A 57,671-nucleotide genomic window follows, 5' to 3' on the forward strand; every position below is an offset into this window, starting at 1 on the left:
CTTTCGTCTCAACCGAGGCGCGCATTCTACAGCAGCCTCATTTGCTGTCAAGTGATTATTTTCAGAAGTTTTCGAAGATTTCTTCAACAACTTCAACCACTTGCGCTTCCGATCTCTCGTTAGCGGGAGGCGAATTCTACAGCGTTACACGCTGCTGTCAACACCTCTTTTTCTCCGCTTTCGACCGAGAAGATCGAACCGTAAAAAGAGCCAAGCATCACCGCTCTTTCAACTCCTTCCAGGCTTCGATGAACTGAAGCAAGCCGCCGTCGAAAACTTCGTAACTCATTGAATCTAAAGGAGTTTTCCGTTTCGACTGCGCCGGAAGTGGGGCGAATTATAGACCTCCAGAATCTGCCGTCAACCGCTTTTTTCACATTTCTGTCATATCGGTCGAAAAAACACGAAAACACGAAGGCCGACCTCTAGAGGTCGGCCTTCGTCCTGCCCTGCTACTTACAAGCTAGGGAAAGCAAACTGCGAAGCCTCATGGCTCGCACGCTGAGGCCAACGCTGAGTGATGGCCTTGCGACGGGTATAGAAGCGCACACCATCCGGGCCATAGGCATGCAGGTCGCCGAACAGCGAGCGCTTCCAGCCGCCGAAGCTGTGGTAAGCCACCGGAACCGGCAGCGGTACGTTGACGCCGACCATGCCGACTTCGATCTCGTCGCAGAACAGGCGCGCCGCTTCACCATCACGAGTGAAGATGCAGGTGCCGTTACCGTATTCGTGATCGTTGATCAGCTTCATCGCCTCTTCCAGGCTATTGACGCGAACCACGCACAACACCGGTCCGAAGATCTCTTCCTTATAGATGCGCATTTCAGGGGTAACGTTATCGAACAGGCAGCCGCCGAGGAAGAAGCCCTCTTCGTTACCTGGAATGCTCAAGCCGCGACCGTCGACCACCAGGGTCGCGCCCGCTGCCACACCGTCATCGACATAACCACTGACCTTGTCCCGCGCCTGACCGGTTACCAGTGGGCCCATGTCGAGACCGCACGAAGTGCCGGCACCGATTTTCAGCGCCTTGATCTGTGGAACCAGTTTCGCCACCAGCGCATCCGCTACCTGATCGCCGACACACACTGCGACCGAAATCGCCATGCAGCGCTCACCGCAAGAACCATAGGCCGCGCCCATCAGCGCGCTGACTGCGTTGTCCAGATCCGCATCCGGCATCAGCACCGCATGGTTCTTCGCGCCGCCCAGTGCCTGAACGCGTTTGCCGCGCTTGGTACCTTCGGCGTAGATGTATTCGGCAATCGGCGTCGAACCAACAAAGCTCAGCGCTTTGACTTCCGGCGCTTCAATCAGCGCGTCCACTGCAGTCTTGTCGCCATGCACCACGCTCAGCACGCCTTTCGGCAAACCGGCTTCCAGCAGCAGTTGGGCGATCAGCAGCGTCGAGCTTGGGTCACGCTCGGACGGTTTGAGGATAAAGCAGTTGCCGCAGACGATCGCCAGTGGGTACATCCACAGCGGGACCATCGCCGGGAAGTTGAATGGCGTGATGCCGGCAACCACGCCCAGTGGCTGGAAGTCCGACCAGGCGTCAATGTTAGGGCCGACGTTGCGGCTGTATTCGCCCTTGAGGATTTCCGGGGCGGCGCAGGCGAACTCGACGTTCTCGATACCGCGCTTCAGTTCACCGGCGGCGTCTTCGAGGGTCTTGCCGTGTTCTTCGCTGATCAATTGCGAGATGCGTGCTTCGTTCTGCTCCAGCAGTTGCTTGAAGCGGAACATCACCTGGGCACGCTTGGCCGGAGGAGTGTTGCGCCATGCCGGGAACGCAGCCTTGGCGGCGTCGATCGCGTGTTGAATGGTTTCGCGGGTGGCCAGCGGCAGCTTGTGGATCGCCTGACCGGTGGACGGGTTGAACACATCAACCGCGCGACCGTTCTCGGTCACCAGTTCGCCATTGATCAAATGCGGGATAACGCTCATCGAAAACTCCTGAATTCTTGTGTACAGACGCCCGCACGGGGCGCCTGTTATTCGCAGGTATATATAGAGGGAAAAATCAGTCGAGCTTGTTCAGCACTTCGCCAACCGCGTCGAACAGACGATCGAGGTCTTGCGGCTTGCTGTTGAAAGTTGGGCCGAACTGCAGAGTGTCGCCGCCGAAGCGTACGTAGAACCCGGCTTTCCATAGGGCCATGCCGGCTTCGAATGGACGCACGATGGCGTCGCCGTCACGGGCCGCAATCTGGATCGCACCGGCCAGGCCGTAGTTACGGATATCGATGACGTTCTTCGAACCTTTCAGGCCGTGCAGGGCGTTTTCGAAATGCGGGGCGACGTCGGCCACGCTCTGCACCAGGTTTTCCTTTTGCAGCAGGTCGAGTGCCGCCAGGCCAGCGGCGCACGCCACCGGGTGGGCCGAGTAGGTGTAGCCGTGGGGGAATTCCACCGCGTATTCCGGAGTCGGCTGATTCATGAAGGTCTGGTAGATCTCGGAGCTGGCAATCACCGCGCCCATCGGAATCGCGCCGTTGGTGACTTGCTTGGCGATGCACATCAGGTCCGGGGTCACGCCAAAGCTCTCGGCGCCGAACATCGAGCCGGTGCGGCCGAAACCAGTAATCACTTCGTCGAAGACCAGCAGGATGTTGTGCTGATCGCAGATCTCGCGCAGACGCTTCAGGTAACCCTGCGGTGGAACCAGTACGCCAGCGGAACCGGCCATTGGCTCAACGAAGACCGCCGCGATGTTCGACGCGTCGTGCAGTTCGATCAACTTCAGCAGCTCATCGGCCAGAGCGATACCGCCCTGCTCCGGCATGCCACGGGAGAATGCGTTGCTGGCCAGCAGCGTGTGCGGCAGGTGATCGACATCCATCATCGCCTGACCGAACAGTTTACGGTTGCCGTTGACGCCGCCAAGGCTGGTACCGGCGATGTTCACACCGTGGTAGCCACGGGCACGGCCGATCATTTTGGTCTTGGTTGACTGACCTTTCAGACGCCAGTAGGCACGAACCATCTTCACCGCAGTGTCGGCACACTCGGAACCGGAGTCGGTGAAGAACACGTGGTTCAGGTTGCCCGGGGTCAGGTCAGTGATCTTTTCCGCCAACTGGAACGACAGCGGATGGCCGTACTGGAAGCCTGGCGAGTAATCGAGGGTGCCCAGTTGTTTGGATACCGCTTCCTGAATTTCCTTGCGGGTGTGCCCGGCGCCGCAGGTCCACAGACCGGACAGCGAATCGTAGATCTTGCGGCCCTTGTCATCGAACAGCCAGCTGCCTTCGGCACCCACGATCAGACGCGGATCGCGCTGGAAGTTGCGGTTGGCGGTGTACGGCATCCAGTGCGCGTCCAGCTTCAGTTGGCTGGCCAGTGGCGACGGCGCGTTTTCAGGCATGTTCATCGGGCAAAACCTCGCAGGGCATAAGCATCAGGGAGATAAAAAGCGTTGTTGCAGCTAAATTGCCACGCGGATAAAGTCGGTGAAATCCAACTTTTCTAACCTTCAGTTAGAAGCCTGCTAAACAATGAGAACAACAGCATGAGCATTCGCCGCCCCGATCCGCTGGCCCAGGTCAGTGATTTTGATATTCGCCTGCTGCGGATTTTCCGCAGCGTGGTGGAGTGCGGCGGCTTTTCTGCGGCGGAAACCGTGCTCGGCATCGGGCGCTCGGCGATCAGCCAACAGATGAGCGATCTCGAACAGCGTCTCGGCCTGCGCCTGTGCCAACGCGGCCGCGCCGGGTTCTCGCTGACCGAAGAGGGCCGCGAGGTTTATCAGTCAGCGCTGCAACTGTTAAGTGCGCTGGAAAGTTTCCGCACCGAGGTCAATGGCCTGCACCAGCACCTGCGCGGCGAACTGATCATCGGCCTGACCGACAACCTCGTCACCCTGCCCCACATGCGCATCACCCATGCCCTCGCCCAGCTGAAGGAGCGCGGGCCGGACGTGCAGATCCAGATTCGTATGATCGCGCCCAATGAAGTCGAGCAAGGCGTACTCGATGGCCGCCTGCATGTCGGCGTGGTGCCGCAGGCCAGCGCACTGTCGGGGCTGGAATATCAGCCGTTGTACAGCGAACGCTCACTGCTTTATTGCGCGGTGGGTCATCCGCTGTTTTATGTCGATGACAAGCAGCTGGATGACGAGCGCCTTAATAGCCAGGATGCGATTGCCCCGACCTTTCGTTTGCCGGCGGAGATTCAGGCGCATTACCAGGCGCTCAATTGCACCGCCAGTGCGTCCGACCGTGAGGGCATGGCGTTTTTGATTTTGACCGGGCGTTACATCGGTTATCTGCCGGATCATTACGCCAGCCTGTGGGTGCAGCAAGGTCGCTTGCGTGCGCTGAAATCGACGACACGTTTTTATGATTTGAGTCTGGCATCGGTCACGCGCAAGGGGCGGCGCCCTCATTTGGTGCTGGAAAGTTTTCTGGAGAGTCTGGCGGCGACGCGTTGAAAAATCCTGCAAGGCCCGACAGATCAGGTTTTCAACCACAAAATCACTGAATAACCTGAGCAAGTGGACAGCTTTTTGCAAAGCAGGATCAACCCCGATCCTTCAACAAGAAGCCTTAAGCCATGCAGCCAGATTCTGAACCGTCCAGCGACCTGATCTACGGCCTCGACGACCGCCCAAAACCACCCGCCGCAATCCTCGCCGCCCTGCAACATGTGCTCGCCAGTTTCGTCGGCATCATCACCCCACCGCTGGTGATCGGCTCGGCCCTCGGCCTGACCGCACACTTGCCGTACCTGATCAGCATGGCGCTGATGGTTTCCGGGGTCGGCACGTTTATTCAGGCGCGGCGGCCGTTCGGCATCGGCGCCGGGATGATTTGTTTGCAGGGCACCAGTTTTGCCTTTCTCGGCGCGGTGCTGTCGGCCGGGTTTCTGGTCAAGCAGCGTGGCGGCAGCCCGGAAGACATTCTGGCGATGATCTTCGGCGTGTGCTTTTTCGGCGCCGTGGTGCAAATCGTCCTCAGCCGTTTCATCGGTCAATTACGCCGGGTCGTCACGCCGCTAGTGACCGGGATCGTCATCACCCTGATCGGCGTCAGTCTGATCAAGGTCGGCATCACCGATCTGGGCGGTGGATTCAATGCGCCGGACTTCGGCGCGCCGGGCAATCTGGCGCTGGGGGTGTTCGTGTTGCTGACGATCATCCTGCTCAACCGCTCGAACACGCCGTGGGTGCGGCTGTCGGCAATCATTGTCGGACTGCTGCTCGGCAGTCTGGCCGCGTGGTTCAGCGGGAAACTGGTTCCGCAGGCATTGCCTGACTTGCCGCTGGTCAGTCTTCCTGCACCCTTCAAGTTCGGTTTCAGCTTTGACTGGACAGCTTTCCTGCCGGTCGCGCTGATTTATCTGATCAGCACCATCGAAACCATCGGCGACCTCACGGCCAACTGCATGCTCGCCCGCCAGCCGATCAGCGGCCCCTCTTATATAAGCCGACTGCGCGGCGGCGTGCTCGGTGACGGCGTGAGCTGCATGATCGCCGCCACCTTCAGCGCCTTCCCCAACACCACGTTTGCGCAGAACAACGGCGTGATCCAGTTGACCGGCGTGGCCAGCCGCTACGTCGGGCTGTACATCGGCGCGATTCTGTTTTGTCTTGGCCTGTTCCCCATGATCGGCGCGGTGCTGCAGCAGATCCCCAAACCGGTGCTCGGCGGCGCCACCCTGGTGATGTTCGGCAGCGTGGCAGCGGCCGGGGTGCGGATTCTCGCGCAGTCGCCGCTGGACCGACGCAGCATGCTGATCATCGCCACCTCGCTCGGCGTCGGCCTGGGCATTGCCGCGCAACCGAACCTGCTGCACCTGTTGCCGAAACTGGTGCAAAACCTGTTCGATTCGGCGATCACCAGCGGTGGCCTGACCGCGATCATCCTGTGTCTGTTGCTGCCGGAGGCGAAAACCACCCGCGTCGAATCCGCCGCAGCGCTGAACAAGATCGAACAGGCGTAACGGTTTTATTGCATCAGCACTTGTCGGATGCCTGTGGGTGCGTTATCAACGCAACTGGTTGCACCCACAGACAAACCGGAAGTGCCTATGACCTTTGAAGTCCCTGCTCACGGCGGCAAACCCGCCAGCCGCATTCGTCAGAAGAACGAAGAGACCATCCTCAAAGCCGCCGAAGACGAGTTCGCCCGTCACGGTTACAAAGGCACCAGCATGAACACCATCGCGCAGAATGCCGGGTTGCCCAAGGCGAACCTGCATTACTACTTCACCAACAAGCTTGGGTTGTACGTGGCGGTGCTGAGCAACATCATCGAGCTGTGGGACAGCACCTTCAACACCCTGACCGCCGAGGATGATCCGGCCGAAGCGCTGACCCGCTACATTCGCGCCAAGATGGAATTCTCCCGCCGCCAACCGCAAGCCTCGCGGATCTTTGCGATGGAAGTGATCAGCGGTGGCGAATGCCTGACCGAGTATTTCAACCAGGACTACCGCGCCTGGTTCCAAGGCCGCGCAGCAGTGTTCCAGGCCTGGATCGATGCCGGCAAGATGGACCCGGTGGATCCGGTGCACCTGATTTTCCTGCTGTGGGGCAGCACCCAGCATTACGCCGACTTCGCCACGCAGATCTGTCGCGTCAGCGGTCGCAGCAAGTTGACCAAGCAGGACATGGAAGACGCCGGCAACAACCTGATCCGCATCATTCTCAAAGGCTGCGGCCTCACCCCGACTATTTAAGACGTTTATGCCTTTCACCCTCAGCGGTTTTTGCGAGTACCGCGAAGAGATTCGCAAAAGCCGCTTCATCACCGTCGCCGCGCCGATCGGCAGCCCCGCCGACGCGCAGGCGTTCTTCGAACAACACAGCGACTTGAATGCCTCGCACAACTGCTGGGCGTGGAAACTCGGTGCGCAATACCGCAGCAACGACGACGGCGAACCCGGCGGCACCGCCGGACGGCCGATTCTGGCGGCCATCGAAGCGCAGGATTGCGATCAGGTCGCGGTGCTGGTGATCCGCTGGTATGGCGGCATTCAACTGGGCACCGGCGGTTTGGCTCGAGCCTATGGCGGCGGCGCGAACAAGTGCCTGCAAGCGGCGGCAAAAGTCGAGTTGATCAGCCGCGTGCCGCTCAGTTGTGCCTGCGGCTTTGCCGAGTTGGCGTTGGTGAAGCTGCGGGTGGCGGATCTGGGTGGCTTGGTAGTGGAAGAAAACTTCACTGCCAATGGTGTTGAGTTGCAGTTGGCAGTGGGTGAGGCGCAGGTCGAGTTGTTGCAAACGCAACTGGCGGATCTCAGCCGTGGGCGGATAGTGCTGCAGCGTTAGAAGAGCAAAAGATCGCAGCCTTCGGCAGCTCCTGCACAGGACTTAGTGTTTCCCAGTAAGAGCCGCCGAAGGCTGCGATCTTTTAGGGCATCGACGAATTCCGTTATTCCAGCAACTTGCCCACATCTGCTGTGCACCCGACTGTGGATAACCTGAGCACATGTGGCTGTAACCCTTCTGTCACGTGGCTTTGCGCGATTTGCTCACTTTTCGTCCATTGCGCATGAAAAAAGAGAAATCCCACATAAAAACAGATAGTTAGCGCTGTTTATCACCATTGGGAGATAGCATCCCAGCGCTTATGCCAAGGATTTCCAATTGCGCACAAATACTGTGGAACAACCTGTGGATAAGCCGTTCATGGCTGGCGCAGTCGCAGGTTCTGTATAGCTTCGACCCGGCTGCTCGTTTTTTAACCAGTTCGTCACGGTGCAAAAGTGGAGCCGGATCAACAGCTTTGCGCTGAATTGGTGCCCGCTCCTCCTGCGTTTTTCAGCGCGACGCTCTGCCGCCGGCACGCGGCAACAGCTATGGCGGGCGTTCCTGACTCAATGGCCAGGAAATTGCTTTATCCACAGGCACAACTCCAAGTCAGTCGAGCCTGTCATGCCAAGCCCAGATTCAACGCCGCGCCTGCAACTGCGCCAGATCAGCAAACGCTACCCCGGTTGCCTGGCCAATGACGCCATCGACCTGTGCATCGCGCCCGGGGAAATCCACGCGCTGCTCGGTGAGAACGGCGCGGGCAAAAGTACCTTGATGAAGATCATCTACGGCGTGACCCAGGCCGATACGGGGGAAATGCTCTGGCAGGGTCAGCGAGTAAATATTCGCAACCCGGCGCAGGCCCGGCAGTTGGGGATCGGCATGGTGTTCCAGCATTTCTCGCTGTTCGAAACCCTCAGCGTCGCGCAGAACATTGCTCTGGCAATGGGCGCCGAGGCCGGTACGCCGAAACAGCTTGAGCCGAAGATTCGCGAAGTGTCGCGCCGCTACGGCATGGCGCTGGAGCCGGAGCGACTTGTCCACAGCCTGTCGATCGGCGAGCGGCAACGGGTGGAGATCATTCGCTGCCTGATGCAGGACATTCGCCTGCTGATTCTCGACGAACCGACGTCGGTGCTGACGCCGCAAGAGGCGGACGAGTTGTTCATCACCCTGCGCCGTCTCGCCGCCGAGGGCTGCAGCATTCTGTTTATCAGCCACAAGCTCGCGGAAGTGCGCGCACTGTGCCATAGCGCCACGGTCTTGCGTGGCGGACGGGTCGCCGGGCATTGCCTGCCGGCCGAATGCTCGGATCAGCAGTTGGCGCAGATGATGGTCGGCGAAGCGGCGGCGTTGATCGGCGAATACCCGAAAGTCAGTGGCGGTACGGACTTTCTACAGGTCAACGGCTTGAGCTGGCACAACCCCGATCCCTTCGGCTGCTCGTTGAGCGACATCAACCTGCAAGTGCGCGGCGGCGAAATCGTCGGCATCGCCGGGGTCGCGGGCAATGGCCAGGATGAGTTGCTCGCCCTGCTCAGCGGTGAACAAACCCTGCCCCGCGACGGCGCGACAACGATTCGTTTCGCCGGGCAAGCGGTCGCCGATTTGCGTCCGGATGCGCGGCGCCAACTCGGTCTGGCGTTCGTCCCGGCAGAACGCCTGGGCCACGGCGCAGTGCCGGAACTGAACCTTGCCGACAACGCCTTGCTCACGGCCTTTCAACAGGGGCTGGTGAGCAACGGTTTGATCAAGCGCAGTAAAGTCGAAGCCCTCGCACAAACCATCATTCAGCGCTTCGGGGTGAAAACCCCGGGCACTCACGCGGCCGCGCGCAGCCTGTCCGGCGGCAATCTGCAGAAATTCATTCTCGGCCGGGAAATCCTCCAGCAACCGAAACTGCTGATCGCGGCGCACCCGACCTGGGGCGTCGACGTGGGCGCGGCGGCGACCATTCACCGCGCGCTGATTGCCCTGCGCGATGCCGGCGCGGCGATCCTGGTGATCTCCGAAGACCTCGACGAACTGTTCCAGATCAGCGACCGCCTCGGCGCCCTGTGCGCCGGGCGTCTGTCGCCGCTGCAGAACACCACCGACACCCTGCTGAGCGATGTCGGCGGCTGGATGGCCGGGCACATCAACCCCACGCATTCATCGGCCACGGCCTGACGGAGTTTTCCCAACATGCTGCTTTCCCTCGAACCCCGTGGCCAGCAATCGCGCCTGATGTTGTGGTGCTCGCCGTTGCTGGCGGCACTGTTGACCCTCGGTTGCGGCTCGCTGCTGTTCATCGCCCTGGGGCATGATCCGCTGCAAACCTTGCACACGCTGTTGATCGCTCCGGTCAGCGATCTGTATGGCGTCTCCGAACTGCTGGTCAAGGCGCTGCCGATTCTGCTCTGCGCATTAGGCTTGGCGGTGGCTTATCAAGCGCGAATCTGGAACATCGGCGCCGAAGGCCAGTTACTGCTCGGTGCACTCGCCGGCAGTGCCTTGGCGGTGAACATCATCGACCTGCAAAGCCGTTGGGCGCTGGTGCTGATTCTACTCACCGGCACCTTCGCCGGCGCCGCTTGGGCCGGGCTGACGGCATGGCTGCGCACGCGCTTCAACGCCAATGAAATCCTCACCAGCATCATGCTCAATTACATCGCGCTGAACCTGTTGCTGTTCTGCGTGCACGGGCCGCTGAAGGATCCGGCCGGCTACAACTTTCCCGAGTCGGCGATGTTCGGCGACGCCAGTCGCCTGCCGCTGCTGATGGAGGATGGCCGAGTGCACGCCGGGGTGTATTTCGCTTTGCTCGCACTGGTTGCGGTGTGGGTGTTGTTGCAGAAAAGCTTCGTCGGTTTCCAGATCAAAGTGCTCGGTCTGGATAAACGTGCCGCAGGTTTTGTCGGCTTTCGCGAGAAGCATCTGATCTGGCTCGCGCTGTTGATCAGCGGTGGTTTGGCCGGGCTCGCCGGGGTTTGCGAAGTGACCGGGCCGATCGGGCAATTGGTGCCGCAAGTCTCGCCGGGCTATGGCTATGCAGCAATCACCGTGGCGTTTCTCGGGCGGTTGAACCCGATCGGGATTCTGTTCTCCAGCCTGCTGATGGCGCTGCTGTACATCGGCGGTGAAAGCGCGCAAATGACCCTCAATCTGCCGCAAGCCATCACCCAACTGTTTCAGGGAATGATGCTGTTTTTCCTGCTGGCCTGCGACGTGCTGATTCTCTATCGGCCACGCCTGAAACTGCGCTGGACACGGCGCGCGTCGACCACCGCCGTAACCGCCGGAGCGCTGTGATGGATATCGATCTGCTGAGCAATATTTTCTACGCCATGGTGCGCTGCGGCACGCCGCTGTTGTTGGTGGCGCTGGGTGAGTTGATCTGCGAGAAGAGCGGCGTACTCAACCTCGGGCAGGAAGGAATGATGCTGTTTGGCGCGGTGATCGGTTTTATCGTCGCCCTCAACAGCGGCAACCTGTGGCTCGGCGTGTTGCTGGCGATGCTCGCGGGAATGTTGTTGTCATCGCTGTTTGCCCTGGTGGCGCTGGTGTTCAACGCCAATCAGGTGGCGACCGGGCTGGCGCTGACGATCTTCGGTGTGGGCCTGTCGACCTTTGTCGGTGCAGCGTGGGTCGGCAAGCCGTTGGCCGGATTCGAGCCGTTGGCGATTCCGTACTTGAGTGAGATTCCGCTGATCGGGCGCATGCTGTTTGCTCAGGACTTGCTGGTGTACCTGTCGTTCGCGCTGTTTGCGCTGGTGGCGTGGGTGATCATCAAAAGCCGTGTCGGGCTGATCATTCAGGCCGTTGGCGAGAACCCGGACGCGGCCAGTGCGATGGGCCTGCCGGTACTGACCGTGCGCACGCTGGCGGTGCTGTTCGGCGGGGCGATGGCCGGGTTGGCCGGGGCGTATCTGTCGCTGGCGTACACGCCGATGTGGGCCGAGAACATGACCGCCGGACGCGGCTGGATTGCCCTGGCGCTGGTGGTGTTTGCCAGTTGGCGGGTGTGGCGCTTGTTGCTCGGGGCTTATCTGTTTGGCCTCGCCAGCATCCTGCATCTGGTGGCGCAGGGCTTGGGGCTGGCGATTCCGTCGAGTCTGCTGGCGATGCTGCCGTATGTGGCGACGATTGTGGTGTTGGTGCTGTTGTCACGGGATGCCGTCCGGACTCGGTTGTATGCGCCGGTGTCGTTGGGGCAGCCGTGGCAGGCGGGGCATTAGGGTGGTGATGCCACTGGCCTCATCGCTGGCAAGCCAGCTCCCACAGTGTCCGTGTTGTGTACCTGATTTGCGAACACCGCTGAGCGGCCTGCGAATTCGAGAAGCAACCACGCTAGAGCCTGGAGTATGCTTCGGGATCAACAGCTCTTTTGAGACCCGGCTCGATGTGTTGCGACGAGTGCTGCAACTACGGCTGGGTCAGGCGTGTCCATTGAATCCGTGAACCGAAATCTTCAAGGAACCGAGTCATGTCCCAGGCAAAAAACGCACTGATCATCGGCGCCTCCCGTGGCTTGGGCCTCGGGTTGGTGAAAACCCTGCTGGCCGATGGCTGGCAAGTGACCGCCACCGTGCGCAATCCGCAAAAGGCCGAGGCGCTGCAAGCGCTGGGCAAGGTGCGGATCGAGAAACTCGACATGGACGACCAGCAAGCGGTGATCGCCCTGAGCCAGCAGCTCAAGGGCGAGACCTTCGACCTGCTGTTCGTCAACGCCGGGGTCAAAGGCCCTGAAGTGCAAACCCCGGGTGGCGCGACACTGGCCGAAGTCGGGCAACTGTTTTTCACCAACGCCGTGGCGCCGATCAACCTGGCGCAACGCTTCGTCGGGCAGATCCGCGACGGCAGCGGCGTGCTGGCGTTCATGAGTTCCGGCCTGGGCAGCGTCACCGTACCCGACGCCCCGGAGCTGGCGCTGTACAAGGCGAGCAAGGCCGCGCTGAACTCGATGACCAACAGTTTTGTCACCCAGTTGGGCGAGCAGAAACTTACCGTGCTGTCGCTGCATCCGGGCTGGGTGAAGACGGACATGGGCGGTGAAGGCGCCGACCTGGATGTAGAGACCAGCACCCGTGGGCTGATTGATCAGGTGAATGCGTACACCGGCAAGGGCGGCCATCACTTCATCAACTACAAGGGTGAAACCATTCCCTGGTAAGCACTGAAAATCCCAATGTGGGAGCGAGCCTGCTCGCGAATGCGGTGTGTCAGACAATGGATGTATCGACTGATACGACGCCTTCGCGAGCAGGCTCGCTCCCACAAGGGTTGTGTGGTGAATGGTCGGGTTGGGCTTGCCCGATCCGGCGATTTGTTTGAAACTCCGCACCTCGTCCAACGCGGCGACCCTGGATCAGCAGACAGGGCAACACTGAGCTGGCAACCCTGAACCCAACTTTCAGAGGAGCCGGCCACAATGCCTGCGACCCGTACCTGGTTAAAAAATCCCCTCGCCATTTTCACGGCCAACGCGCTTGATGCCCGTGGCGGTCTGGTGCTGCAAGACGGCGTGATCGTCGAAGTGCTGGCGGCCGGTCAGCAACCGTCCGCACCGTGCAACGAAGTGTTCGATGCCCGCGAGCATGTGATCCTGCCGGGCCTGATCAACACCCATCACCACTTCTATCAAACCCTGACTCGCGCCTGGGCGCCGGTGGTCAATCAGCCGCTGTTCCCGTGGCTGAAAACCCTGTACCCGGTGTGGGCACGGCTGACCCCGGAAAAACTCGCCCTCGCGACAAAAGTGGCTTTGGCTGAACTGCTGCTGTCGGGGTGCACCACCGCCGCCGACCACCACTACCTGTTCCCGGACGGTCTGGAAAACGCCATCGACGTGCAGGTCGACACCGTGCGTGAACTGGGCATGCGCGCCATGCTCACACGCGGTTCGATGAGCCTCGGCGAGAAGGACGGCGGCCTGCCGCCGCAGCAGACTGTGCAGGAAGGTCAGGTGATTCTCGACGACAGTCAGCGCCTGATTCACGAGTACCACGAGCGCGGCGACGGTGCGCAAATTCAGATCGCTCTGGCACCGTGCTCGCCGTTCTCGGTGACCCCGGAAATCATGTCGGCCAGCGCCGAACTGGCGAACAAACTCGATGTGCGCCTGCACACGCACTTGGCGGAAACCCTCGACGAAGAGGATTTCTGCCTGCAGCGTTTCGGCCTGCGCACCGTGGATTATCTGGACAGCGTCGGCTGGCTCGGCCCGCGCACCTGGCTGGCCCATGGCATCCACTTCAACCCGGATGAAATCGCTCGCCTCGGCCAGGCCGGCACCGGTATCTGCCATTGCCCGAGTTCGAACATGCGTCTGGCCTCCGGCATCTGCCCGAGCATCGATCTGACCGATGCCGGTGCGTTGTTCGGTCTGGGCGTGGACGGTTCGGCCTCCAACGACGCGTCGAACATGATTCTCGAAGCGCGTCAGGCGTTGTACATCCAGCGTCTGCGTTACGGCGCGGAGAAGATCACCCCGGAACGCGTGCTCGGCTGGGCAACCAAAGGCTCGGCGAGCCTGTTGGGGCGTACCGACATTGGCGAGCTGGCGCTGGGCAAGCAGGCGGATCTGGCGTTGTTCAAGCTCGATGAGCTGCGTTTCTCGGGCAGCCATGATCCGATTTCGGCGCTGCTGTTGTGCGGTGCCGATCGTGCGGATCGGGTGATGATTGGCGGCAAGTGGCGCGTGGTGGACGGTCAGGTTGAGGGGCTTGATCTCAAAGGCCTGATCGCCGATCACAGCCAGGCGGCTCGGCAGTTGATCGCCGGCACCTGAGCCACCGCCGTTCAAAACTGTGGGAGCGAGCCTGCTCGCGAAGAGGGAGTGTCAGACAACATGTTTGTTGAATGACACACCGCTTTCGCGAGCAGGCTCGCTCCCACATTTGGATTTGTGTAGGTTCTTAAAGGCCGAGCAGGGACAGCATGATAAACGTCGCAAACAGCACAAAGTGAGTCATGCCTTCGATGGCATTGGTCTCGCCGTCATTCAGGTTGATCGCACTGACCATCAGCGTGATGAAGATCATCACCGTCTGCACCGGGGTCATCGCCATCTGAAACGGCTGACCGGTGTACAGCGCCATCGCTTCCATCACCGGCACCGTCAGGATCACCGTCGACAGTGACGCGCCCATCGCAATGTTCACCACCGATTGCATGCGGTTGGCCAACGCGGCACGCAACGCCGTCAGAATCTCCGGCGCTGCGGAAATCGCCGCCACCAGAATCGCCGTGATCACCGGCGGTGCGCCCGTACCTTCCAGGCCCAGATCGAGGGTCTTGGACATCACTTCGGCCAGTGCGCCGATCACCACCACGCCGAACACCAGAATGCCGATCGACCAGGTCAGGCTCAGCGGTTTCGGTTCATCTTCCACCGGCTCTTTCTTGCGGCGTTTGTCCGGGTAGCTGTAGCTGAAAAAATAACTGTGCGGCCCAACCTGCATCCGCAGGAACAACGCATAAAGCACCACCATCGCACCGATGGTGAACGCTGAATAAATCTTCCAGTTGGCCGCCGGAATAAACTCCGGCACCACCATCGATACGCCCATGGCGGTGAGGATCATCACGCTGTAGCTGCGTGCCGAATCATCGTTGTACGACTGCTCGCCGTGCTTGAGCCCGCCCATCAACGCGGCGAGGCCGAGGATGCCGTTGATGTCGAGCATCACCGCCGAATAGATCGTGTCCCGCACCAGCGTGGCGGACGCCTCGTTGCTCATCATGATCGCCAGGATCACCACTTCCACCAGCACCGCAGCGAGGGTCAGGATCATCGTGCCGTAGGGGTCGCCGACTTTTTCTGCGAGCAGTTCGGCATGATGGGCGACGCGCATCGAGGCGGCGACGATGAAGGCGATCAGCACCAGACCGCAGATCAGCGCGACGATCTGGCCGCTGTGGAGCATCCAGTGTTCCAGCGGATAAGCGATGCACGCGGCAATCACCGCCAGCAGCAGAAAGCTTTCTTGCTTGAGGATCGTGAGCATGGCGGGCCTTTTTGCCGAGAGATTCGAATGAGCTACTGACTGCGGCGCGGCGCTAACGTTTCGTTACACCTTAGCGCACCAGTGGATGGCAGCTGGTTCAGGCATGCACTTTTATCGGCCTTGCCGGCCTCTTCGCGAGCAGGCTCGCTCCCACATTTGATCGCGTTGCCCTGTGGGAGCGAGCCTGCTCGCGAAGGCCGCGCCTCGGTTTCGGATTGTTTGTTGTCCTGTTGGTCAGCAATTTGCATTGCCCCTGACCACACACAACAAAATGGAGCTCTAATTCATGCAAATACGTCCGCTGCACAAACTGCTGTGCGCCGCCATCGGTCTGGGGATCAGCCTGAGCGCCAGCGCTGCCGATCCGCTGAAGGTCGGTTTCGTCTACATCGGCCCGATCGGCGACCACGGCTGGACGTATCAGCATGAACAGGGGCGCAAGGCGCTGGCGGAGAAATTCGGCGCGCAGATCAGCACCAATTACGTCGAGAACGTGGCCGAGGGCGCCGACGCCGAGCGGGTGATCCGCAACATGGCCAAGGACAATTACGACCTGATCTTCACCACCTCCTTCGGCTACATGAACCCGACGCTGAAAGTCGCCAAACAGTTTCCCAAGGTCACCTTCGAACACGCCACCGGCTACAAGCAGGACAAGAACCTCGGCACCTATCTCGCGCGCACCTACGAGGGTCGTTATGTCGGCGGTTTCCTTGCAGCGAAGATGACCAAGACCAAGAAGGTCGGTTACGTCGCCTCGTTCCCGATTCCGGAAGTGATCCGCGATATCAACGCCATCCAGCTGGCGCTGAACAAGTACAACCCCGGCACCGAGATCAAAGTGGTGTGGGTCAACTCGTGGTTTGACCCGGGCAAGGAAGCCGACGCCGCCAACGCCCTGATCGATCAGGGTGTGGACGTAGTGTTCCAGCACACCGACAGCCCGGCGCCGATTCAGGCCGCCGAACGGCGTGGCGTGTACGCCGTGGGTTACGCCTCGGACATGGCGCACTTCGGCCCGAAAGCGGTGCTGACTTCGATCGTCAACGACTGGGCACCGCACTACATTCAGGCGACCCAGAGCGTGATCGACCACAACTGGAAATCCCAGGACTACTGGGGCGGGCTGAAGGAAGGCACGGTTGAACTGCCGATCAGTGATCTGGTACCGGCACCGGTGAAAGCCGAGGCCGAACAAATTATCGCCGACATCAAGAGCGGCGCGCTGCAACCGTTCACCGGGCCGATCAAGGATCAGGCCGGCGTGGAGAAGATCCCGGCAGGTGTGAGCGCGACGAATGCGGAACTGGCGTCGATGAACTATTACGTTGAAGGGATGAAGGCCGAGATGCCGAAGTAATCCTCCGATTCACCACACAAAACCTTGTGGGAGCGAGCCTGCTCGCGAAAGCGGTGTGTCATTAAACAAAAATGTTGTCTGACACTCCCTCTTCGCGAGCAGGCTCGCTCCCACATTGGAACCCAGCGTATTCAAGGATTGTGTATGAACAGTCTTCCGATCATCGACATCTCACCGCTCTACACCAACGACCAAAACGCCTGGCCCGCCGTCGCCGCGCAGATCGACCAGGCCTGCCGCGAATGGGGCTTTTTCTACATCACGGGCCACCCGATTTCCGCGCAGCGCATCGACGCCGTGCTCGATCAGACTCAACGTTTTTTTGCTCTGCCCTCAGCGGAAAAACTCAAGATCGACATAACCCAGACCCGCCATCATCGCGGCTACGGCGCCATCGCCACCGAGCAACTCGATCCGAGCAAGCCCAGCGATCTGAAAGAAACCTTCGACATGGGCCTGCACTTGCCGGCGGATCATCCCGAGGTGCTCGCGGAAAAACCGCTGCGCGGGCCGAATCGTCATCCGGCACAAGCAGGCTGGGAAGCGCTGATGGAGCAGCACTACCTCGACATGCAGGCCCTCGCGCAAACCCTGCTGCGGGCGATGACGATTGCGCTGGGGATCGAACGCGACTTCTTCGATTCGCGCTTCGTTGAGCCGGTCAGCGTACTGCGGATGATCCACTACCCACCACGCCACACCGCCAGCAGCGCCGAACAGCAAGGCGCCGGAGCGCACACCGATTACGGCTGCATCACCCTGCTCTACCAGGACAGCGCCGGCGGCCTGCAAGTGAAGAACATCAACGGTGAATGGATCGACGCGCCACCGATTGACGGCACCTTCGTGGTCAACCTCGGCGACATGATGGCGCGCTGGAGCAACGACCGCTATCGCTCGACCCCGCATCGGGTGATCAGCCCGCTGGGGGTGGATCGCTATTCGATGCCGTTCTTCGCCGAGCCGCACCCGGACACCCGTATCGAATGCCTGCCCGGTTGCCAGGACGCACAGCATCCGGCGAAATATCCGACCACCTCCTGCGCCGAATTCCTGCTGTCGCGCTTCGCCGATACCTACGCCTATCGGCGCGAGCCGCAAGCGGTGTGATGGATCGCTTGGTCAGGTTTTGCCAATTGTTTCGGCGCGCATCTGTAGAATGGCCGCCATCTGCACCTGATGAGAAAAGAATATGTACGATTGGCTCAACGCCCTGCCCAAGGCCGAACTGCACCTGCATCTGGAAGGCTCGCTGGAGCCTGAGTTGCTGTTCGCCCTGGCCGAACGCAACAAGATTGCCCTGCCGTGGAGCGATGTCGAAACCCTGCGCAAGGCCTACGCCTTCAACAACCTGCAGGAATTCCTCGACCTGTATTACCAGGGCGCCGACGTGCTGCGCACCTCGCAGGACTTCTACGACCTGACCTGGGCCTACCTGCTGCGCTGCAAAGCGCAGAACGTGATTCACACCGAACCGTTCTTCGATCCGCAGACCCACACCGACCGTGGCATCCCGTTCGAAGTGGTACTCAACGGCATCGCCGCGGCACTCAAGGATGGCGAACAGCAACTGGGCATCACCAGCGGTTTGATCCTGAGCTTCCTGCGCCACCTGAGCGAAGACGAAGCACAGAAAACCCTCGATCAGGCGCTGCCGTTCCGTGATGCGTTTGTCGCCGTCGGCCTCGACAGCTCGGAGATGGGTCACCCGCCAAGCAAGTTCCAGCGTGTGTTCGACCGCGCCCGCCACGAGGGTTTCCTGACCGTCGCCCACGCCGGTGAAGAAGGCCCGCCGGAGTACATCTGGGAAGCCATCGACCTGCTGAAGATCCAGCGTATCGACCATGGCGTACGCGCCATCGAAGACGAGCGCCTGATGCAGCGGATCATCGACGAGCAGATCCCGTTGACTGTGTGCCCGCTGTCGAACACCAAGCTCTGCGTGTTCGATCACATGTCGCAGCACAACATCCTCGACATGCTCGAGCGTGGGGTGAAGGTCACCGTCAACTCCGATGACCCGGCGTACTTCGGCGGCTACGTCACCGAGAACTTCCATGCGCTGCATGAACACCTGGGCATGACCCAGGATCAGGCCAAACGCCTGGCGCAGAACAGCCTGGATGCGCGTCTGGTAAAACCATAAGTACAAAGCAAATCCTCTGTGGGAGCGGGCTTGCTCGCTCCCACAGGGTGCTGTGTTCAGCCAGCGATCTCTGCTTCAGTCAGCTCCTCCAGGGTTTTACCGCGCGTCTCCATCCCGAACAGCCACACCACCCCCGCCGCAATCGCAAAGCACAGCGCGCCCAGCGCAAACACTCCGCCTTGCCCGGTAATCGGGAACACCAGCCCGGTCACCAGCGGCCCGAGCAACGAGCCGACACGGCCAATCGCCGAGGCAAAGCCCGAGCCTGTGGCGCGCGCCGAAGTCGGGTACAACTCCGGCGTATAGGTGTAGAGCACCGCCCACATGCCGAACAGGAAAAACTGCATCAGCAGCCCCGAGCTGATCAGCAACGCGACGTTGCCGCCGAACACCGCACTCTGCCCGTAGAGAAACGCCATCACCCCGCCGCCGAGCAACGTCACGATGCACACCGGTTTGCGCCCCCAGCGTTCCACCAGCCACGCTGCCATCAGAAACCCGGGAATCCCGCCCAGAGAAATCAGCACGGTGTAATACACCGACTGGGTCACGGCGAAACCCGACTGTTGCAACAACGCACTGAGCCACGATGTCAGCCCGTAGAAACCGAGCAAAGCGAAAAACCACAGGCTCCAGATCATCGTGGTGCGCTGGCGATATTGCGGCGACCAGATCTGCTTGAGCGCCGAGAAGAAGTTGCCCGGCGGCGTCACTGTTCTTGGCAGGCACACCGGCTCAGGCAGCGTCGCCACCCCGAGCGACGTGCGCACGCGCGCCTCTATTGCGTTCAGGACCTTGTCCGCTGCTTCGTGGCGTCCGGCTTGCTCCAGCCAGCGTGGTGATTCGGGAATGAAGAAACGGATCGCCAGCACAAACACCGCCGGCACCGCCAACACCAGGAAGATATCGCGCCAGCCAATCAGCGGCAGCAGAAAGTACGACAGCACCCCGGCGGCGACGAAACCCAGCGGCCAGAAACCGTCCATCAATGCAATGTAGCGCCCGCGCCGCTGCGCCGGGATCAACTCCGAAAGCATCGACTGTGCAATCGGAAACTCCATGCCCATGCCGATCCCCAGCAGGATGCGGAACAGCGTCAGGCTCTCGACCGTTTGCGCGGTCGAACACAGATAACTGGCCACGCCCCACAACACGATGCTCCACTGAAACACCGGTTTACGCCCGAAACGATCGGCGAGCATCCCCGATAACGACGCCCCCAGCACCATGCCGAAAAAACTCGAACTGGCGAGCAGGCCAGCCTGTGCACTGCTCAAGCCGAACTCGGTTTTGATCGAGCCGAGCAGGAACGTCATCATGGCCAGGTCCATGGAGTCGAAAAAGAACGCCAGGGCAATGATGATGAAAATAACCCGGTGATAACCGCTGAGCGGCAGCCGTTCCAGGCGTTCTGCCGCGTTGAAGTCTCGCGTATCCATGCCCATCCCCTCCGCAATGTGTGCGGATCGAGTGTGCGCGATAACGCCTCAGCGCTTTTTCTGGATACGACCTGTTCGCAGTCACAGGCGACGCCAGCGTCGAAGTGTCGGCCGGCGAACGCTCTATCACGCCAATTCCAGCTCGGTTTCCTTGGCGAACCGCTGGATTTCCCGCTGCCCGGCCGGGGTCACTTGCAAGGCTCGGGAGTCCTTGGGCAGCACCAGCCAGCCGGACTGCATGAACAGTTGCAGCACCGCCGCGCCGAGTGAACCGCCCAGGTGTGGGCGACGTTCACTCCAGTCCGGACAGGCGCACGCCACCTGAGCCTTGCGATGAGCGAGGGCCTGGATGAACACACCGCGGTTGGCCAGTTGCGTAGAGCCTTTGAGGGTCACCACGACCCGCTGCTCGATCTGTTCGAGCCAGCCGGCATCGAGCAGACGCTGATACAGATCGGCGGCCAGCGTGCCACCCAAATGATCATCGCAAAAGCGCGCACGCAGCAGTGAAGACGGCGCAGTCCGGGGATTGGCGCTCGGTGCCGAGCGTTTGAATACGTGAGGAATTTCCCGCGGTGCGCTGGCGATCGTGGCACTGGCCAGCGCTTCGATGGCCGCCGCGATCTCCGGGGCTGCCAGACGGAAAAAGCGCTTGCGCCCACGGACCTCGACTTTCAACAGGCCCCCGGCGGACAAACGCCCCAGATGCGCACTGGCCGAAGATGGCGACAACCCTGCCAGCAGCGCCAGCTCTTCGGTCTGGCGTGCCGAGCCATCCATCAACGCCCACATCATCGCACTGCGCTTGGGGTCGGCCAGCAGCGTGGCGATCTGGCTGATGCAAGGTGCATGTTCCATGTATTCACTCCCTGTTGAATCGTATCGTCTACTGCTCGAAGACATCTTGACCAGTAATGGGTCATCGGCCAAGACGGGTAAAACGCCATGAACCGGAGCAAGCCAGGCCGGTGCTGCGGCACCCGTCAATGGAGTGTCCGCGGCGTTTGTGCAGCGCTCGCTCGGCTCTGAAAAACCGGCCGGATTCAGTCCTGACCGGTTATCGGTGCAGGTTTGAGGCGGTCGCTAGTATAAGCGGGATGCACGCTGCTTCCTGCGCCGTGGCTGACACGAATGGTGATAGTTCCTGAGTGAAATTTCGCTAATTGCCTGCGACTAATGATCAACTTTCGGGAAATGGGGAAATTGACTACTCAATTCGGCGCATCGGCTGGCGAGCATTTCCCTCAAAAGGTTCACCGGCTTACTCAATTGTGCGCGATGGGCGCACAACAGATTCAGCGGAGCACGCTCACAGAGCAGCTCTGGCAGCAACACTTTGAGGCGCCCGGCGAGCACATCCGCGCCGACATCGAGCCACGATTTGTAGGCGATGCCCGCCCCCGCCACCGCCCACAACCGGACGACGTCGGCGTCATCACTGAAGCGATCGCCACTGACCGTCAGGCCGACTTCACGTTTGCCGTCATGAAAACTCCAATGGTCGTGCACGCGACTGCCGAGCATGTACAGCAGGCAATTGTGCTGCGCCAGTTGTTCGAGCTGACGCGGTTCGCCGTGGCGCGCCAGGTACGCCGGCGATGCGCAGAGCACGCGGCGATTGTCCGGGGCGATGGGCAGGGCCACCAGGCTCGAATCCTCGGGTTCGCCATAACGCAGGGCGATGTCCACCGGCTGGCGGAACAGGTCGGCGATGCGATCACCGAGCAACAGGCGCACGGTCAGTTTCGGATGCTCGCGCTGAAACTCGTCGAGCCACGGCAACAGCAAGTTGCGCCCGAAATCCGAAGGCGCCGACAACTGCAGGATGCCGCTGACCTGATCCTGCGCGCTGGAGAGAAATCGCCGGCCTTCGTCCAGCGAACTCAACGCGGCCCGCGCGTATTCGAGGAAGCCTTCGCCCTCGGCGGTCAGACGCAGGCTGCGGGTCGAGCGCGCCAGCAAACGCACGCCCAGTTGCTGTTCGATGCGTTTGAGCGCGGCGCTGGCCACTGCCGCGGACATGTCCATCACCCGCGCCGCTGCCGACAGACTGCCCAGATCCGCCGCGCGAACGAACAACTGCAAATCGTCGAAACGCAGCATTGTCAGCCTCGATTATCAAAAAAATATTGAAAGAGACTGCTCTTTTAGCCGGTTTTATCGCGCCGAGAAATAGCCAATGATGGGTTCAAGCAAATTTATCCCGCGACTGGAGCCGCACATGTCCCAAGCATTCACCGCCATCGCCACACTGATCGCCAAACCCGGCCAGCAGGACACCCTCGAAAACGCCCTGCGCGCACTGGTTGAGCCGAGCCGCGCCGAGGAAGGCTGCAGCCAGTACGACCTGCACCGCGACCTCGCCGATCCGCTGACCTTTTATGTGATCGAACACTGGGCCAGCGAGGAAATCCTTTCGGCGCACAACGCCAGCGCGCATTTTCAGAACTTCCAGGCCGCCGCCGGCCACTGCATCGAACACTTTCAATTGAAACGTCTGGGCGCCATCGCCTGAGCCCTTCTTCTATTACCGTTACGGAGCAAGTCATGAAAGCCATCGCCTATTACGCCTCCCTGCCGATCAGCGACGAAAAATCCCTGCAAGACATCGAACTGCCGGAGCCGGTCGCCGGCCCGCGCGACCTGCTGGTGGAAGTCAAAGCCATCTCGGTCAACCCGGTCGACACCAAGGTGCGGCAGAACGTGGCGCCGGAAAACGGCGCAGCAAAAGTACTGGGCTGGGACGTCGCCGGTGTGGTCAAGGCCGTCGGCAGTGAAGTGACGCTGTTCAAGGCCGGCGACAAAGTGTTTTACGCCGGCTCCATCGCCCGTGCCGGTGGCAACAGCGAGCTGCACGTGGTCGATGAGCGCATTGTTGGCCACATGCCCAAATCCCTCGGTTTTGCCGAAGCCGCCGCGCTGCCGCTGACCGCGATCACCGCGTGGGAACTGCTGTTCGAACGCCTGCAGATCCGTGAGGGCAAGACCGATGAAGGTCAAAGCCTGCTGATCGTCGGCGCCGCTGGCGGCGTCGGTTCGATCCTCACCCAACTGGCCAGCCAGTTGACCGGCCTGAAGGTCATCGGCACCGCGTCCCGTGCACAGACTCGCGACTGGGTGACCGAGCTGGGTGCCGACCTGGTGATCGACCACAGCCAGCCGTTGAGCGAGGAACTGAAACGCGCCGGCATCGATCACGTGACCCACGTCGCCAGCCTGACCCAGACCGATCTGCACCTGGAGCAACTGGTCGAGGCGTTGGCCCCGCAAGGCAAACTCGCGCTGATCGACGATCCGAAGTCGCTGGACGTGAGCCAGCTCAAGCGCAAGAGCCTGTCGCTGCACTGGGAGTTCATGTACACCCGCTCGCTGTTCGAAACACCGGACATGATCGAGCAGCACAAGCTGCTCAACCGCGTGGCCGAGCTGATTGATGCGGGGACGTTGAAGACCACCGTCGGCGAGCATTTCGGCACGATCAACGCGGCGAACCTGCGCCGGGCGCATGAGCTGCTGGAAAGCGGCAAGGCCAAGGGCAAAATTGTTTTAGAAAGTTTCTGAAAACCCGGACGTCGTAATCAGCGCCAGTCCTTTCAAGGGCTGGCGCTATTTTTTGCCGTCAGTCAGATGCTTGATCGTTGTCACAAATCCGATCGTATTCAGGTCTACACTCGAAGCCTCTGCGATGCATCTTTTACACAAGGGAGGTCAGTAATGAAGATCCTGATAAAAGAAGTGGCAAAGTCCCAATGGCAGGTTCGCCTGGACCAGCACGCCGTGACCTTTCGCAGTGAAGCCGAGGCGCTCGCCTTCACCCGCACCCTCGAAGCGCGCCTGCACGCGCCCCATCGGATTCCCGACCCCGGACAGCAACGCGCCGTCGGCTGAGGCAATCAGGCTTCGGCCTGCGCTTGCGCCAACGCCCGGGCATTCTGCAAATGCCGGGTGTACATCGCGACGCTCACCACCAGCAACCCGCACAGACTGATGACCATGGCCATCGGCATGGCGCTGCCATCGTGCAGAACGCCCACCAGCGAAGCCGCGCCGGAAGCCACGCTGAACTGCAGGCAGCCCATCAGTGCCGACGCACTACCGGCACGCGCACCCTGGCCGTTCATTGCACACGCCGCTGCGTTGGGCAGGATGCAGCCGAGGCTGGCGATACACACGAACAACGGAATCAACAGCGGCCACAACGCTTCGGTGTGCAGCGAGCTGACCGCGAGCAAAGAAACCCCGGCCAACAGATACACCCACACCGCCCGTGCCAGCAGGAATGCCGGACCGCGCTTGGCCAACAGCCGCGCATTGACCTGGGCCACCAGAATGAACCCCGCCGCATTGGTGCCGAACAGCCAGCCGAAATGCTCGGCGGGTACGCCGTACAGTTTGATGAAGACGAACGGCGAACCGGCGATATAGGAAAACATCCCGGCGACCGCGATCCCACCGGTCAGGGCGTGGCCGAGAAACACCCGGTCGCCGAACAACCGGCCGTATTGGCGCAACGCACCGGACAGTGGCTGGCGCGGCACATGGGCCGGCAGACTTTCTGGCAGCCCCAACGCCACAGCCAGGCCGGCCAGTGCGCTGAAGCCCGTCAGTGCGAGGAAGATCGACTGCCAGCCCGTGGTATTGACCAGCAGACCGCCGAGCAACGGCGCGAGAATCGGCGCCAATCCCATCACCAGCATCAGTTGCGAAAAGACTTTCGCCGAACCGACCGCATCGCACTTGTCACTGACCACCGCCCGGGAAATCACCATCCCCGCGCAGCCGCCCAGCGCCTGAACGAAACGCGCGCCGATCAGCCATTCCAGATTCGGTGCATAAGCACAGGCCAGCGAAGCCAGGGTGAACAGGCCGACACCGACCAACAGCGGCAGGCGCCGACCAAACCGGTCGGCCACCGGCCCATACAGCAACTGCCCGATCGACAGACCGGCGAAATAGGCTGCCAGGGTCAGTTGCACATGCTTTTCATCAGTGCCAAAGGCCAGCGCCATCGACGGGAACGCCGGCAAATAGAAGTCGATCGCCAGCGGACCGAAGGCGCTCAGGGCACCGAGAATCAGAATGGTACGGAAGTTCATCAGGCATCCAGGTGGGATAGAAGTCGGCAGCCCGACAGTCTAGCCGCGCTGAGACACCTTGAACATTCCGATAGCTCGCTAACTATTAGAAATCAGATGACCTACACCTGAAACCTGTGGCGAGGGAGCTTGCTCCCGCTGGACTGCGCAGCACGCCGAGTGTTTTTCAATTGAAAAAAAGGCCGCTTCGCGACCCGGCGGGAGCAAGCTCCCTCGCCACAAGGATTTATCGTTATCCGGCGAGTTTTACCGGGTAGCCCTCTTCGCTGATCACCTCGATCACCTGCTCGGCACTCAGCGAACTCTCGACGCCGACTTCTTTGGCCGCCAGATCGACCCGCACGCTGGCCGCCGGATCCTTCGCCTGCACGGCGTTGGTGATGGCTTTGACACAGTGGCCGCAGGACATGCCTTGAACGTTGAACACTTGCATGGATGGACTCCTTTGAGTGAGGTTGCCGGCAGTGTCGAGCTTGCCACCATGGCAAGGTCAAGTTCTGCAGAAAACTGCCGGGCTGGCAATCGGCGTCGCGCTCAGCCAAGCTGCGTGCATCAATGACTCAAATTCAGGAGATTCAGCCATGCGCTGGTCAGCTTTCAGCCTGTTTGGCTTGCTCAGCCTCTTTGCCGCCCTGCCCCAGGCCAACGCGACCGGTGAGGACTACGCCGTTCTGATCATCTCGCGCGAGCGTCTGGAAGTGCCGACTCCCTGCGAGATTGGCGTGTACGTCAATGATGAACTGGCAGCGCGCCTGCTTCAGGAACAGACCACTTCGTTCAACCTGCCCCACGGGACGATTTCCATCCGTCTGAAACAATTGCCTGGCCAAGTGCCGGGTTGCCAGGCAGGCATGCTCGCGCCGCCGGCGCAGGAGATCTCGCTCAAGGCCGGCGATGTGCTCAAGTACCGGATCGCGGCAAATGCCAAAGGCTTGTACCTGCGACCTGCCGCCCTCGAATACTAAGCAAAACTCCAAATGTGGGAGCGGGCTTGCTCGCGAATGCGCTGTGTCATTCAGCGATGATGTTGACTGACACACCGCATTCGCGAGCAAGCCCGCTCCCACACTGTTTTTGTAGTGAGTCAAATATTGGCGCTTGACCTTGCCCGCGTGGCAAGGTTGATCCTTGTAGGCATCTTCTACAGGGAGTAAGACCGATGTCCGATTCCATCACTTTCGATCTGCCGATTGCCGGCATGACCTGCGCCAGTTGCGCCGGGCGTGTCGAGCGGGCGTTGCGCAAAGTCAGCGGCGCCAGTGCCGTCAGCGTCAATCTCGCCACCGAACAGGCCCGCGTCCAGGCGCCTGGTGACAGCTTGCCGGCGTTGATGGAGGCGGTTGAACGCGCCGGCTACAGCGTGCCGCAGCAGACGGTGGAATTGAACATCGACGGCATGACCTGCGCCTCGTGCGTCGGTCGCGTCGAGCGCGCCCTGAACAAAGTCCCCGGGGTGAAGAGCGTCAGCGTCAACCTCGCCAACGAACGCGCACACCTCGAATTGCTCGGTCAGGTCGACATTCAGTCGCTGCTCGATGCTGTAAGCAAGGCCGGTTACTCGGCCAGCGTCTGGCAAGCCGAACACCCCGCCACCGATAACCAGCAACAGCGCCTGCAACATGAACGCTGGGCGCTGATCTGCGCGATCGTCCTGGCGTTGCCGCTGGTGTTGCCGATGCTGCTGCAACCGTTCGGCATTCACTGGATGCTTCCGGCCTGGGCGCAATTCGCCCTCGCCACCCCGGTGCAATTCATTTTCGGTGCACGTTTCTACGTGGCCGCGTGGAAAGCCGTGCGCGCCGGCGCCGGTAACATGGACTTGCTGGTGGCCCTCGGCACCAGCGCCGGTTATGGCTTGAGCCTGTACGAATGGGCCACCGCCGCCGGGCGCATGCCGCATCTGTATTTCGAAGCCTCGGCGGTGGTGATCGCCCTGGTGCTCCTCGGCAAATACCTGGAAAGCCGCGCCAAACGCCAGACCGCCAGCGCCATCCGCGCCCTCGAAGCCTTGCGCCCGGAGCGGGCGATTCAAGTCATCGACGGTCGTGAACAGGACGTCGCGATCAGCGCCCTGCGTCTGAACGATCAGGTCTTGGTCAAACCCGGTGAACGTTTCCCGGTAGACGGCGAAGTACTTGAAGGCCAAAGCCACGCCGACGAAGCGCTGATCAGCGGCGAAAGCCTGCCAGTGCCAAAACAGCCGGGCGACAAGGTCACCGGTGGTGCGATCAACGGTGAAGGCCGACTGCTGGTGCGCACCACCGCCCTCGGCGCGGAAAGCGTGCTGGCGCGGATCATCCGTCTGGTAGAAGACGCTCAGGCGGCGAAAGCGCCGATCCAAAAACTGGTGGATAAAGTCAGCCAGGTGTTCGTGCCCAGCGTGTTGCTGATCGCCCTCGCCACCCTGATCGGCTGGTGGCTATACGGCGCGCCCATGGAAACCGCGTTGATCAACGCTGTTGCCGTGCTGGTGATTGCCTGTCCGTGTGCCCTCGGCCTCGCTACCCCGACGGCAATCATGGCCGGCACCGGCGTGGCTGCGCGCCATGGGATTCTGATCAAAGATGCCGAAGCGCTGGAACGTGCCCATGCAGTCGACAACGTGGTCTTCGACAAGACCGGCACGCTGACTTCCGGCACCCCGCGTATCGCCCATTTCAGTGCGCTGGATGGCGATGAAAATACCCTGCTGACACTGGCCGGCGCCCTGCAACGCGGCAGCGAGCATCCGCTGGCCAAAGCCGTGCTGGACGCGGCCGCCGAGCGTGACCTGAGCGTGCCGGATGTCAGCGACAGCCAATCCCTGACCGGGCGTGGCATCGCCGGCAATCTTGGCGGTCGGCGTCTGGCGCTGGGCAATCGGCGCTTGCTGGAAGAAAGTGGCCTGAGCGCGGGCAATCTCGCCGAGTCCGCCAAGGCTTGGGAAAGCCAAGGCCGAACCCTGTCGTGGCTGATCGAGCAAAGCCCGGAACCGCGTGTACTCGGTTTGTTCGCCTTCGGCGACACGCTCAAGCCCGGCGCACTGCAAGCCGTGCAGCAACTGGCCGTCCGCGGTATTCACAGCCATCTGCTGACCGGTGACAACCGTGGCAGTGCGCGCGTGGTGGCCGAGGCGCTGGGCATTGAAAACGTTCACGCCGAAGTACTCCCCGCCGACAAAGCCGCGACCGTCGCCGAACTGAAGAAAACCGGCGTGGTGGCGATGGTCGGCGACGGCATCAACGACGCCCCGGCACTGGCGGCTGCCGACATCGGCATCGCCATGGGCGGCGGCACCGACGTAGCGATGCACGCCGCCGGCATCACTCTGATGCGCGGCGATCCACGGCTGGTGCCGGCAGCGCTGGAGATCAGCCGCAAGACTTACGCGAAGATCCGCCAGAACCTGTTCTGGGCCTTCGTCTACAACCTGATCGGCATTCCGCTGGCAGCGCTCGGCTTCCTCAATCCGGTGCTGGCCGGTGCGGCGATGGCGCTGTCGAGCGTCAGCGTGGTGAGCAATGCGCTACTGTTGAAAACCTGGAAACCGAAGGATCTGGAGGAACAGCGATGAACATCGGCCAAGCGGCCCGGCACAGTGGCCTGAGCGCAAAGATGATCCGCTATTACGAGTCGATCGGCCTGCTCAAGGCTGCCCATCGCACCGACAGCGGCTACCGGGTCTACAGCGAAGATGACCTGCACACCCTGGCGTTCATCAAGCGTTCGCGGGACCTGGGCTTTTCCCTTGAGGAAGTCGGCAAGCTGCTGACCCTGTGGCAGGATCGCCAGCGTGCCAGTGCCGATGTGAAAGCGCTGGCCCGTCAGCACATCGACGAGCTGAACCGGAAGATTCGCGAACTCGGCGAGCTGCGCGACACCCTGCAGGATCTGGTCGAGCACTGTAATGGCGACCATCGCCCCGATTGCCCGATCCTCAAGGAACTGGCGTCGGGCTGCTGCGCGCAACCCGCCCGCGCCTGAGCGCCAGCAGCTTCACGGTCAACAGCGTACCGAGCGGGATGCCGTGGAACAGCATGACCACGGCACCCGGCGTCCACCAGCCGTAAAACGGCGCGGCAACCAGCATGCCGACGCCGAACCCGGTCATTTGCAGCAAGGTCAGGAAACTGAAAATCGGCAGGCGCAAATGCTCGGGTTCACGCTGCAGACGCGACATCAGGCTGACTTCGGAGAAACCGTCCCCCAGCCCCGCCGGCAGCGAAAACAGCAGCAGACCGTAAAGGCTGTGCTGCTGGAACATCAGGATAAAGCCGCAGGACATTAACGCCACGCCGAAGAAATACCGTCGCTCCAGATCACTGTTATCCGTGCCTTTGAGGCGACTGGCAATCCGTGCGCCGAGCAGCTTGCCGCTGGCCCACACCGCCAGCATCAGGCCCAGCGTGGTGCTGGCCGAATCAGGTGTGAGCAATTTGGAGAGGATCGGGAATCCGACGTTGTGCGCGGCACTGCCCAAGGTGTCGGCCATGGTCACGGCGAGCATCGCCGCAATCACCGGAGCGCTGCGCAGGCCTTGTTTCAGAGCTGACCATTCGCCGCGTTCGCTGGTCGATTGTTCGCTGACTTCTGCAGCGGCGAAGCGCAACGGTGCAATCAACAGCGCCGCCAGCACATAGGTCAGTGCGTTGAGCGCGAAGACCGTTTCGAAACCGAATGCCGCCACCAGCAAACCGGACACCAGGCTGCCGCCGACCATCGCCGCCGACGACGCCGAGGTGATCCAGGCATTGGTTTTCAGTAGCAGCGCCGGCTCGATCAACCTCGGCAACTGGCTGTTGAGACCGATGGCGAACATCGAGTTGCCAAAACCCAGGCCGAAGGCGATCACCGGTAACAGCAACGCCTGCTGGCTCAGCGGCAGGATCAACAGCAGGCCAAGCAACGCCGCGCGCAGCAGATCGAAAGCGATCAACGGCACCCGGCCATTCCAGCGCCGATAGAAGCGCGTACCGATCAGACTGGCAAAAATCCCCCCGCCAACCCGGCTGGCGAGAAAGATCCCGACGCTCATGGCGCTGTTGCTCAGCAGGTAGACATAGGTCGCCAGCGCGACCATGTTGAGGAAGGCGCCGAAGTCGGAGATCAGCCGGGCGCTGATGATGAGGCGGGCGTTCACATTCAATCCTTGAGTGTGCGAGGGGCGACAAGATTCCCACACACATTCCAGGAACACCACACATCCCTGTGGGAGCGAGCCTGCTCGCGAAAGCGGTATGTCAGTCAACAGGGATGGTGACTGGTAAGGCCCCTTCGCGAGCAGGCTCGCTCCCACAGGGAATTTGGGGTGGTCTCCGGAAAAACACAGGGCACAAAAAACCCGGCCGAAGCCGGGTTTCTGTTCATGCGCTTACTGCATCCACGGTGGCGGAGGCGGTTCGTCGGACTTGCCTTTGGGCTCGTCATCCGCCGCACGGATCGCCTGCTTGCGCTCTTCGTCGAGCCGCGCCGCTTCGATCTCGCGCAACACACCGCCAACGTCGGCCAGATCTTCCGGATCATCGAACTCACCGGTCAGCACGCTGTTGGGGTGCAAGGTGCCGGCTTCGTACAGCGCCCACATTTCTTTCGCGTAGCGGGTCTGCTTCAGCTCCGGGGCAAAACGCCCGAAGTACGAAGCCATGTTGCCCACATCGCGCTCGAGCATGCTGAACGCGTGGTTGTTGCCAGCGGCATCCACCGCCTGCGGCAGGTCGATGATCACCGGGCCGGTCGGGGTCAGCAGCACGTTGAACTCCGAGAGGTCACCGTGCACCAGACCGGTACACAACATCAGCACGATCTGCGAGATCAGGAACGCGTGATACTCGCGGGCCTGATCCGGCTCCAGCACCACGTCGTTCAGACGCGGCGCGGCATCGCCGTACTCATCGGCCACCAGTTCCATCAGCAGCACGCCATCCAGAAAGTCGTATGGCTTGGGCACTCGCACGCCGGCACCGGCCAGACGGAACAGCGCCGCGACTTCGGCGTTCTGCCAAGCGTCTTCGGTCTCTTTGCGACCGAACTTCGAACCCTTGGCCATCGCCCGGGCCTGCCGGCTGTTACGCACCTTGCGGCCTTCCTGATACTCGGCTGCCTGGCGGAAACTGCGTTTGTTCGCCTCCTTGTAAACCTTCGCGCAACGTAACTGGTTACCGCAGCGCACCACATAAACAGCTGCTTCTTTACCACTCATGAGTGGGCGCAGCACTTCGTCGACCAGACCGTCTTCGATCAGGGGTTCAATGCGTTTTGGAGTCTTCATCAGCTTTTATTGTGGGTCCTTTATTACCAAACACGCGAATGTCACTCGTTATACGGCAATCCTCGCGCTACGGGGAGGGGTTGCCGACCTGTGAACCCTGTGGATGCACACACTGTGCCGAAATAATCGAGCTTTGCCGATCATAGCTGAGCCGGTTTGAAATGTTGGCAATCAGCGTCGAGGGCATTTGCGACAGAATCTGACATTGGCATTCATTTCCCCTGTGGGAGCGGGCTTGCTCGCGAAAGCGGTCTGTCAGACACAATGACGGCGCCTGACACGGCCCCTTCGCGAGCAAGCCCTCTCCCACAGGGGATTGCGCTCAACGTTCGATAATCGCGGTGACACCCTGGCCGCCCGCCGCGCAGATCGAGATCAGCCCCCTGCCCTTGCCGGCCGCATCCAGCAGTTTTGCCAGGTTGGCGACAATCCGCCCGCCGGTCGCGGCAAACGGATGCCCCGCCGCCAGCGAGCTGCCTTTCACATTCAGCCGGCTGCGGTCGATCGAACCCAGCGGTGCCTCCAGCCCCAAACGCGTCTTGCAGTATTCGGGGTCTTCCCAGGCCTTGAGCGTGCACAGCACCTGCGCGGCAAACGCTTCGTGAATTTCGTAGTAATCGAAGTCTTGCAGGGTCAACCCATTACGCGCCAGCAAGCGCGGCACGGCATACACCGGCGCCATCAACAGGCCTTCGGCGCCGTTGACGAAATCCACCGCCGCCGCTTCGCCATCGCGCAGGTAGGCGAGGATCGGCAGACCACGTTCTTTCGCCCATTCCTCGCTGCCCAGCAGCACCACCGAGGCGCCGTCGGTGAGTGGCGTGGAGTTGCCTGCCGTCAGCGTGCCCTTCGCGCTTTTTTCGAAAGCGGGTTTGAGCGTGGCGAGTTTTTCCAGGGTCAGGTCCGGACGCAGGTTGTTGTCGCGGGTCAGGCCGAGGAACGGCGTCATCAGGTCGTTGTGCCAGCCTTCACTGTAGGACGCGGCGAGTTTGTGATGGCTTTCGAGGGCCAGTTGATCCTGCTCCTCACGGGGGATGTTCCAGGTCTGCGCCATCAGTTCGCAGTGCTGGCCCATCGACAGACCGGTACGCGGTTCGCCGTTACGCGGGAATTCCGGGATCAGGTGCCGCGGACGCAGTTGCAGAAAGGTTTTCAGCTTGTCGCCGGTGGTCTTGGCGCGGTTGGCCTGCAGAAGGATTTTGCGCAAGCCTTCGCTGACGCTGATCGGCGCGTCCGAGGTGGTGTCGACGCCACCGGCAATGCCGCAGTCAATCTGGCCGAGGGCGATTTTGTTGGCCACCAGCAGCGCCGCCTCCAGCCCGGTGCCGCAGGCTTGCTGGATGTCATAGGCCGGGGTGGTCGGCGACAGACGCGAGCCGAGCACGCACTCGCGGGTCAGGTTCATATCCCGTGACAATTTAAGCACCGCACCCGCCACCACTTCGCCGATGCGCAGGCCGTGCAGGTTGTAGCGTTCGATCAGGCCTTCCAGGGCAGCAGTGAGCATCACCTGATTGCTGGCAGTGGCGTACGGCCCGTTGGAACGGGCGAAAGGAATACGGTTACCACCGATGATGGCGACGCGGCGCAGCTGACTCATGAAAAGCTCCTTGTTGATCCGAATTCATGGAAATCCCTGTGGGAGCTGGCTTGCCAGCGATAGGGCCGGCACCTCCAGCATTTCCAGTGGCTGACACTCCGCCATCGCTGGCAAGCCAGCTCCCACAGGGACGGTGGTCTACTCTGCTGTTCTAGCGTAGGCCTTATTGCGTGGATCGAACGATTGATTGCCGTTGGTAGTCCACACTTTGAACCCCAACTTTTGGAGAGCGTTCCATGTCTGACCGCTATATCGACTTCGCCAACTCATCCATCGGCCACCGTCTGGTCGGGGCTTTGGGCCTGCCGTCGCCGGTGCGGCTGGAACGCTGGCAGGCCGGACGCCTGCGGCCGGTGGACGGTGCGCTGCTGATCGGCGGCGGGCCGCTGGCCGAGCGGGTCAATGCGTTCGCCAACCGCCTGACCGATGCGATCTACAGCTACGGCACTGAACCGTCGCTGGCCACCGCGTGGATTCCCGGGCACGGGCCTAAACTCAAGGCCGTGGTGTTCGATGCCAGCGACCTGCAACACACCGACCAGCTCAAACAGCTGCGCGAATTCTTCCAGCCGTTGATGAAAAACCTCGACAGCAGCGCGCACCTGGTGATTCTCGGCCGCGCCCCGGAAACCCTGCGCGAGCCCTTTGCATCCAGTGCGCAACGGGCGCTCGAAGGCTTTTCACGTTCGCTGGCCAAGGAGCTGCGCAGCGGCGGCACGCTGCAACTGATCTATGTCGGTGACGGCGCTGAAGATCAGCTTGAGGGGCCGTTGCGGTTTTTCCTGTCACCGAAAAGTGCCTTTGTTTCCGGGCAGGTGATTCGCCTGAGCCCGTGCGCCACGCCGGTCACCGATTGGACCCGGCCATTGGCCGGACGCAAGGCGCTGGTCACCGGCGCGGCACGCGGGATCGGCGCCTCGATTGCCGAGACCCTCGCCCGCGATGGCGCCGAGGTGATTCTGCTCGACGTCCCCCCGGCCAAGACTGATCTGGAAGCCCTCGCCGCACGTCTTGGCGGCCGGGCGATCACCCTTGATATCTGCGCCGAAGATGCCGCCGCGCACCTGATCGAACAACTGCCGGACGGCCTCGACATTCTGGTGCACAACGCCGGGATCACCCGCGACAAGACCCTGGCCAACATGACCCCGGAATTCTGGGACGCGGTGCTGGCGGTCAACCTCAATGCCCCGCAAGTGCTGACCAAGGCGCTGCTCGACAGCGGCACCCTGCACGACAATGCGCGGGTGATTCTGCTGGCCTCGATCAGCGGCATCGCCGGCAATCGTGGACAGACCAACTACGCCGCGAGCAAGGCCGGGCTGATCGGCCTGGCTCAGGCCTGGGCGCCAACGCTGCACGAACGCGGCATCAGCATCAACGCTGTGGCCCCGGGCTTCATCGAAACCCAGATGACCGCGCACATCCCGTTCGGCCTGCGTGAGGCCGGACGGCGCATGAGTTCGCTGGGCCAGGGCGGCTTGCCGCAAGACGTCGCCGAAGCCGTCGCGTGGCTGGCGCAACCGGGCACCGGCGCATTTACCGGCCAGGCGCTGCGGGTCTGTGGACAAAGTGTTCTGGGGGCATAGGCATGAGCATTGAATGGCACACCCTCGACCGTGAACCGAGCCTGCCCGGCCTGTACGCGCGGGCCGCGACGCGGCGCAAGATCACCGGCACCCGACTGCCCGAAACGGGTTTGCGTTGCTGGGTCGATGTCGACCCGCAGAAACTGGCGGCCTATCGCAAGGTTTGCGGCTTTGCCGATGACGGCCTGCTGCCGCCGACTTATCCACACATCCTCGCGTTCGCCCTGCAGATGCAATTGCTCACGGCCAAGGAGTTTCCGTTCCCGTTGCTGGGGCTGATTCACCTGAGCAACCGCATTCGCGTGTTGCGGCCGATGGGCGGGATCAACCGAGCACAAATCAGCGTCCGTGTGCACAACCTGCAGCCACATCCCAAAGGGGCGACTTTCGAGGTGTTGACCACTCTGGATGATCAACTCGGGCCGCTGTGGGAAGCCGAAAGCCAGATGCTCTGTCGCGGAGTGAAACTCGACGGCGAAACTGTCGAGCAACACTGGGAACCGTCCCAAGTGTTGACGCAAGTGGCGCAATGGAAAGCCCCCGCCGATATCGGTCGGCAGTACGCCAAAGTGTCGGGCGACTACAACCCGATTCACCTGAGCGCTGCCAGCGCCAAACTGTTCGGTTTCCCCACGGCGATTGCTCACGGGTTGTGGAACAAGGCGCGAACCCTCGCCGCACTGTCGGATCATCTACCCAAAGCCAACCTTGAAATCGCCGTGCACTTTCGCAAACCGGTGCGCTTGCCCAGTGAGGTTTCATTGCTGGCGAGTGCGCCGGGGTCCAGCGGCGAGTTGCGCCTGATCGGCAACGGCGATCTGGAACACATGGTCGGGCAATGGCAACCGATTGCCTGACCCCGTACCCCGGAGGCAAGCCTGTAAATTGTGTATATATCACTTAAGTTTTTCCGCGCTTGGCGCCGCACTCTGAAAAACTCCAGGCCTTGATTTTCAAGGCCTTTTTTTATGCGTCTATATCTTGGGTATTAGTGCTTAGGCACGGCGCGGCGCCTTATATATAAAGGCGTTAATACCAACTTGAGAATGGTGGAAAAGCACCGCGCGATCGAGATTGGCACCACGGACGAGGCATCACCGGCGACAGATCGGTGAGCCATCGAAAACGACGAATGTTGTTACAGGTGCAAGGAATCTCAATCATGAAAACTCAAGTGTGGTGCAAATCGGCAACAGCTCTGGCATTGATCCTCTCCCTTGGTCTGGCTGGCTGCAGCAGCGGCGGTGGCGGCCATCACAGCAGCTCCGGCAGCTCTTCGCCAGACAGCGCGACGTCGGGCACTGGCGGCACTGGTGGCACAGGCGGTAGTAGTGGCACTGGCGGTACTGGCGGCACCGATACCGCTGGCACAGGTGGTACCGGTGGCACTGGCGGTACCGGCACGACCAATCCGACCAATCCGACGAACCCGACCAATCCTACCAATCCGACAGACCCTACGGATCCAACCAACCCGACCAACCCGACTACCACCCCGCTAGTGACCACCACCCTGGTGCAGGATGTCGGCAACACCGTCGCGGGCGTCGGCAGTGGTGTCGGTCAGGTCGGCGACTCCTTGAGCACCGTTCCAGTAGTGGGCGGCGTGGTGCAAAGCGCAGTAAAAACCACAGGCAATGTGGTCACTACCCTGGGTGATGGCGTGGCCAACGGCATCGGCAAACTGGGCACGGTCGACAATGGCCTGGGCGTCACGGCGTCCTCGGTCGGCGGCGTGGTTTCAGATGTCGGTACCGGCGTCTCGGATCTGAGCAGCAAACTGGCGACCGCCACCGGCAGCGTTCCGGTTGTCGGCGGCGTGGTCACCAAAGTCGCTCCGGTGCTCGACGGCGTCGGTGAAAAAGTCACCATGCTCGGCGACACCCTGAGTCTGGCCACTACCACTGGCCCACTGGGCTCGGTGACTAAAAGTGTCGGCAACGGTCTGGTACCAGTGATTGCCATGGTTGAAAGCACCACCGACAAAGTCGGCGATGCAACCGGCCTCGGCGCTCCGCTCAATGGTGTCCTCGGCCAGGTCGGTGGCGCCGTCAAAGGCGTGGGCGGTCAGGTAACCGGTGCTGGCGGCGGCAACGCGTTGACCAACACCGTCGGCGGCGCCTTGACCAATGTCGGCACTGCCGTCGGCAAAGCCGGCGGGCTGGTGGACAACGGCACCAGCAGCGGTGGCGGATTGGGCGGTGGTCTCGGCGGCGGCCTGGGCGGTACCGGCTTGCTGCAAACGGTTGGCGGCGCCGTGGTCAACGTCGGTGCCGGTCTGAACGCCGGCAGCACCAACGGCGTGGTCAGCGCCGGCGGCGTCACGGCTGGCGGACTGGGCAACACCATCGCTTCGCTCAACACCGTACTCGGCGGCTCGGGCACGCCGATCACCGCCACCACCTCGCCACTGGCCACCGTCGGCGCTACCGTCGGCGCAGGGCTGAACCCAGTCACCAGTGCGGTCACCAGCGTCACTCAACAAGTCGGCGCCGCGACAGGTCTGGGCGCGCCGGTCGCCGGTCTCACCGGCCAGGTTGGCGGCGCCGTCAGCGGCATCGGCAACACCATCGCCGCCACCAACAACCCGGTCACCACCGCCGTGGGTGGTGTGGTCAGCAACGTCGGCGCCACCGTCGGTGCGGTCGGCGGACTGGTCAGCGGCGGCACCGCCACCGGAGGCACCGCAACCGGAGGTCTGGGTGGCGTGCTCGGTGGTCTGACCGGCGCTCTTGGAGGCAACAAACGCTAAATTGCACCTGGCCGATTCGACGGCCTCACCTACAGCGCCTACGCTTGGTTGAGGGCGGAAGATTCCCACGAGTCTTCCGCTTTTTTCTTAGGAAAAATTCAGCCCAGCGCTGTGATCTGACCATGGAGTGTCCTATGCGCGTAATGGCATCCCTGCTGTTCCTCAGTCTCAGTTCCGCCGCCCTCGCCGACACCCTGCCCAGCTTTCTCAACAGCAACGAAACCACCCGCAACCTGCCCGTGCCGAATCTGCCGGCAGATGCCTATCGCCCCGCCGCCACGCCCCTGCAAGTACCCGACCCCGGCGCGGCCACGGCGCAGCCGTTGTTGATGGAGACCAAAGTCAATCTGAAAACCGTGCAGATCGAAGGCGGCACGATCTACCCGCTCAACGAACTGGCCGAAGTCTACAAACCCCTGATCGGCCATCAGACCAGCCTCGCCGACCTGATCGAAGCCACACGCGACATCACCCGGCGCTACCAGAAGGACGGCTATCTGCTGTCCTACGCCTTCCTGCCGCAACAGCGTTTCGACGACGGCGTAGCCCGAGTGGTGCTGGTGGAAGGTTATGTGCGCGATGTGCAGGTGCAGGGCGATGTCGGCCGGGTCAAAGGTCTGCTCGACGAACTGGCAGCCAAAATCCAGGCCGAACGCCCGCTGACCCGCAAGACCTTCGAACGCTACACCACCCTGATGACCCGCATCCCCGGCGTGACCATCCAGGCGCAAGTGCCGCCGCCCGGCACCACCGACGGCGCAACAACACTGGTGGCCCAGGCCAGCCGCAAACCGTTCACCAGCACCATGAGCACCACCGAAGATAACCGCAACGGCACGCAGGCATTGCTGGGGGTCAGCAGTAACTCGCAGACCGCCATGGGCGAGCAATTGACCCTCAGCGGGCTGTTTCCGCCGGGCGACGATCACGAACATTACTACCGCCTGGACTACAACCAGTTCCTCAATAGCGAAGGTACGCAACTGAGCCTGTTTGCCTCGCGCTACCGGGCCGATCCGGGCACCAATGTGCTCACCAGCGATGGCTTCGAACTCAAACCGCACAAGGAAGACAATCGTTACTCCATCGGTGTCAGCCACCCGTTCATTGCCGCCTCCAACGAACTGCTTAACGCGGGAGCGCGGCTCTATGCAGTGGATGACAAAAACCGCTACGACGTGGTCGGCTATCCGCTCAGCATCGAAGAGCGCACCAACGTGCGTGCCCTCGCATTCGAAGGCGACTGGCGCAAGAGCGATGCCCGGCAACTGCGGATTCTCAGTGGTGGCGTGTATCAGGGTCTGGACAGCATGGGCGCGCATTCCAACAACCCGGCGCTGGACCTGAACTTCCTGCGCCTACGCCTCTCCGGGGTGCAAAGCGACAAGTTCTTCGACAACTGGCAAGGCGTGCTGTCGGCCGCGCTGTACTGGAGTGATGACACCCTGCCTGACAGCGAACGCGCGGTGTTCGGCGGGCAGAATTTCGGCCGTGGCTACCCGGACGATCAGGCATCGGGCGACAAGGGCTGGGGTGCGGCTTACGAGATCAACTACAGTTTCAATCGCGACGGCAACTGGGTGCGCATCCTGCAGCCATACGTGGTGCTGGACCGTTCGAAAACCTGGTTCAACAAGCTGGCGGTGCAGAGCAATGACCTGTCATCGGCAGCAGTAGGCCTGCGTTTTGGCGATGCCAAGTACTACAACATTGCGTTGGAGGCCGCCAAACCGATGTCCGATGAAGCGCTGGACACGTTCAATCGTCGGGCGCGTTACAGCATCAGTTTCAGCTATCAACTGTAGGGTGTCAGATCAATCAACTGAGCAGGCAGACCGCTTGCTCTCACATTGCAGCGCACATCCCTGTGGGAGCGGGCTTGCTCGCGAAAGCGGTGGATCAGTCAGCATTTTTGCCGACTGACACTACGCCTTCGCGAGCAGGCTCGCTCCCACAGGTTTTACCCGATGTGGATCAGAACGCGTAACGCACCTTCGCAGTAAAGCTGTCGGAGTCGAAACCGCTGGAGGTCAGATAGTTGTAAGAGCCGCCGACGCTCCACGCGCCCATCCGGTAGTTGGCGCCCAGGCCCAGTTCATAGCTGTCACGCACCGGAGTGGTACCGCGGCTGACGGACGACTCGCCCCCCAGCACGAAGGCCGATGTGGTGCTGACCTTGTCACCGATGAAGTCATGCCAGGCCATCAGCTTCGCTTCCGGTTCCAGGCTGCCGCTGCCAACATCGAATGCCGCCGCCAGACGTGCACCGACGCCCATCTCACCGACTTCATAACGCTGACTGCCGACATTCAGCGACGCCGAGCTGCCCTTCTCGCGATACGCGTCCATGCCGACATTGGCATAGCGCGCGCCAACCTGTGGTTCCAGCACCACATCAGGCATCAGCCGCAGGCTGTACCCGGCCAGTGCGCTCACGCCGAATACATCACTGTCGTAATCAGCCTTGGCCTGAGTGCCAGCGATATAACGTTTGGATTCGTTATCGTTCCAGCCGTACATCAGCGACGAGTCGACGAACCAGTTGTCATGCACCCAGTTGCTGTACAGCGTCAGCGCATGCCCAGTGACCTTGGTCTTGTTGCCGAGGTCGGATTTCACATCGGTATCGAGGTAGCTGTAGGCCAGACCGAGCGTGGTATCGGCATTCAACTGACCATCGGCACCGACCGCGATCCCGTGGCTGTCGGCGTCATAACCGGCGACACCGCGACGCTCGTCCTGATTGGCATCGCTGCTCAAGGCTTGCAGCCATACGCCTTTTTCCGGGGCGCCGGTGGCTGAGCGTGCACGACTGGAGCGATCATTGATCACGCCCGAGACCAGCGTCTGACTGTTGGTCGCCGCGTGCAGTACACCACGGCTGACATCCGGGCTGAGGGTTTCACTCAGGCGCGCCAGTTCGGCATCGGTGCCAGCGTTGGCGAATGCCTGGAACACCGGATCCTGTTCATCGAGGCGTGCCAGCAGTCCTGGCACATGCCCGACCGCCGTCGCCGCGTTATCACTACCGCCGACTGCCAGGGTGTTCTCGGCCAGCACCTCGCTCGACTTGGTCGTCACCACGCTGGTGATGTCGTTACCGACCACACCGAAACTCTTCACATCCAGCAGCGCGGAGGTCGAGGTCACGGTCAGGTTGTTGCCACCGACCAGATTCCCCGAGCTGATCAGGGTGTAACGCGTTCCACCGGGGCTCACGCGAAAATCACTGGAGCGCGCCAGCAGACGCAGTTGCGCGCCCGGGGCGATATCGGTGGTGCCGGTGACCTTCAGCACAGGCAGCGCCGGGTTGGTGTCATTGCCCAGGTACATCTCCAGCACCGAGTTCGACTCTTCCATATCGAAGTCGCCGATGAAGGTGGTGTGCGGCTTCATCAGGGTCAGCGTGCCCTCTTCGATAGTGACGTAGCCGGAGCGGATGGTCGAACCGTCGAAAGTCGCATCACCGTCGACCAGCACGCCGGACAGGCCGAGCAGGTCTCCCTTCACCGCGCCGCCATAGAAATAGAAGTAGCTCGTGCCGTCATCGACCTGGATCGCCGCCTTGCCACCCTCGATCAACCCGTTCATTTGATAGATGCCGAAAGGCCGGGCGCCACTGGCCTGGCCACTGACATGCACACCGATGTCCTCGCCGGAGATGGTTCCGCCGTTCCACAGCGCGGTGGAATTGGCGCTCGCCGGAGCGCTGAACTTGACCCCCTCGAACACTACTGCCTCGGCATTGGCACCGGTCGCACGGATAGTCCCGGTGTTGTTGACCGACTGGCTCAGCGTCGCGCCATCGAGCAATACGCCCAATGCGTCGGTGCCGCTTGCGGTGATGGTGCCTCGGTTGCTGAGCCCGGTCATGTTGGTATGCACCAGCAACAGGCCACTGGCGGTCTGGCCGCTGACGTCGATGCTGCCACTGTTGACCAACGAATCGCCCAGCGTGCTGCCGAGATCGGAAATACCGCTGGAGGTGCCAGCGTCGGCCAGACCGTGAACTGAAATAGAGCCTTCGTTGAGCAGCGCGCCGGCGATTTTGGTCGGCACCACTCCAGCGGTCCCCAGACTGATCCCGGTGCCGACCCTGGCGCCGTCAATCCGGATATTGCCGGTGTTGCGCAGTTGATCCGCCGTGACTCCCGAGAGCTGTGCGCCGTAGGTCGTACTCACCTGGGAAACAGGAGCGATATTGCCGTTACCGCTCAGAGTGATCAGCCCCCAGTTCTGCAGGTTACTGGTCAGCGGGCCGCCACTCAGGTCATGGTTCAGGCTCGCGCCGGCGGCGATAGCCATAGAGGTGTGCAAAGCGGCGGCGGAGATGGAGAGCGCCAAGGCAGAGCGGCGCAGGCAAACGATAGTCACGCGAGATTCCCTTCCAAAACATGAGAAACAGTTTCAGCAGGGTTCATTACATGATTCAGGCATCCCTACCGTCCCACCAAGTCGTCCTGGTTCGGGCGCGGGGAATGTACATGAGCCATCATTTTGATACCACACAAATGTCAAAGTGATGGCGTCAATTTTCAAGACAATCCATCCAGTATCCGCTCAGGCCGCATCTCCTGCGCGCTTGAGCGTGGCGATCAACCTAGTTCTTGGTCTCGATCTTGCCGCCCGCATCCGGGTCGTAAAAATCCGGAATCTCGTATTTGTATTTCTTCAACCAGCGTTGCAGCGCCAGCTCCCGCTCCGCCGCCGTGGCGGTTTGCGGCTTGAGCGAGGCGGCCTGGTTGCGACTTTGCAGCACCAGCCACCCTTCGGTTTCCTGTTGCTGCGCCGAGGCCGGGCCGGCGTCGATCGCCTGGGCGGCGAACGGCAGGCTGAGCAGGGCCAGGCAATAAACACTGTGCAAGGTGTTCATGGTCATCTCCCGGAGTGTCACTTGAGCTTCGACGGTTGTGGGTCAGCCACCACCGCTACTTGATTACCAACCGCGGTCGGGGCCTTGGCCGGCACCTTGAGTTTTTCCGCGCGGGCCTGGGCGTCGGCGAACTGCTCCGGCGTCAGGTGCGCGCGGCTGACGATTTCGGCTGCTTGCTGCCAGTTGTTCTGGTACAGCAGCAAGCTCACCAGATTCAGCGTGGCCAGTTGATCGTTCTGCTTGAGTTCGATGGCCGTCAGGAACTCGAAACGCGCATCTTCAAGACGCAACTGGTTGAGGTAGACCACGCCGAGGTCGTTGCGGATTTTTTCATTGGTCGGCGCCAGACGCACCGCGCGTTGCAAGTGCGCCTGAGCCTGGCCGTTGTCGCCACGGGCGGCATAGATCTGCCCCAGGCCGTGTTCGGCGTCCGCCGTGAGGCAAGTACCGAGTAGCCCGCGATACAGCGGCTCGGCTTCATTGCGCCCGAGCAAGCGATACACCCTGGCCTTGCGTAGGCGGACCTCGACCAGTTTGTCGGGCAGGCTTTGCAGGTTGGCCAGGCTGGCGTGCAGTTTGCCGTCGTTGGCCAGATCGTCCGCCAGGTTCAGTGCCAGTTCCTGTTCGGAATCGAGTTTGCTGCAACTGGTCGGTGCGAGCATCGCCGACCACGGCGCCGGACCGTCGGTGGCGCAACCACCGAGCAACAACACACTTGCCAAGACAATCAGTGCTTTCATCAAACGCTCTCCATGAGCCAACGTCAGTTTGCAAACGCCCGGGTAATCGCGGTGAACCCCGGGCCGGCCAGTACGATCAGCAAGGCAGGAAACAGAAACAGCATCATCACCACCGACATCTTCGCCGACATCTTCGAGATGTATTCCTGCAGTCGGGTGAGGCGGCGGTCGTCGAGTAATTGTTTGAGCGCCAGCAGCGATTTCATTGCCCCGCCACCCTGCTGAATCAGTTGCTGCAGGATCACGCAGGTGTCGGTGAACTCATCGACCGCCAGCATCACCGAGGTCTTGTTCAACTCCTGTCCCAGCTCCAGTCCCGAGTCGACCCGGGCCAGAATCAGGCGCAGTTCGCGGGTCAGTTCCGGCAGCAGTTTCTGCCCTTCGGTGCTGAGCACGCGCAAGGCTTGTTCAACCGCCATGCCCGACTCGAATAGGATGCGCAGCAGCGGAATGAACGTGGAGATCTCCACGGCGATGGTTTTCTGCCGACGCCCGGCGGCGTAAGCCAGCAGCCGCTTGGGTAACAGGTAACCGGCGCCGGTGGCGAGCATCGGCACGATCCAGCGGTTGGCGGCGTGCGGAAAAAAAACTTCCTGGAGAAAGATCGCCAACCCAAGCGTCAGCAGCGGCGTGCCGATCTGGCAGGCGGCGAACAGCGAGCGCTCACTGGCGCGGCGCCAGCCGAGGCGACTGAGCAGGGTCTGGGTTTCGCTGTCGATGCTCACCGAGCGCTGACCGAACCTGCTGTTACCCAGAGCCCGCAGCCAGTTACCGAAACGGTTCTCGCGCACCAGATGCCCCTGCAAACGCTGGTTGACCTGGCGCACCCGGCGGCGCTCGGTCAGCAGGTGATTGACCACCAGCAACAGCGCGCCGAGCAGCAGCATCAGAGCGGCGAGATAGACCATTTCAAATACTCCGCAACATGCGCCACAGCGCCAGGCAACCGGTCACTTGCAACACCACGGCGATGATCAACATGGTCCGACCACCGGAGTCGTGCCACATGCCGAGCATGTAGCCGGGGTTGGTCAGCATGAAGTAGCTCACCAGAATCACCGGCAGCGAACCCAGCACCCACGCGGTCATGCGTGTTTCGCCAGTCAGTGCGCGCAGTTGCCGGGCGCCCTGGTCACGTTCGCGGATCAGCTTGATCAGGTTCTCCAACAGCTCGCTGGCATTGCCGCCGTAGCGATGATTGACCTTGAGGCCGAGGGCAAACATGCGCAGTTCGTCCTGTTCGTAGAGTTCGGCGAAATCGCTGACCGCATCCGGCAGATTGACCCCCAGTTGCACGTTGCGCTGCACCCGGCCCATGGCTTTTTTCAGCGGATCCTCGCTCGATTCGATGCCGCCCATGACGGCGTCGCTCAAGGTGCGGCCGGACTTGAGACTGCGTACCGTGTAGTCGAGCAGCTGTGGCAACTGCTCGATCATGCGTTTGATCCGCCGGTGGTACAGCCAGGAAATGTACAGGCGCAGGATCAGCGGCGGCGCCAGCAGCATCGCCAGCAAACCGATCCAGTCCGCCAATAGATAACCCAGGACAATCGCCACGCCCCACAGGGTCATCCACAGCCCGAAACGCTCGCTGGGACGGCCAAGCCCGGCGCGCAGAAACATCCGTTCAAGCCCGACCCAGGTCGGTTTCTGTGCGGCCAGTTGCGGCTGCCCCGCCGCGAGACGATTGAGAACCCGTTCGTTGCTGGTCTTGTGGATACCGTGCACGAACAGCCAGATCGACAGCCCGAGCAGGATCAGACACAGGAGGATAAGAATGGCCGGTCCGATCATGATGCAAGTCCCATGCGGTCAGCCCAGGTGGGTCTCGTAGCGCAACTTGTCGCCCGCCGGATTGACCGCTTCGCGCAGGAAGCCGAAACCAGTGCGCCGATCAAGGCGAAACAAGGTGTTGGTGACGTAGACGTCTTCACGGATGCCGACCACTTCCACCACCTCGCTGACACAGCGGCGGCCGTCGGGCATGCGAGTCAGCTGGATGATCACATCGAGGGCGGCGCAGATCATCTGGCGCAAGGTGCGCTCGGCGATCGAGCGACCGGTCAGCCCCACCAGCGTCTCCAACCGCAGCAACGCATCCTGGGCATTGTTGGCGTGTACGGTGCTCATCGAGCCGTCGTGACCGGTGTTCATCGCGGTCAGCACATCGACCACCTCGACTCCACGAATCTCGCCAAGGATGATCCGGTCGGGGCGCATGCGCAGGGCGTTGCGGATCAGGTCGCTGGCCTTGACTTCGCCGTGGCCCTCGGCATTCGGCGGACGGGTTTCCAGGCGCACAACATGCGGGTGGCTGAGCTGCAATTCGGCGACGTCTTCGATGGTCACCAGACGTTCGTGGGGGTTGATCAATTGGCTGAGGATGTTCAGCAGCGTGGTTTTGCCGGTGCCGGTACCGCCGCTGATCAGCACGTTACAACGCTTGCCGACCGCCTCCTGAAGGAACTCGAAAATCGCCAGATCGATGGTCTGCATCGCCATCAGATCACTGCTTTTGAGCATGTCCTTGCGAAACTTTCGAATCGACAGGCAGGGGCCGTCGAGCGCGATCGGCGGGATGATCGCGTTGACCCGGCTGCCGTCCGGCAGACGTGCATCGACCATCGGCGAAGACTCGTCGAGACGCCGCCCGAGTGGCGCGAGAATCCGTTGCATGACCCGCTCGACGTGGTGCGCGTCGATAAAACGCAGGTCACTTTGATGCAGCACGCCATCGCGTTCGATGAATACCCGGTGCGGGCCGTTGACCAGAATCTCGGTCACCGACGGATCGCGCAGCAGTACTTCCAGTGGGCCGAAACCGGTGAGTTCGTCGACGATTTCTTCGGCCAGCCGCTCCATCTCGTAACGGGAAATCGCCAAGTGCAGGCGGGCGATGTATTCGGCGACCTTGTCGGTGACAAACTGCGCCAGCAATTGGCGCGAGCCCTCCAGCAGGTTTTTCCCCGACTCTTCGATGGCGTCGATGATGTAGCGGTGCAGGACCAGTTTCAGGCCTTCGTGATCGGTATTACCGGTCGCGCCGCGCTGCACCGCGCCGAACAGTTTTTCCGCGCTCATGAGGTGCCTCGCAAGCGGTCGAACCAGGTGACTTTGGGTTTGGCCAGGCCTTCGGAGCGCTTGGCCAGACGCTCGCCGAGAGCACGCAGGCTTTGCGTGAGTTTTTCCCGCGGGGCCAGTTCGAACAGGCTGACGCCCTGGTTCTTGGCGTTCAGGCGCACTTCGGCGTTGGCCGCCAATACCGCGATCACTTCGAGGTTGAAGGTTTTGCCCAGGGTTTCAGCATCCGGGGCCACGCTGCCCAGATAGCCGTCCACCAGCAAACGCGCGTGGTCGAGCTTCATGCCTTTCTCGCGCCAAAGATTGAGCACGGCCAGGTTGCGGCGGCAGTTGAGCACGTTCTGATCGGTGTACCAGATCAGCTTGTCGCAGTGGCTGACAAAGGTGCGCAAGGCTTCACTGTCGGACTGCCCGGTGAGGTTCACGACGATGTGCTGGAAGTGTTGGCGCAAGGCGCTGAGCAACATGTACAGCTCGGCGGCGCTGGTGCCTTCCAGCGGCTCGTCGCTGCTGGCATACGCCAGAATCCGCAGCCCCGCTTCAGCGCTGGTGAAGGCACTGTCGATCAGGGTCGCGTCGAGCCTGCGCAAGTGACGCAAGGCATCGCCGAAGTGGAACGAACTCTCGAGCCCGAGCAACGCCAGGCTGTCGCCGCGCGGCAGCCCCAGATCCAGCAGCAGGGTCTGTTGTCCGCTCTTTTGCACCACCTGCGCCATATGGTTGGCAAGCAGCGCGCCATCGCAATAGCTCTGCGTACCGTACAACACCGTGAGGCCGCCAAGATGCGTGTTGGCCGCCACCGGTGGCAGGCGCTTGTTCAAGCGCCGTACCAGCCCGGCGACTTCACTGGCCCGCGAACCGTAGGCGACGAAATCCCGGGCGCCGGCACGCATGGCGTTGAGCACCAGTTGGTTGTCCATGCCATCGCCCAGCGCAACGATGGCAAGCATCGGTTTGGCTTCCAGCGCGCCTTCGATCAACGCACTCTGCGCCACCACATGGTCGCGATCGAGGCCGACGAACACCAGGCTGGCGAAGGTGACATCGACCAGCGCCAGCAACTCGTCCAGGCTCCCGGCCCCGGCGCTCACCACTTGGCCCAGCGGCGCGAGTGCGCCTTGCAGCCACTCCAGATCGGTGCTGTTACGGGTGATCGCCAGAAAGGTCTGGCTCAGGTTCTGGTTCATTGGGACAGCCCACTGCGTTTGTCGAAGTTGCCGTTTTCGAGGAAGAACATGCGGTAGAAATTCGGGTCGTAGTTGCGCAGTTTTTCCCCCGGCAGCGATGGCAGTTGCGCGTCCGCCGCCAGTGGCTGCACCAGGTGCGGGGTGACAATCATCAGCAGTTCGCGCTCTTCGCGTCTGATCTGCGAGCCTTTGAAAAAGGCGCCGAGCACCGGGATATCGCCCAGCCCCGGAAACTTGTTCACCTGCGAACTGTTGGTGGTGCTGATCAGGCCGCTGATCACGAAGCTTTCGCCATCGGCCAGCGAGACGCTGGTGTCGGTACGGCGGATGGTCAGGGCCGGCACGGTAGTGCCGGCGATCTGCACGGCGTTGCTCAAATCCAGTTCGCTGACTTCCGGTGCGACCTTCAGCGCGATGCGGTCGTGGCTGATCACGGTCGGGGTCAGGGTCAGGCGGATACCGAACTCCTTGTACTCGATCGACACGTTGTCGCTACCGGCGCTGGGCACCGGAATCGGGATTTCACCACCGGCCAGAAAGCTTGCGCTCTGCCCGCTCAACGCCACCAGGCTGGGGCGTGCGAGGGTGTAGGCGAAACCGCTGGTTTCCAGCGCGTTGATGATCGCCATGGTCTTGCCGCCGATCCACGAGAAATTGAACAGGCCGTTATCCACCGGTAGCCTCGGCGTCGGCACGCCGTCGATCGGTGGCAACGTACCGGGCGAACCAAACAGGAAATTGCCCCGGGTGCCGATCAGCGAAGCGGTGGCTTCCTTGAGTTTGGTGCGGCTGACTTCGACGAAACGAATGTCGGTCTGCACTTGCGAGGGCAGCATCGGATCATCGGAAGGCATTCTGCTGGCGCTGGTCAGTGCGGCAGTGGCACTGCCCTTGACGAACACCATGCTCTGGCGCGGCTCACTGGAGCACGACGTCCAGACCATCAGGCTGGTGGCGCCGGGGGCCACGCCGGTGAGTAGAAACGAGGCGCTGCCGGTGTCGTGCACATCAGCGATCTTCGGGTCGCCGATAGCCACGCGGGTGATTGCCACGGGCGACTGGATGTCCTGCTGGAAGCCTTCGCCGATCTCGATCACCGGCGGCATACGGCCGAGTGCCGAGCAATTGCCGGTGGCCGCGACGGCGGCGTTGATCGACAGTCCCATCAGTATCAAGGCCCGGACGACAGGTGTTAATAGCGGCCTGAATCGACTCTGCATGCACGTGGATCCTTGCTCAGTCATGGGGCTTGTTGGGAAAGCTGATTGCCGCGGATCACTTCCATCGGCCGCGCACCGCCATGGCCGCCAGCGGCCGGCGCTTTTGGCGCGGCACCGAGGGCCAGTTGGGTGAACTGGAAGAGCTGGCTGTTGGCGTTATCCACATGCGCCGGTGACTGGGTTTCACCGGCCCAGTACTTGGCCAGACGCTGTTCTTCGCTGCTGCGCACGGCCAGGCGCAACGTGCCGACCTGAGTGGCGAGCATCATCCGGCTGAGCAATTGTTCGGGCACCGCCAGCACCACGGTGCGTGCAGCGATCCGGCGTTGATCCTGTTTGAGTTTTTCGTCGGCGCTCAAGGCCGGGGTGGCGGGTTGGCCGTCGTTGGTCAGGCCGTATTGCTCACCGACACCGAGTACGCGCATGGCCGGCACCACGATCTGCGCCGACTGCTGCAGATTGCTCGCGTCCTGACGCAGGTAGAGCAGCACATCGACGTAGTCGCCGGGAATCAGTTGCCCGGCGGCGCCGATCACTTCGTCCACGGCCACGGTCAGCGCACGCTCATCACTGTGAATCATCCGCGCCAGTGAGCCACCGGCCTGAAAGCTTTCGTCGTTGAGCCAGGTGCCTGCGCTCAAGTGCCGCCACGGCGTGCGACCCACCGCTTGCTCGACACTGGAAAGGCTGCCGGCTGGCGCACTGCGCAATTTCTCCACCGCCACATCGGCAGCCGTGAGCGGCGTGAACGGCGGCACATCGTGCAACAGCACGACCACTGGCTGGCGGGTCTGATCTTCGGCGGCGGCCAGGTTTTTTTCCATGGCGACTGCCGGGGCGGCAGGCACTTGGGCAACGGGAGCCGGTTGCCGACTGAGCATCAGGCCCCAGTAGCCGACGACGATTGCCCCCAGCAGCAGAACGGCTGCAAGACCCATGGTGACGCGACTGTTCATGACGGCTCTCCCTTTCCTCACTGCACCGACAGCCTGTACTTCCTGCCGAGAGAATTTTTCGCGATCAGGCAGCTATGAACATGCAACGATTTCGCTATTTCCAAGCTAGCTGATCCGAGCCAAAACGCCATTTCTGACAGGAAAATAACTCACTAAAGTATGAGTCCTGGCCAATTAACTGTAGGGTTTGGCTCGACTAACGTTCTGGTTAATCCTTTGTGATTAATCCGTTCTTACAGTTGTTGAGCAGGGGTTTGTTGACAATGCTCTGATAGCACGGTGAAAGCATGCCGCTGTAGCGTTGGATCGGCGCCAGAGGCGCAAAGGAGTGGACGTATGATTCTCGAATATCTGCTAGCCAGGGCCCGTCTGTTTCTCAAAAGCGAGGAAGGGGCGTCGGCAATCGAGTACGCAATCGTGGTGGCAATGGTAGCCGTGGTCGTCGTGGTGTTCGTGACACCTGTCGGCAACAAGGTACTGGCGATTTTCAACTCAGTTCTGACCAGTCTCGGCGGAACGGCGCAGGTCCGGCCTACGCCTTGATCCCCCCGCTCGCCCCCTTTCAATGCCCGCGCGGGTGAGCAATCGCGCGTCCGGGCGTTGACGAGGCAAGTGAATTTCCAGCGTGTGGCCAAGGGCTGACGCAAAGGAGAATGCTCATGGTGGTTGAATATCTGTTGATGCGTGCGCGGGCCTTTCTGACCAGTACTGAAGGCGCGTCGGCCATCGAGTACGCGATTGTGGTGGCAATGGTGGCGGTAGTGGTCGTGGTGTTCGTGACACCGGTTGGTGCCAAGGTGCTGGCGATTTTCAACAGCGTGCTGGTATCCCTTGGCGGCACTGCACAAACCGCTCCGGTACAAACCCCCTGATGTGAGTCGCGTCCGGCGAATGTCGCGCTACACTCGATCTCACTTCCAGCTTTTCAGGGACTGCCCATGACTGCCTCCTCGCTCCCCCGCCAACAGTTGCTTCTGGTTGACGACGAAGAGGACGCGTTGCTTGAGCTGGCCGAGTTACTGGAGGGCGAGGGCTTTGTCTGTCACACCGCCACCTCGGTGAAACTCGCCCTGCATCACCTCACCCGCTTTCCGGATATCGCCCTGGTGATTACCGATCTGCGTATGCCGGAAGAGTCCGGCATGTCGCTGATCAAGCGTCTGCGCGAGCACACCTCACGCCAGCATCTGCCGGTGATCGTGACCTCCGGACATGCCGACATGGAAGACGTCAGCGACATGCTGCGCCTGCAGGTGCTGGACCTGTTTCGCAAGCCGATCTACCACGTGCGCCTGCTGGAAACCCTGGACAATCTGTTCCCCAAACCGAAGACGCAGGCCGGGTAATTCACTCAGGGTGTTTTTGGAAGAATTGACTGCCTGCCCGCGAGGAACAGGCAATCAAGATCAGTGTGCTGTCACACGCTGACGGGCGGCCGAAGCACTCGGTGATAGCGCCAATGCCAACTGGGTGCGGTTGTGCATATGGGTCAGGCGCAAGACCTGCGAGACATACAGTTTCACGGTGTTTTCGGTGATGCCCAACTCGCAGGCGATCTGATAGTTGGTCTGCCCTTTGCCCACCAGCCGCGCCACATCCAGTTGCCGTGGCGACAGCTGATTGAAGATCGCCGGGATCTCCTGCTCGGCTTCGGCGCCGTCGCCGCCGAGCATGTCTTTGACCACCGCCGCCGGATTGCGCCGGACCTTGTCCAGATCCTGGTAGAGATCGTCGATGGATTCCGAGAGAAACTGCAGCTTTTGGTTCAGGTGTCCCAACTGGACATTCTTGTGTCGCTCTTGCAGGGCCGCTTCCTGACGTTTCACGCCTTCGAGCAGTTCATCCAGCTGGATCGGCTTCTGGTAGTAGTCGGCAATCCCGGCACGCAGGGCCTTGATCACGTCCTGTTTGTCGGCGCGCCCCGTGAGCATGATCGCTTCGAACACCCGGTGTTTGCCGCTGATGCGTTGCAGCTCCTGCACCAGTTGGATGCCATCCATGTCCGGCATATGCAGGTCGCTCAGCACCAGACCGATTTCGGCGTCTTCACTGAAACGCTCGATCGCCTGAGTGCTGGATTCACACGGCACACAGCGGTACCCGCTGCTTTCGAGAAACTCGCACAATTCTTCGACGATCAACGGTTGATCATCGACCACGAGCACTTTTACCGCCGACGTAAGCTTGTTCACGAACCACTCCATTGCTCGGGCCAAAGCTGACTTTTTCTGCACTTTGGCGATGTAACCACTTCATTTGAAAGTAGACGCACTTTCCGACTATGTACATAGGACTAGTGGCATCTGGCGACTAATGGATCCAATGTATCGAAGCCAATACACCTGCCAGCACGAACGGTGCAAATGGCAGCTTCTTTGACGCTCCTGGCTCTAAATATCGAAGACGTTCTCTAAGCCATTGACTCATATGAAGCCAGACTCTTGGCGCAACGAGCAGCCACAGCAGACTGGCGATACCAGCGCCGATAAACGCACAAAGAATGAATAAACCGTTCGTCGCAAGGCCCATGGCTGTCATTAATTTCACATCGCCTGCGCCCATCCGGCCCATGAAATACCCAGGAACAGTCAACATCAGGGCGATCGCGGCGGCCCACCATCCCTGCTGCGCATCCGCTCCGAACCAGGTGGTGCCAGTCGCCAGCAAATGGATCAGCGCCAGCGCTCCTGCACCGAACGTCAGCACATTGGCGATACGCCGTTGCCGGGCATCCTGGGCGGCGCACAGGGCCAGCCAGATCAGGAGAACTAAACTCTGCATCCGGTTAAATCCATCCGATTTTGCTGAATGATTCTATGCTGATACTACGCAGTGAAAGTCAGGGTAGACGCACTCATGAAAACCGGCTTCGCAAAATCACAGGCAGGCGCAGTGGCGATCGAATTCGCCTTGGTATTCGTGATTTTTTTCGCCGTGTTCTACGCGCTGGTCAGCTACAGCCTGCCGTTTGTATTGATGCAGACTTTCAACGAGGCGACATCTGAAGCGGTGCGCCGCAGCGTCGCAGTCGACCCCAACACTCCCGGTTATGCTTCCGTGGTGGTGAGCACTGCCAACACCGCGTTGACCCAACAGTTGCAGTGGGTGCCATCCGCGCTGAACCTGGTGGTCGGCGTCGATACCTCGGCGGTGTATGACGCCACTCAAGGTACGCTGACGGTCAGAGTCGATTACCCCACTAGCAAGCTCAATCAGATCATGCCGTTTCTGGTGCTGCCGGGCGTGGGTGCAGTGCCGAGTCTGCCCGCCACCCTCTCCGCCGCGTCGAGCCTGAAATTTTGACCGCCGGCGACAATCTGTTCGGGCGCCTGCTCAAGCGCGCGCCACCGCCGGCCAACGAACTGCCCGATCATCTCGGCGCACCGCCGCTGGGCCTGCACCTGCAACTGAACCACGACGGCGGCGTATTGCAGATCGCCGGGCCGTTGCGCCACCAACTCGCGCAACAGCCACCCCACGACTCGCCGCTGCCGTTGTCGGCTTATTTACTCGAGCACAGTACGTTGGCAATTGAAGGCCGCCCGCAGGACTGGCAAGGGCAAATACTCGATCTGGATTTTCCCGGCCTCAGCGATCAGCCCCTGCACCTGCGCGGTTGGGTGCAGCCTTCGGCCGAGGGCTGGATGCTGCAACTGATGGACATCGGCGACCTGCTGCTGGAGCGCCAGCAGTCGCGCAATCGTGAAGCCTGTCAGGCCCTCGCCGGGCAGATCAGCGAACACCTGCGCGTCTGCAGCCTGACGCGTCTGCCGATGGTGCTCAGCGAGCAATTACAGGCCATCGCCCAGCGCTGGCATATCCCGTGTCTGGCCATCGCGCTGCTTGATGAACAGGCACAAGGCTGGCAAATCTACGAGCAATATCGCGCCCACGACGCGCCGCTGCTGTGGCAGGACGGCCAACGTCTGGGCACGCCGCTCGACAGCCTCAACGGCAGCGCGCCGCAACGCCTCGGCGCCCATCATGGTTTGTACGAACACGCGCGGGTGGAGGCCACGTTTGGCAACGCCGATGGTTTCGCCGTGCCCTACAGCGATGATCGTGGGGTGGTCGCGTGGCTGCTCTGCGGCTTCTACAACGTGGACGTTTCCGCCCCGCACCTGAACGACCGCGACTGGATGGCCCTGACCAGCGCACTGGCCGGCCCGTTACTCAGCCGCCTGCGAGAACAGCAACATCATCACTACACCGAACGCCTCGAATCGCTGCAGACCCTGCTTGGCACCGGTTGGTGGGAAATGCTTGGCGACGACATGCTGCTGGCGCCTACGCTGCTCGATGTGTTGCCGGCGGACCGTGCTCGCATCTCGCTGCAAGACTGGCTGGCACTGATTCATCCGGCCGACCGCGAAGAACTGCGCAGTCGTCTGCATGCCCTGCAATTGCACGGCGAGCCCCTGACCCTGTGCGTTCGCCTGCACCGCAGCGGCCCCGGACAAACGCCCCTGTGGTATCGCGTTCAGGGCCAGGTCGCCGGCAGCGGTGAACAGCGGCGGCTGGTGGGATTCATGCTCGACATCAGCGACATCCAGAACCAGCAGCAACGCGCCGAAGCCGCCCATGCGCGGCTGGATAACCTGATCGCCAGTTCGCCGGCGGTGATTTATGTGCAGCGCTACGTCGAGGGTGCGCTGCTTCCCGACTTCTTCAGCGCCAGCCTGCAGCCGCTGCTGGGCTGGACGCCGGCCGAGGGCTGCGCCGCCGACTGGGTGCAACTGATTCACCCCGAAGACCGCGAGCTGTATTTCGCTCGCACCCGGCAACTGTTGCGCGAAGGCTCGGCGCGCGCGCGTTTTCGCTTGCGCGACGCACGCGGCGACTACCACTGGCTGCTCGACGAAGCCAAACTGCTGCGCAATGATCTTGGTCTGCCGGTCGAAGCCGTCGGGCTGTGGCTGGACGTCACCGAAGCGACCCTCGCCGCCGAACAGGTCAGACACAGCGAAGAGCGTTACCGGATTCTGGTGGAAGACTCGCCGGCGATGATCTGCCGTTATCGCCCAGACCTGACGCTGACCTTCGGCAATCGGCCGCTGGCGACTTATCTGGAATGCACCCCGGAGCAATTGCCGGGGGTCGATCTGGGCAGTTGGATGTCCGACGAACAACGCGCCGCCTTCGTCCAGCGTCTGGCACTGCTGACGCCGGAGCTGCCGGTGAGCACCGCCGAAATCAGTTTGCAGTTGCCCGGGCGCGAGCACGCCTGGTGGGTATGGTCTGATCGCGGGGTGTTCGATGAACACGGGCGCCTGCTTGAAGTGCAGGCCGTGGGCCGCGACAACACCGAGGTGCGGCGCTCGCAGCAGCAGCTCACGCAAAGCGCGAAAATGGCCACCCTCGGCGAAATGGCTACCGGCCTCGCCCACGAAATCAATCAGCCGCTGAACGTGATGCGCATGGCCATCGTCAACGTGCTCAAGCGCCTGGGCAACGGCGATGTGCAGATCGACTACCTGACCGACAAACTCAACCGCATCGATGCCCAGGTGCAGCGCGCGGCAAAAGTGGTCGATCACATGCGCGTGTTCGGCCGCCGCTCGGAGATCGAGCAACAACTGTTCAACCCGGCCTCGGCCATCGAAGGCACCTTGTCGTTGCTGGCCGAAGGCATGCGCGGCAAAGGCGTCGACCTGCGGATCAGCGAAACCGCTTTCAGCGTGCAGGTGCGCGGTTACGTCGATCAGTTGGAGCAGGTGCTGATCAACCTGATGGTCAACGCCCGCGATGCGCTGCTCGGCAAACGCGAGAAAGACTCATCGTTCAAGCCATGGATCTCGATTTATGCCGAGCGCGATGAGCATAAGGTGCGACTGTGGGTCGAGGACAACGGCGGCGGCATCGACCCGCGCTTGCTGGAGCGGATTTTCGAACCGTTCTTCACCACCAAACCGGTGGGCGTCGGCACCGGGCTGGGGCTGTCGGTGAGCTACGGCATCATCGAAAACATGGGTGGTCATTTGAGCGTGCGCAACTCGCCGGAGGGTGCACGTTTCTGCATCGAGTTGCCGATTGCCCCGGACGCCTAGATCACCAGATAGGCCTTGCCGGTCTGGCCGCAGGTCATGTTGGCACCGACGTCGACGTCCATAAGGTTGATGCCCAGGCTTTTCAGCAGGTTGTTGAGCAAGGGGTCGAGCAATGGGCTGAGCACGCTGGTCACCACGGGCAACAAACGGCTGCTGACATCACTGATCAACGAGGCCACTCCGGTGACAATGGCACCGAGCGGGTTGCTGCCGACCGGTTGGTAAACGATCAGGTTGATACCCGCCAGGGTGTTGCTCAGGCTACCGACGATATTGTTGGTGGGAATCGCCGATTGCACGCTGGAGGGCAATTTGAGGTTGGGCGGAGTCGCGAACGGCGTGCCACTGGAAAACACCAGGTCCTGTGAATTTTGCGCGACCGGGGTGTCGAGTTTGATCGCGATGCCGCCGGCACCGTATTGAACACGGGTCGCGGCGTCGCAACTGCCGAGGCCGAGAATCTTGTGGCAGGTCACGATGCCCAGATCCACCAGCGGTAAAGGCGAGACCACAGGCTCGGCCGCCGATGAAAAGGCGTTGGTCGGATCAATCTTGCCAAGTTTGAGGTCTGCAATCGACGTGACGGTGTGGGCTGTCAGGCTTTTGGTGCCGGTAGTGCCGGTCGGACAGCTGTAGTCCGTGACATAACTTTTCGCGCCGCCGGCATCCAGCGCGATAACGATTTGCGGGCTCGGCAGCAGTTTCGGATCGAGTTGCTCGCAACCGGCGCCCAGCAGACAGAGCACGGAGTTGAGCGTGTCGACCAGATTCAGACTCAGCAGCGCATTGAGGGTCGGGGTCAGTGTGCCGACCAGCCCCAACACCGCATTGGCCAGCCCGGTCACCCCGGACAACACCGGCAGATTCACCGAGAGCATCGTGCGAATCTGCGCCGTGCGCACATAAATCCGATCCGCCCCCAATGGGTTGGCCTTGGCCCGCGCCGGATCACCAATCGCCGAGAACTGCGGCGGCTCGATCACCTTGACCCGCACCGTGACATTCGCCAGCCCCAGCACGCTGATCGGCAAGGTCGCGGCCACCGCGCTTTTGCTGTTGGCCAGTTGCACCACACCCTGAATCAGTTGCAGCAGTTGCAGGTTGGCATCCAGCCCGGCGGCGGTGGTGCCGGTCTGCAACTGCAGGATGTCGCCGAGTTTGACCGGCGCAGCATTGATCGCCGCAACCTGCAGCTGACCCAGCGCAGTGATCACCGTCGCGGTCGCGCCATTGAGCTGCACCACCGTCGCGGCCGCCTGAATCAGTTGGGTGACCGTGGCCTGGGTGTTGAGCAGTTGCGTGTAGTTGCCGGCGGCGACGTTGAGGTTGATCGCCAGTTGGTTGAGGTAGCTGAGCAGGTTGATGTCGGTGTTGAGCAGACCGTCCCAACCCAGAGCCGTGAGGTTGACGTTGCCGCCGAGCAGCCCCGAGAACAGCGGATTGAGAATGTTCGACTGGGCGGTGTTGATGCTCGCCAGCGTACTGCGGATGTTCAGTTGCGCAACCGTCGGGGTCGGTTGCGCGGCGACGGCTGAGGCGTTGAGTGTGGTGTTCAGACTGACCGTCGAGCCGCTGAACAGGGCCTGCACCCCGCCGGTAAAACTGGTGGTCACCGTGCGGCTGGCGTCCACTTTGATTGCGCTCGACCGGGTTGCATCGGCGGTGAACGCGCGCAACCCGCTGGCCGCGGTCTGCACGCTGCCGCAGGTGGTCGTCAGAGTGTTGTTGGTATCGACGGTGTAGCCATTGCGCACTGCGCTTTGCCCGGCATACGTGGCCGCGCTGAGGCCTGACTGACAATTGCCGCCGCGACTGACCGCTTCCAGCGCCGCGCTGTCGACCACTCGCTGCAACTTGCGCTGCTCCATGTATAGCCGACCGGTGTCGACCACCAACAGCATCAACACCAGCGCCAGACTGAGGGTGGCAGCCGCCATCAACCCGATCGCCCCGCGTTGCCGGGCCGGGCCGTTGAACTGCGTACGAGGCGACATGGCGCACTCCTTTGCCGGCGCGTTGCCGAGCGCTACCTCCGATGGTGGATTTGAGTGTAGACGGCGCTAATGGCAACGCGCCATTTGGTGCTGCACAA

General features: G+C 61.6%; 51 protein-coding genes. 28 read left to right on the top strand and 23 right to left on the bottom strand.

Annotated elements, in window-relative coordinates:
* The coding region (locus CRO59_RS28830) for a hypothetical protein (RefSeq protein WP_097093108.1) at positions 1–257 on the top strand (257 nt) is incomplete at its 5' end.
* Positions 258–456: 199 nt separating this feature from the next.
* Here the strand turns inward: CRO59_RS28830 and CRO59_RS23265 are convergent.
* Together CRO59_RS23265 and CRO59_RS23270 are read right to left on the bottom strand one after the other, a co-directional pair.
* Complete coding sequence (locus tag CRO59_RS23265) at positions 457–1,950, bottom strand: CoA-acylating methylmalonate-semialdehyde dehydrogenase (RefSeq protein WP_041067919.1); 1,494 nt, start codon at positions 1,948–1,950, stop codon at positions 457–459.
* Positions 1,951–2,026: 76 nt separating this feature from the next.
* The gene (locus CRO59_RS23270; protein ID WP_097089949.1) at positions 2,027–3,376 is read right to left on the bottom strand and encodes an aspartate aminotransferase family protein; all 1,350 of its coding nucleotides are present in this window, start codon (positions 3,374–3,376) and stop codon (positions 2,027–2,029) included.
* Between the two features lie 138 nt (positions 3,377–3,514).
* On the opposite strand from CRO59_RS23270, the gene CRO59_RS23275 reads away from it, so the two are divergent.
* From CRO59_RS23275 to CRO59_RS23315, 9 genes are all read left to right on the top strand, one after another.
* The gene (locus CRO59_RS23275; protein ID WP_097089948.1) at positions 3,515–4,435 is read left to right on the top strand and encodes a LysR family transcriptional regulator; all 921 of its coding nucleotides are present in this window, start codon (positions 3,515–3,517) and stop codon (positions 4,433–4,435) included.
* A gap of 122 nt (positions 4,436–4,557) precedes the next feature.
* The gene (locus CRO59_RS23280; RefSeq protein ID WP_097089947.1) at positions 4,558–5,946 is read left to right on the top strand and encodes a uracil-xanthine permease family protein; all 1,389 of its coding nucleotides are present in this window, start codon (positions 4,558–4,560) and stop codon (positions 5,944–5,946) included.
* An 87-nt stretch (positions 5,947–6,033) separates the two neighbouring features.
* Positions 6,034–6,684, top strand: coding sequence for a TetR/AcrR family transcriptional regulator (locus CRO59_RS23285; RefSeq protein WP_027613646.1), 651 nt, complete (start codon positions 6,034–6,036; stop codon positions 6,682–6,684).
* A gap of 7 nt (positions 6,685–6,691) precedes the next feature.
* Complete coding sequence (locus tag CRO59_RS23290; protein ID WP_097089946.1) at positions 6,692–7,273, top strand: YigZ family protein; 582 nt, start codon at positions 6,692–6,694, stop codon at positions 7,271–7,273.
* Positions 7,274–7,879: 606 nt separating this feature from the next.
* Positions 7,880–9,427, top strand: coding sequence for an ABC transporter ATP-binding protein (locus tag CRO59_RS23295; RefSeq protein ID WP_097089945.1), 1,548 nt, complete (start codon positions 7,880–7,882; stop codon positions 9,425–9,427).
* A 15-nt stretch (positions 9,428–9,442) separates the two neighbouring features.
* Positions 9,443–10,549: an ABC transporter permease gene (locus CRO59_RS23300; RefSeq protein ID WP_097089944.1), complete on the top strand. Its 1,107-nt coding sequence runs from the start codon at positions 9,443–9,445 to the stop codon at positions 10,547–10,549.
* Positions 10,549–11,475, top strand: coding sequence for an ABC transporter permease (locus CRO59_RS23305; protein ID WP_003221385.1), 927 nt, complete (start codon positions 10,549–10,551; stop codon positions 11,473–11,475). Before CRO59_RS23300 ends, CRO59_RS23305 begins: the two co-directional genes overlap by 1 nt.
* A gap of 248 nt (positions 11,476–11,723) precedes the next feature.
* Positions 11,724–12,410, top strand: coding sequence for an SDR family oxidoreductase (locus tag CRO59_RS23310; protein ID WP_095138233.1), 687 nt, complete (start codon positions 11,724–11,726; stop codon positions 12,408–12,410).
* A gap of 258 nt (positions 12,411–12,668) precedes the next feature.
* Positions 12,669–14,027 carry an 8-oxoguanine deaminase gene (locus CRO59_RS23315; protein WP_097089943.1) on the top strand — a complete coding sequence of 453 codons (1,359 nt, stop codon included), beginning with the start codon at positions 12,669–12,671 and terminating at the stop codon, positions 14,025–14,027.
* A gap of 127 nt (positions 14,028–14,154) precedes the next feature.
* Here CRO59_RS23315 and CRO59_RS23320 read toward each other — a convergent pair whose 3' ends face one another.
* Positions 14,155–15,246 (bottom strand): calcium:proton antiporter, encoded by a 1,092-nt coding sequence (locus CRO59_RS23320; protein ID WP_097089942.1) that lies wholly within the window; start codon positions 15,244–15,246, stop codon positions 14,155–14,157.
* Between the two features lie 286 nt (positions 15,247–15,532).
* Here CRO59_RS23320 and CRO59_RS23325 point away from each other — a divergent pair, with 286 nt between their 5' ends.
* The 3 genes from CRO59_RS23325 to CRO59_RS23335 all read left to right on the top strand — a co-directional run bounded on the left by CRO59_RS23325 (position 15,533) and on the right by CRO59_RS23335 (position 18,752).
* A complete protein-coding gene (locus tag CRO59_RS23325; protein ID WP_097089941.1) occupies positions 15,533–16,606 on the top strand; it encodes a BMP family ABC transporter substrate-binding protein in 1,074 nt (357 codons plus the stop codon).
* A 144-nt stretch (positions 16,607–16,750) separates the two neighbouring features.
* Positions 16,751–17,716, top strand: a complete 966-nt coding sequence (locus CRO59_RS23330) for a 2-oxoglutarate and iron-dependent oxygenase domain-containing protein (protein ID WP_097089940.1) — start codon at positions 16,751–16,753, stop codon at positions 17,714–17,716.
* 82 nt (positions 17,717–17,798) lie between these two features.
* Entirely contained in the window at positions 17,799–18,752 is a 954-nt protein-coding gene (locus tag CRO59_RS23335; RefSeq protein WP_003221371.1) for an adenosine deaminase, read from the top strand.
* Positions 18,753–18,808: 56 nt separating this feature from the next.
* Here CRO59_RS23335 and CRO59_RS23340 read toward each other — a convergent pair whose 3' ends face one another.
* From CRO59_RS23340 to CRO59_RS23350, 3 genes are all read right to left on the bottom strand, one after another.
* Positions 18,809–20,191: an MFS transporter gene (locus CRO59_RS23340; RefSeq protein ID WP_097089939.1), complete on the bottom strand. Its 1,383-nt coding sequence runs from the start codon at positions 20,189–20,191 to the stop codon at positions 18,809–18,811.
* Positions 20,192–20,317: 126 nt separating this feature from the next.
* The gene (locus CRO59_RS23345) at positions 20,318–21,049 is read right to left on the bottom strand and encodes a helix-turn-helix transcriptional regulator (protein ID WP_097089938.1); all 732 of its coding nucleotides are present in this window, start codon (positions 21,047–21,049) and stop codon (positions 20,318–20,320) included.
* A 315-nt stretch (positions 21,050–21,364) separates the two neighbouring features.
* Positions 21,365–22,294, bottom strand: coding sequence for a LysR family transcriptional regulator (locus tag CRO59_RS23350; protein ID WP_007962958.1), 930 nt, complete (start codon positions 22,292–22,294; stop codon positions 21,365–21,367).
* Positions 22,295–22,412: 118 nt separating this feature from the next.
* Here CRO59_RS23350 and CRO59_RS23355 point away from each other — a divergent pair, with 118 nt between their 5' ends.
* From CRO59_RS23355 to CRO59_RS28800, 3 genes are all read left to right on the top strand, one after another.
* Positions 22,413–22,706, top strand: coding sequence for a putative quinol monooxygenase (locus CRO59_RS23355; RefSeq protein ID WP_096794850.1), 294 nt, complete (start codon positions 22,413–22,415; stop codon positions 22,704–22,706).
* A 32-nt stretch (positions 22,707–22,738) separates the two neighbouring features.
* Entirely contained in the window at positions 22,739–23,752 is a 1,014-nt protein-coding gene (locus CRO59_RS23360; RefSeq protein ID WP_027613632.1) for a zinc-binding alcohol dehydrogenase family protein, read from the top strand.
* Positions 23,753–23,905: 153 nt separating this feature from the next.
* Positions 23,906–24,079, top strand: a complete 174-nt coding sequence (locus CRO59_RS28800) for a hypothetical protein (protein WP_166496092.1) — start codon at positions 23,906–23,908, stop codon at positions 24,077–24,079.
* Positions 24,080–24,084: 5 nt separating this feature from the next.
* Here the strand turns inward: CRO59_RS28800 and CRO59_RS23365 are convergent, their stop codons facing one another.
* Positions 24,085–25,287 (bottom strand): multidrug effflux MFS transporter, encoded by a 1,203-nt coding sequence (locus CRO59_RS23365; RefSeq protein WP_027613631.1) that lies wholly within the window; start codon positions 25,285–25,287, stop codon positions 24,085–24,087.
* A gap of 232 nt (positions 25,288–25,519) precedes the next feature.
* Positions 25,520–25,720 (bottom strand): heavy-metal-associated domain-containing protein, encoded by a 201-nt coding sequence (locus tag CRO59_RS23370; RefSeq protein WP_096794848.1) that lies wholly within the window; start codon positions 25,718–25,720, stop codon positions 25,520–25,522.
* Between the two features lie 148 nt (positions 25,721–25,868).
* Here CRO59_RS23370 and CRO59_RS23375 point away from each other — a divergent pair, with 148 nt between their 5' ends.
* From CRO59_RS23375 to cueR, 3 genes are all read left to right on the top strand, one after another.
* On the top strand, positions 25,869–26,252 hold the full coding sequence (locus CRO59_RS23375; RefSeq protein WP_027613629.1) for a hypothetical protein: 384 nt from the start codon (positions 25,869–25,871) through the stop codon (positions 26,250–26,252).
* Positions 26,253–26,446: 194 nt separating this feature from the next.
* On the top strand, positions 26,447–28,840 hold the full coding sequence (locus CRO59_RS23380) for a heavy metal translocating P-type ATPase (protein WP_097089937.1): 2,394 nt from the start codon (positions 26,447–26,449) through the stop codon (positions 28,838–28,840).
* Positions 28,837–29,250 carry a Cu(I)-responsive transcriptional regulator gene (gene cueR, locus CRO59_RS23385; RefSeq protein WP_097089936.1) on the top strand — a complete coding sequence of 138 codons (414 nt, stop codon included), beginning with the start codon at positions 28,837–28,839 and terminating at the stop codon, positions 29,248–29,250. The genes CRO59_RS23380 and cueR overlap by 4 nt, the downstream gene beginning before the upstream one ends.
* Here cueR and CRO59_RS23390 read toward each other — a convergent pair.
* From CRO59_RS23390 to CRO59_RS23400, 3 genes are all read right to left on the bottom strand, one after another.
* Positions 29,204–30,406, bottom strand: coding sequence for an MFS transporter (locus CRO59_RS23390; RefSeq protein WP_097089935.1), 1,203 nt, complete (start codon positions 30,404–30,406; stop codon positions 29,204–29,206). The two genes, cueR and CRO59_RS23390, sit on opposite strands and share 47 nt — an antisense overlap.
* Before the next feature lie 231 nt (positions 30,407–30,637).
* Complete coding sequence (locus CRO59_RS23395) at positions 30,638–31,534, bottom strand: PA4780 family RIO1-like protein kinase (RefSeq protein WP_003221347.1); 897 nt, start codon at positions 31,532–31,534, stop codon at positions 30,638–30,640.
* A 322-nt stretch (positions 31,535–31,856) separates the two neighbouring features.
* Positions 31,857–33,134 (bottom strand): acetyl-CoA C-acetyltransferase, encoded by a 1,278-nt coding sequence (locus CRO59_RS23400; RefSeq protein ID WP_097089934.1) that lies wholly within the window; start codon positions 33,132–33,134, stop codon positions 31,857–31,859.
* A gap of 236 nt (positions 33,135–33,370) precedes the next feature.
* Between CRO59_RS23400 and CRO59_RS23405 the strand changes: the two genes are divergently transcribed.
* The 4 genes from CRO59_RS23405 to CRO59_RS23420 all read left to right on the top strand — a co-directional run bounded on the left by CRO59_RS23405 (position 33,371) and on the right by CRO59_RS23420 (position 39,280).
* Positions 33,371–34,723: a 3-oxoacyl-ACP reductase gene (locus CRO59_RS23405; RefSeq protein WP_097089933.1), complete on the top strand. Its 1,353-nt coding sequence runs from the start codon at positions 33,371–33,373 to the stop codon at positions 34,721–34,723.
* Between the two features lie 2 nt (positions 34,724–34,725).
* On the top strand, positions 34,726–35,580 hold the full coding sequence (locus CRO59_RS23410; protein WP_097089932.1) for a MaoC/PaaZ C-terminal domain-containing protein: 855 nt from the start codon (positions 34,726–34,728) through the stop codon (positions 35,578–35,580).
* 305 nt (positions 35,581–35,885) lie between these two features.
* Positions 35,886–37,475, top strand: a complete 1,590-nt coding sequence (locus tag CRO59_RS23415) for a collagen-like triple helix repeat-containing protein (RefSeq protein WP_097089931.1) — start codon at positions 35,886–35,888, stop codon at positions 37,473–37,475.
* A gap of 134 nt (positions 37,476–37,609) precedes the next feature.
* Positions 37,610–39,280 carry a ShlB/FhaC/HecB family hemolysin secretion/activation protein gene (locus tag CRO59_RS23420; RefSeq protein WP_027613621.1) on the top strand — a complete coding sequence of 557 codons (1,671 nt, stop codon included), beginning with the start codon at positions 37,610–37,612 and terminating at the stop codon, positions 39,278–39,280.
* A gap of 169 nt (positions 39,281–39,449) precedes the next feature.
* Here the strand turns inward: CRO59_RS23420 and CRO59_RS23425 are convergent, their stop codons facing one another.
* From CRO59_RS23425 to cpaB, 9 genes are all read right to left on the bottom strand, one after another.
* Positions 39,450–41,849: an autotransporter outer membrane beta-barrel domain-containing protein gene (locus CRO59_RS23425; protein WP_097089930.1), complete on the bottom strand. Its 2,400-nt coding sequence runs from the start codon at positions 41,847–41,849 to the stop codon at positions 39,450–39,452.
* 226 nt (positions 41,850–42,075) lie between these two features.
* Positions 42,076–42,348, bottom strand: a complete 273-nt coding sequence (locus tag CRO59_RS23430; protein ID WP_097089929.1) for a DUF3613 domain-containing protein — start codon at positions 42,346–42,348, stop codon at positions 42,076–42,078.
* Between the two features lie 17 nt (positions 42,349–42,365).
* Positions 42,366–43,088: a lipopolysaccharide assembly protein LapB gene (locus CRO59_RS23435; protein WP_097089928.1), complete on the bottom strand. Its 723-nt coding sequence runs from the start codon at positions 43,086–43,088 to the stop codon at positions 42,366–42,368.
* A gap of 23 nt (positions 43,089–43,111) precedes the next feature.
* Positions 43,112–43,996: a type II secretion system F family protein gene (locus CRO59_RS23440; protein ID WP_096794837.1), complete on the bottom strand. Its 885-nt coding sequence runs from the start codon at positions 43,994–43,996 to the stop codon at positions 43,112–43,114.
* A gap of 1 nt (position 43,997) precedes the next feature.
* On the bottom strand, positions 43,998–44,882 hold the full coding sequence (locus CRO59_RS23445; protein WP_097089927.1) for a type II secretion system F family protein: 885 nt from the start codon (positions 44,880–44,882) through the stop codon (positions 43,998–44,000).
* Positions 44,883–44,900: 18 nt separating this feature from the next.
* Positions 44,901–46,169 (bottom strand): CpaF family protein, encoded by a 1,269-nt coding sequence (locus tag CRO59_RS23450; protein ID WP_097089926.1) that lies wholly within the window; start codon positions 46,167–46,169, stop codon positions 44,901–44,903.
* On the bottom strand, positions 46,166–47,356 hold the full coding sequence (locus tag CRO59_RS23455) for a pilus assembly protein (protein ID WP_097089925.1): 1,191 nt from the start codon (positions 47,354–47,356) through the stop codon (positions 46,166–46,168). Before CRO59_RS23455 ends, CRO59_RS23450 begins: the two co-directional genes overlap by 4 nt.
* Positions 47,353–48,576, bottom strand: a complete 1,224-nt coding sequence (locus CRO59_RS23460) for a type II and III secretion system protein family protein (protein WP_097089924.1) — start codon at positions 48,574–48,576, stop codon at positions 47,353–47,355. Before CRO59_RS23460 ends, CRO59_RS23455 begins: the two co-directional genes overlap by 4 nt.
* A gap of 20 nt (positions 48,577–48,596) precedes the next feature.
* Complete coding sequence (gene cpaB, locus CRO59_RS23465) at positions 48,597–49,532, bottom strand: Flp pilus assembly protein CpaB (protein WP_097089923.1); 936 nt, start codon at positions 49,530–49,532, stop codon at positions 48,597–48,599.
* A 336-nt stretch (positions 49,533–49,868) separates the two neighbouring features.
* Between cpaB and CRO59_RS23470 the strand changes: the two genes are divergently transcribed.
* The 3 genes from CRO59_RS23470 (at position 49,869) to CRO59_RS23480 (ending at position 50,878) form a co-directional block, all read left to right on the top strand.
* On the top strand, positions 49,869–50,075 hold the full coding sequence (locus CRO59_RS23470; RefSeq protein ID WP_095138203.1) for a Flp family type IVb pilin: 207 nt from the start codon (positions 49,869–49,871) through the stop codon (positions 50,073–50,075).
* A gap of 116 nt (positions 50,076–50,191) precedes the next feature.
* Positions 50,192–50,404 carry a Flp family type IVb pilin gene (locus CRO59_RS23475; RefSeq protein WP_096794831.1) on the top strand — a complete coding sequence of 71 codons (213 nt, stop codon included), beginning with the start codon at positions 50,192–50,194 and terminating at the stop codon, positions 50,402–50,404.
* Positions 50,405–50,470: 66 nt separating this feature from the next.
* Positions 50,471–50,878, top strand: a complete 408-nt coding sequence (locus CRO59_RS23480; RefSeq protein WP_095138201.1) for a response regulator — start codon at positions 50,471–50,473, stop codon at positions 50,876–50,878.
* Positions 50,879–50,938: 60 nt separating this feature from the next.
* Here the strand turns inward: CRO59_RS23480 and CRO59_RS23485 are convergent, their stop codons facing one another.
* Together CRO59_RS23485 and CRO59_RS23490 are read right to left on the bottom strand one after the other, a co-directional pair.
* Positions 50,939–51,724 carry a response regulator transcription factor gene (locus tag CRO59_RS23485; protein WP_096794830.1) on the bottom strand — a complete coding sequence of 262 codons (786 nt, stop codon included), beginning with the start codon at positions 51,722–51,724 and terminating at the stop codon, positions 50,939–50,941.
* 118 nt (positions 51,725–51,842) lie between these two features.
* The gene (locus tag CRO59_RS23490; protein WP_097089922.1) at positions 51,843–52,313 is read right to left on the bottom strand and encodes a prepilin peptidase; all 471 of its coding nucleotides are present in this window, start codon (positions 52,311–52,313) and stop codon (positions 51,843–51,845) included.
* Between the two features lie 75 nt (positions 52,314–52,388).
* On the opposite strand from CRO59_RS23490, the gene CRO59_RS23495 reads away from it, so the two are divergent.
* Both CRO59_RS23495 and CRO59_RS23500 read left to right on the top strand, forming a co-directional pair.
* Positions 52,389–52,835, top strand: coding sequence for a TadE/TadG family type IV pilus assembly protein (locus CRO59_RS23495; RefSeq protein ID WP_097089921.1), 447 nt, complete (start codon positions 52,389–52,391; stop codon positions 52,833–52,835).
* Positions 52,832–55,579 carry a PAS domain-containing sensor histidine kinase gene (locus CRO59_RS23500; RefSeq protein ID WP_097089920.1) on the top strand — a complete coding sequence of 916 codons (2,748 nt, stop codon included), beginning with the start codon at positions 52,832–52,834 and terminating at the stop codon, positions 55,577–55,579. Before CRO59_RS23495 ends, CRO59_RS23500 begins: the two co-directional genes overlap by 4 nt.
* Here the strand turns inward: CRO59_RS23500 and CRO59_RS23505 are convergent.
* Positions 55,576–57,573 (bottom strand): pilus assembly protein TadG-related protein, encoded by a 1,998-nt coding sequence (locus CRO59_RS23505; protein WP_097089919.1) that lies wholly within the window; start codon positions 57,571–57,573, stop codon positions 55,576–55,578. The genes CRO59_RS23500 and CRO59_RS23505 overlap by 4 nt on opposite strands.
* Positions 57,574–57,671: the final 98 nt, after the last annotated feature.

The sequence above is a fragment of the Pseudomonas sp. LAMO17WK12:I5 genome (assembly GCF_900215165.1).
Lineage (GTDB): Bacteria > Pseudomonadota > Gammaproteobacteria > Pseudomonadales > Pseudomonadaceae > Aquipseudomonas > Aquipseudomonas putida_A.

Coding starts and splice junctions, on each gene's coding strand:
- CRO59_RS23265 (WP_041067919.1), bottom strand. CDS start 1,950: ATGAGCGTTATCCCGCATTTGATCAATGGCGAACTGGTGACCGAGAAC.
- CRO59_RS23270 (WP_097089949.1), bottom strand. CDS start 3,376: ATGAACATGCCTGAAAACGCGCCGTCGCCACTGGCCAGCCAACTGAAG.
- CRO59_RS23275 (WP_097089948.1), top strand. CDS start 3,515: ATGAGCATTCGCCGCCCCGATCCGCTGGCCCAGGTCAGTGATTTTGAT.
- CRO59_RS23280 (WP_097089947.1), top strand. CDS start 4,558: ATGCAGCCAGATTCTGAACCGTCCAGCGACCTGATCTACGGCCTCGAC.
- CRO59_RS23285 (WP_027613646.1), top strand. CDS start 6,034: ATGACCTTTGAAGTCCCTGCTCACGGCGGCAAACCCGCCAGCCGCATT.
- CRO59_RS23290 (WP_097089946.1), top strand. CDS start 6,692: ATGCCTTTCACCCTCAGCGGTTTTTGCGAGTACCGCGAAGAGATTCGC.
- CRO59_RS23295 (WP_097089945.1), top strand. CDS start 7,880: ATGCCAAGCCCAGATTCAACGCCGCGCCTGCAACTGCGCCAGATCAGC.
- CRO59_RS23300 (WP_097089944.1), top strand. CDS start 9,443: ATGCTGCTTTCCCTCGAACCCCGTGGCCAGCAATCGCGCCTGATGTTG.
- CRO59_RS23305 (WP_003221385.1), top strand. CDS start 10,549: ATGGATATCGATCTGCTGAGCAATATTTTCTACGCCATGGTGCGCTGC.
- CRO59_RS23310 (WP_095138233.1), top strand. CDS start 11,724: ATGTCCCAGGCAAAAAACGCACTGATCATCGGCGCCTCCCGTGGCTTG.
- CRO59_RS23315 (WP_097089943.1), top strand. CDS start 12,669: ATGCCTGCGACCCGTACCTGGTTAAAAAATCCCCTCGCCATTTTCACG.
- CRO59_RS23320 (WP_097089942.1), bottom strand. CDS start 15,246: ATGCTCACGATCCTCAAGCAAGAAAGCTTTCTGCTGCTGGCGGTGATT.
- CRO59_RS23325 (WP_097089941.1), top strand. CDS start 15,533: ATGCAAATACGTCCGCTGCACAAACTGCTGTGCGCCGCCATCGGTCTG.
- CRO59_RS23330 (WP_097089940.1), top strand. CDS start 16,751: ATGAACAGTCTTCCGATCATCGACATCTCACCGCTCTACACCAACGAC.
- CRO59_RS23335 (WP_003221371.1), top strand. CDS start 17,799: ATGTACGATTGGCTCAACGCCCTGCCCAAGGCCGAACTGCACCTGCAT.
- CRO59_RS23340 (WP_097089939.1), bottom strand. CDS start 20,191: ATGGATACGCGAGACTTCAACGCGGCAGAACGCCTGGAACGGCTGCCG.
- CRO59_RS23345 (WP_097089938.1), bottom strand. CDS start 21,049: ATGGAACATGCACCTTGCATCAGCCAGATCGCCACGCTGCTGGCCGAC.
- CRO59_RS23350 (WP_007962958.1), bottom strand. CDS start 22,294: ATGCTGCGTTTCGACGATTTGCAGTTGTTCGTTCGCGCGGCGGATCTG.
- CRO59_RS23355 (WP_096794850.1), top strand. CDS start 22,413: ATGTCCCAAGCATTCACCGCCATCGCCACACTGATCGCCAAACCCGGC.
- CRO59_RS23360 (WP_027613632.1), top strand. CDS start 22,739: ATGAAAGCCATCGCCTATTACGCCTCCCTGCCGATCAGCGACGAAAAA.
- CRO59_RS28800 (WP_166496092.1), top strand. CDS start 23,906: ATGAAGATCCTGATAAAAGAAGTGGCAAAGTCCCAATGGCAGGTTCGC.
- CRO59_RS23365 (WP_027613631.1), bottom strand. CDS start 25,287: ATGAACTTCCGTACCATTCTGATTCTCGGTGCCCTGAGCGCCTTCGGT.
- CRO59_RS23370 (WP_096794848.1), bottom strand. CDS start 25,720: ATGCAAGTGTTCAACGTTCAAGGCATGTCCTGCGGCCACTGTGTCAAA.
- CRO59_RS23375 (WP_027613629.1), top strand. CDS start 25,869: ATGCGCTGGTCAGCTTTCAGCCTGTTTGGCTTGCTCAGCCTCTTTGCC.
- CRO59_RS23380 (WP_097089937.1), top strand. CDS start 26,447: ATGTCCGATTCCATCACTTTCGATCTGCCGATTGCCGGCATGACCTGC.
- cueR (WP_097089936.1), top strand. CDS start 28,837: ATGAACATCGGCCAAGCGGCCCGGCACAGTGGCCTGAGCGCAAAGATG.
- CRO59_RS23395 (WP_003221347.1), bottom strand. CDS start 31,534: ATGAAGACTCCAAAACGCATTGAACCCCTGATCGAAGACGGTCTGGTC.
- CRO59_RS23400 (WP_097089934.1), bottom strand. CDS start 33,134: ATGAGTCAGCTGCGCCGCGTCGCCATCATCGGTGGTAACCGTATTCCT.
- CRO59_RS23405 (WP_097089933.1), top strand. CDS start 33,371: ATGTCTGACCGCTATATCGACTTCGCCAACTCATCCATCGGCCACCGT.
- CRO59_RS23410 (WP_097089932.1), top strand. CDS start 34,726: ATGAGCATTGAATGGCACACCCTCGACCGTGAACCGAGCCTGCCCGGC.
- CRO59_RS23415 (WP_097089931.1), top strand. CDS start 35,886: ATGAAAACTCAAGTGTGGTGCAAATCGGCAACAGCTCTGGCATTGATC.
- CRO59_RS23420 (WP_027613621.1), top strand. CDS start 37,610: ATGCGCGTAATGGCATCCCTGCTGTTCCTCAGTCTCAGTTCCGCCGCC.
- CRO59_RS23430 (WP_097089929.1), bottom strand. CDS start 42,348: ATGAACACCTTGCACAGTGTTTATTGCCTGGCCCTGCTCAGCCTGCCG.
- CRO59_RS23435 (WP_097089928.1), bottom strand. CDS start 43,088: ATGAAAGCACTGATTGTCTTGGCAAGTGTGTTGTTGCTCGGTGGTTGC.
- CRO59_RS23440 (WP_096794837.1), bottom strand. CDS start 43,996: ATGGTCTATCTCGCCGCTCTGATGCTGCTGCTCGGCGCGCTGTTGCTG.
- CRO59_RS23445 (WP_097089927.1), bottom strand. CDS start 44,882: ATGATCGGACCGGCCATTCTTATCCTCCTGTGTCTGATCCTGCTCGGG.
- CRO59_RS23450 (WP_097089926.1), bottom strand. CDS start 46,169: ATGAGCGCGGAAAAACTGTTCGGCGCGGTGCAGCGCGGCGCGACCGGT.
- CRO59_RS23455 (WP_097089925.1), bottom strand. CDS start 47,356: ATGAACCAGAACCTGAGCCAGACCTTTCTGGCGATCACCCGTAACAGC.
- CRO59_RS23460 (WP_097089924.1), bottom strand. CDS start 48,576: ATGCAGAGTCGATTCAGGCCGCTATTAACACCTGTCGTCCGGGCCTTG.
- cpaB (WP_097089923.1), bottom strand. CDS start 49,532: ATGAACAGTCGCGTCACCATGGGTCTTGCAGCCGTTCTGCTGCTGGGG.
- CRO59_RS23470 (WP_095138203.1), top strand. CDS start 49,869: ATGATTCTCGAATATCTGCTAGCCAGGGCCCGTCTGTTTCTCAAAAGC.
- CRO59_RS23475 (WP_096794831.1), top strand. CDS start 50,192: ATGGTGGTTGAATATCTGTTGATGCGTGCGCGGGCCTTTCTGACCAGT.
- CRO59_RS23480 (WP_095138201.1), top strand. CDS start 50,471: ATGACTGCCTCCTCGCTCCCCCGCCAACAGTTGCTTCTGGTTGACGAC.
- CRO59_RS23490 (WP_097089922.1), bottom strand. CDS start 52,313: ATGCAGAGTTTAGTTCTCCTGATCTGGCTGGCCCTGTGCGCCGCCCAG.
- CRO59_RS23495 (WP_097089921.1), top strand. CDS start 52,389: ATGAAAACCGGCTTCGCAAAATCACAGGCAGGCGCAGTGGCGATCGAA.
- CRO59_RS23505 (WP_097089919.1), bottom strand. CDS start 57,573: ATGTCGCCTCGTACGCAGTTCAACGGCCCGGCCCGGCAACGCGGGGCG.